Source organism: Vibrio sp. 1F279 (assembly GCF_041439815.1).
GTDB classification, from domain to species: Bacteria; Pseudomonadota; Gammaproteobacteria; order Enterobacterales; family Vibrionaceae; genus Vibrio; species Vibrio tasmaniensis_A.
The window spans coordinates 57,672-104,430 of the sequence record NZ_JBGOOU010000017.1 but is presented as its reverse complement, the minus strand read 5'-3'; the positions used below and the strand labels follow the sequence as shown (position 1 = coordinate 104,430).

The following is a 46,759-nucleotide window of genomic DNA, read 5'->3' as shown; positions in this document are numbered from 1 at the left end:
CTCAGCGAATGTTTCATTGTGAGTTGGGTTTTTAAAAATAGCATACAAATCATCGTCTTACCAAAATAAATGAATTCCCACATCAGTGCGTATTATGGTTATGAATTATGTTGAGGGTTTGCTCTGCTTAACGGAATAAGAACGTGGGCGAGTAACATGCTCAATGAGGAGGTCAGCTTGTCTGGCCTTTTTGATGCTCGTTAGGAAAATCGTTGTTAGAGGTTAACCCATAACATAATTCGCATAATACGTTTTGATGAGCAAAAAAGTAAAGATTCCTTTACATTGTAATAGAGGCTTGTATTATTAGGGGAACCACCTAACACTGGAATGTTAGGCGGCTAACCTAGTTTTAGGAGATTGAAACTAGAAGTTCGACAACTGCCTGAAGCAGTTCAACGAGCTTGATGGCGATATCTATATATCTCATCTTTATATCCTCTATTGGATGACCAGTTACTAGCTTCGACGGCAATCAATTTTAGTAATTGGAAAGTTTAAAAAAAAGCCACTTAATTGTGGTTTTTGCGTTTCTACTTATAAAGTAGTGTTTGTATCATGGCATGCTTTTAAGTTACAGGCAAACGTGACGCGTTGGTTGATTTTTTGGTCTGAGACCAAGAACTTGAGTAGCTCTCTATTAGGTGGTGGTTATACAAATCAGACACCGACCGCAAGCGACGAGGATTAGCGAAACTAGCCCCGCAGGGATAAGGGCACTCGATACAGTTCTTGGGTATGGCTCCCCCAAATGCCCGAAAAGCAGCGAAGCGTTACTCCCTCCAAAGAAGATCACAAAACCTTCCTTTCATTTTGCCAGAATAGCTTTTTGGTACAGAGCACTCCCAATTTTCGTTTCTATCGATTACTCGACGCTTGACGACGAACAAGGACGGCGAAGACTGAGCAAGGACGGTGAGAAGGAGAAAAGGAGAAGAAAGCCACCGAACACCGAGGCAAGCGTAGCGCGGGGTCGGGGCTTTCCTTTTCAAGAGTCCACTATCTTTAATAGTGGACTCTTGTCCAAATATTGGAATTTCACTCAAAAAAAATGACCTCAAAAGGTCATCTTCAAAATCTCAATCGGTCACCCGAAGGGTTGGGGTTCCTGTAACACCCCAACTAACTCCGGACATCCGGACTATTTCTCTTTATCTAGAACTTTAATGGCATGTTCTTTTGCTTTCTTTATTTCTTCTTCGCTAGCATCAAGTTGGCCATTCTCGATTACTTTTAATACTAACTTTGCATGACAAATTTCGTCTTCTCTTGCTTCGATATCAAAGAGCTCGAAAGGGTACTCTGATACCTGAGAAAGCATACGGATGAATCCTTCCGTATCATTAATATACTTATGCATACCTATTAGCATTTCTGTATGTGGCACATGCTGCATTAATATCCCAACGCGCCTAACAAAATCTAGAGGATCAATCTTCTGACTTTGAATATCACCGCTGCAGATTTCTTTCTCTGAAATTTTGAGAATCTGACTTAGCTTTGAAACTTGGGTTGCTTTGGGTTCGGTAATATCTCTTTCCCATTTACTTACGGTTTGTACCGTCACTTTCATCTGCTCTGCAATATCTTCTTGTTTGATGTTTAATTCAATTCGCTTGTCTTTTAGAACACTACCAACACTCATGTTTACGTAATCCATATCAAAACCCTATTTAAGTTTAAGTTTACACCTACTTTTATATGTCATATTATTCAGCCATACATTTATATCTGTGTACATACATAAAAATGTTTGTATTGATTCTTGACAGGGTTTCCATTTGTTCTTTATTGACCAACTTTTCATGCAACAAGATCACCATGAGGGAAATCTTCCTCTTGTGGGGCGTCATGTTATCGAAAGGGTTGAGTTAGAAACTGGTGAAAACCTTCCACCCACAGTTAACCAAAAAATATTAGAAGGCTCATACAGTACAAAGTTAACTATTCGATGTAATGGAACTCGCGTTCGAGTTGAGGGTAACCCGTCGCGCTGGCAGCGTATGGACAACCTATTTGGATTACAGACGCTTGATGAATGTGTAGCAATTTATAACCATATTTTAGCTTCGTATGACTTACCTCCGTTTACTAAAAATACTCGCTTTGCTCACCGTCAATCGGCTGATGGTAAATCGTCTTCATTGATTGGTAATGGTGCTGAAATTACATCAATAGATTGGACTAGAAATTTAGCTGTAGGGAAGGGTAAGGAACGCTCTTTTATTCGAGGTCTTTCTTCTATGCAAATTGGTCGAGGCCGAAAACCTAAGCTCTATCCTGATGGCAATACATGTAACTGGGGTGAAGGCTCTACGTGGATAATGGACAAGCTATATGCAAAAGCGGTTGATTTACAGAGACATTTATTAAAAGACCAACGCAAAAAAGAAGGAGTATCACAAGAGGCATTAAATTACGTGAACAAGCTTATTGATTATTGCGAATCATTCGGTGTTGTTCGAGAAGAGCACAGTTTGAGGCAGGCATTATTAAAACGACACGACTTACAGTTTTACGGGATCACAACAGAACAAGATTTCTATAATCACTTACAAGACATTGAGAATGCTATGAAAACAACACACATATCACACGACGAGCATCAATCCTTTGCAGACCAACTTTTATCACTAGGCGTAGTTAAGAGCCGACAAGCAGCCAATGCAACGCAGAGTTACGCCATTATGTGGCAACACGGAACAAATTTAAGAAGTGTTTTAAAAGATAGTCAATTTTACGAACACAAAGCGCGCCTAAAAGCGATTGGTATCGATATCGGTCAACAATTCGATGTTAGTCGGATGTGTCCAACGCTTAAACGTTCTGAGGTTATCGAGGTTCAGCCACTTAAAATTCCGCCTTGGTACAAGATGCCAGTTGTAGCCGAAACTAATATTTTACCTTTCAAAGCCTACGCATAGGAAAAGCACCATGTTAAAAATCGAAGTATTCAAAGAAGATGTAAAAGTCACATCTAGAACCATGCCAGGGAAAGACGGAAAGCCACCACGTACTATTTACGAACAAGACGCTTATGCACATCTACAAGGTCGTTTCCCAACGCTTACCAAGGTTCAACTGGAAGAAGGTCAACCACCTTATGAAGCCGGATTTTATACCTTTCATAGCTCTTCTTATATCGTTAATAATTTTGGCACTGTGGAGCTAAAGAAGTACGGAAAAATCATCACACCAATGGAGGTCGATTTATAATGTTCAAATTACCTAAGCGTACCATTCATTATAAGGGTGGATTTACTATGGTGAGCCGTGAGGACGACCCGAAATATCAGTGTACATCTTGTTATAAGCCGTTCTTTGAAGATGAGGTTTTCATTGGTGCATTTCTTTCAAAAATTGAGTGTCCCAATTGCCAATCGGCATTGAGAATTCTTACAGACTCAGAACCACTTATTACAAAATAAAACAAAGCCCGTAACTGGTGACACAGCTACGGGCTTTTACACAACCAACTATATCGGAGTTGATTATGACAGTTAAAGAATACACGCTATCAGACTTAGAATCTAAGCTTAATGAAATCTCTAATATTTCAATCTTCCTTGGTACTGGGAATTGTCCGAAAGAGATAGCCTACAATTTGCATGATCATATGAATGACCAGATTGAAGAGTTACAGGGAATGGTCAGCTTTATGCGAATCTATCCACAGATTAAAGCTCAAGAGCAGCTAGATAGCCCCCAGAAAGAACTTACGCCTTAGTGCGTATTATAACACCCCAACTAACTCCGGACATCCGGACTATTTCTCTTTATCTAGAACTTTAATGGCATGTTCTTTTGCTTTCTTTATTTCTTCTTCGCTAGCATCAAGTTGGCCATTCTCGATTACTTTTAATACTAACTTTGCATGACAAATTTCGTCTTCTCTTGCTTCGATATCAAAGAGCTCGAAAGGGTACTCTGATACCTGAGAAAGCATACGGATGAATCCTTCCGTATCATTAATATACTTATGCATACCTATTAGCATTTCTGTATGTGGCACATGCTGCATTAATATCCCAACGCGCCTAACAAAATCTAGAGGATCAATCTTCTGACTTTGAATATCACCGCTGCAGATTTCTTTCTCTGAAATTTTGAGAATCTGACTTAGCTTTGAAACTTGGGTTGCTTTGGGTTCGGTAATATCTCTTTCCCATTTACTTACGGTTTGTACCGTCACTTTCATCTGCTCTGCAATATCTTCTTGTTTGATGTTTAATTCAATTCGCTTGTCTTTTAGAACACTACCAACACTCATGTTTACGTAATCCATATCAAAACCCTATTTAAGTTTAAGTTTACACCTACTTTTATATGTCATATTATTCAGCCATACATTTATATCTGTGTACATACATAAAAATGTTTGTATTGATTCTTGACAGGGTTTCCATTTGTTCTTTATTGACCAACTTTTCATGCAACAAGATCACCATGAGGGAAATCTTCCTCTTGTGGGGCGTCATGTTATCGAAAGGGTTGAGTTAGAAACTGGTGAAAACCTTCCACCCACAGTTAACCAAAAAATATTAGAAGGCTCATACAGTACAAAGTTAACTATTCGATGTAATGGAACTCGCGTTCGAGTTGAGGGTAACCCGTCGCGCTGGCAGCGTATGGACAACCTATTTGGATTACAGACGCTTGATGAATGTGTAGCAATTTATAACCATATTTTAGCTTCGTATGACTTACCTCCGTTTACTAAAAATACTCGCTTTGCTCACCGTCAATCGGCTGATGGTAAATCGTCTTCATTGATTGGTAATGGTGCTGAAATTACATCAATAGATTGGACTAGAAATTTAGCTGTAGGGAAGGGTAAGGAACGCTCTTTTATTCGAGGTCTTTCTTCTATGCAAATTGGTCGAGGCCGAAAACCTAAGCTCTATCCTGATGGCAATACATGTAACTGGGGTGAAGGCTCTACGTGGATAATGGACAAGCTATATGCAAAAGCGGTTGATTTACAGAGACATTTATTAAAAGACCAACGCAAAAAAGAAGGAGTATCACAAGAGGCATTAAATTACGTGAACAAGCTTATTGATTATTGCGAATCATTCGGTGTTGTTCGAGAAGAGCACAGTTTGAGGCAGGCATTATTAAAACGACACGACTTACAGTTTTACGGGATCACAACAGAACAAGATTTCTATAATCACTTACAAGACATTGAGAATGCTATGAAAACAACACACATATCACACGACGAGCATCAATCCTTTGCAGACCAACTTTTATCACTAGGCGTAGTTAAGAGCCGACAAGCAGCCAATGCAACGCAGAGTTACGCCATTATGTGGCAACACGGAACAAATTTAAGAAGTGTTTTAAAAGATAGTCAATTTTACGAACACAAAGCGCGCCTAAAAGCGATTGGTATCGATATCGGTCAACAATTCGATGTTAGTCGGATGTGTCCAACGCTTAAACGTTCTGAGGTTATCGAGGTTCAGCCACTTAAAATTCCGCCTTGGTACAAGATGCCAGTTGTAGCCGAAACTAATATTTTACCTTTCAAAGCCTACGCATAGGAAAAGCACCATGTTAAAAATCGAAGTATTCAAAGAAGATGTAAAAGTCACATCTAGAACCATGCCAGGGAAAGACGGAAAGCCACCACGTACTATTTACGAACAAGACGCTTATGCACATCTACAAGGTCGTTTCCCAACGCTTACCAAGGTTCAACTGGAAGAAGGTCAACCACCTTATGAAGCCGGATTTTATACCTTTCATAGCTCTTCTTATATCGTTAATAATTTTGGCACTGTGGAGCTAAAGAAGTACGGAAAAATCATCACACCAATGGAGGTCGATTTATAATGTTCAAATTACCTAAGCGTACCATTCATTATAAGGGTGGATTTACTATGGTGAGCCGTGAGGACGACCCGAAATATCAGTGTACATCTTGTTATAAGCCGTTCTTTGAAGATGAGGTTTTCATTGGTGCATTTCTTTCAAAAATTGAGTGTCCCAATTGCCAATCGGCATTGAGAATTCTTACAGACTCAGAACCACTTATTACAAAATAAAACAAAGCCCGTAACTGGTGACACAGCTACGGGCTTTTACACAACCAACTATATCGGAGTTGATTATGACAGTTAAAGAATACACGCTATCAGACTTAGAATCTAAGCTTAATGAAATCTCTAATATTTCAATCTTCCTTGGTACTGGGAATTGTCCGAAAGAGATAGCCTACAATTTGCATGATCATATGAATGACCAGATTGAAGAGTTACAGGGAATGGTCAGCTTTATGCGAATCTATCCACAGATTAAAGCTCAAGAGCAGCTAGATAGCCCCCAGAAAGAACTTACGCCTTAGTGCGTATTATGTATATTATGTTAAATTAGGTTTGGTGTTTATAAGGCAGGTATCTTTGTGTGATGTCCTGCCTCTTGTTTGACTGCCAAACTGACGTTCTATTTAACAGTAAGTCTATTTACCATAAAATACCTAATAAACATATTTCCTAATCTTCGATTAAGAATACGTTTATTAGACTTCAAGCATTAACCTATCAATTGCTTCAATGATCTCTTTGGTTCTTACAGGTTTGGTAATGAAATCATTCATACCGACATCTAAACAAGAAAATTTATCTTCTACTGATGTGTGTGCCGTTAGCGCGACGATTGGTGTTTTGATGTTTGCGTCTCTCATGTATTTGGTTGTGGTTATTCCGTCCATAACTGGCATCGACACATCCATCAAGATAATGTCTATCGGATCATTACCTCTTTCTACAAAGCCAATGGCTTCTTCACCGTTGCTTGCGATGAAAACTTCGTGGCCTTGCCGCGCAAGGATCAATTGAATTACCATCTGATTGGTTGGGTTGTCTTCAACAACCAACACTGAATAACGGGTTCTGGGAACTTGCGAGTATTTATCTTCTGCAGCATGATCTTGATTGTTCGTAACTCTCGTTAGAACTGGTAACCGCACTTCAAATTTCGAGCTTTTCCTGGCTCACTCTCGACCGATATATGCCCGCGCATCAGTTCTACTAGTCGTTTTGTTATTGCTAAACCTAAGCCGGTGCCACCAAACCTACGTGTGATTGTGCTATCGGCTTGCACGAACGGACTGAATAATGACGAAAGTTGCTGTGAGCTGATGCCAATTCCGGTGTCTTCTACGCTAATACGGAATGAACTGTGCTGGTATGTAATAGAAACATGTACATGCCCGTGTTCAGTGAACTTTATTGCGTTACCAATGAGATTAAAAAGGATCTGTGCTAAGCGACTTGGGTCAATGTAATGTAGTTCACCTTCTGGAATGTCGCTAGTTAGGGTTAACGACAACCCTTTATCGTCTGCTATCTTCTTTTGTTCAGATAAAACAAAAGTTACAGTGTCTCTTGCGTTGCTCCATTGAGGAGCCAACGAGAAGCATCCAGATTCAATCTTCGAAAAGTCCAATACATCACTGATGATCGCCAATAGGAGTTCAGATGATGTACTCATATTTAACAATATAGATTGTTGTTCATCATTCAGCGGTGTGGACTTTAGCGTGTCGATTAAGCCTATGGTGGCGTTTAGCGGCGTTCTTAACTCGTGACTCATCATTGCTAAGAATTCAGATTTGGCTTTGTTGGCTCTTTCTGCGTCTTTTCTTGCTGCTACGAGTTCTGCTGTACGTTCTCGGACTGTCGCTTCAAGTTTTTCTTTGTTTTCAATATCGAAAACAGCACGCTCAATCAGCGGTCGAAATCGGTTTAGAGTGGCTTTGGTTTCAATACTAAAGTGTTTGGTATTGGAATGGATAAAGATGATAACGGATTGTGTTAGTCCGCTATCAATACCAGTAATCAGTACAGAGTTAATTTGGTCTAGGATAATGGGATGCAAAGTGCTGAATTCACCCAGAGATTTGGGTTCAAAAAGAATGGCACATTCTCCATTAATGACTCGCGATAGCTTGCCACAATCTATCCAATTCATTTGTTCGAATACTTTGTTATTGGTTAACAGGGTTTTGAAACTACCTTCATTCCCTATTCTTGATACCACAATAAAATCATCAAACTTAATGTATTTTTTGAGTGCGAATTCGAGACTAGAAAATATTTCAGATATGTTACTCGCCTTACTGATCGCAGAGATAGTCGATAGGATCACCCTATTCTCTTCAGCTAATTTACGTTCACGGACCTTTAGTTTTTGGAGTTCAATACGAGCTTCTTGCAGCGCTTCTTGGTCTTCAGTATCCATTACTTTTTCAGCCTATAAAACGTTGCAGAAGATACCATCAAATTTCCGTGCGCATTCTCACCACCAGAGAGTCTACCTTGCTCACCAAACGTAAATGGACATATGTATGGAAGCCCACCAAGTGCGTGATTGATTTGGTCACAAACCTCATCCATATCTTGTTTTAGGTGCAGCATTGGTCCTGCACAGAATATGTTGATCGCCCCTAATTTTTCTTCAAGATCCATATCATTATAGTAAGACGAATGAATGATGTTAGCGGCACGACTTATAAGTTGTTGCTTAGAGCCTTGCATCAAATAGATGGTGTCACCTTCATTTATATCAGTGAACAACTCGATACCGTTACACTCAGTTTCTCTGATCGAATGCGATAACTTGAAATATGGGTAGTCGTAAGAAGAGCCGACCTTTCGGCCTAATGGATAAACTGTCGACTTTTCAAAAATATACCCATCATCACTGCCACCTAAATGAAAATCAGTCCATTCATTATAAACGGTGGTCGCAGGCCTATGGTCGATCTCTAACAATATTCGATTTCTTACTTTGGTGACGGTGCCTGAATACTGGGTGGGTGTATGACCGGCGCTAAAAGATGAATAGATGGATTGTGACGCAAAAAACACCGTTAAAGAGACGCCGTTAATAGCAAGAGCTTCTTCGGTAAAGATACTCCAATTTCCAGACACTTGATTGTCTGCTGCGCTTCCACCAATAATCGGCACCTCTGTGCCAAATTTGTTATCGATGGCCGCCATCACCTTCTCTTCATTTCCTGGGGTGGAATGGAGCAAGATAAGATCGGGTATTTCACCTTCTCGGTTGGCGTTCTTTAATGCTTTATCGATGGCGCTGAATGTACTACGGTCTATGGAATCGCCAAAGTGACTGATGCCGGTACCGTAGGCATTGATCCCGGAATCATAGATGATGAGTATCCCAATCACAGGGCCTGAATGGAACCCTGTTTCGGTCATAATACCGTGACAAGTGGTGCAGCCATGTATTGGTGTATTCGGGAGCGCATCTACCAAATATCTCTGCACAGCAAGTGTGGAGTACTCTTCGGTGCAGTAGCAGATAAGACAGGCAATATCGTCAGGGTTTGCCACCCCACTGAGCAACTCATCTACTGCGATTTTATCGTCTAGGGAATAAGAGACTTTTGATAGAAATTTCATAGATCTCGGAAGATTTTATTAATGCTCTCTTTATAACACTTTTATACAATCTATTTCACTGACTTAGTACATATTTCTATCAAAAGAATTGAGGCGAGACTAACTTGTTACTGTGTTATTCCTTAGAAAGGTTTACAGAAAGTGTGGCTACCTGTTGTGGAAATGTAACCGTCATTGAGGAGTTCTGAGCGTTCGTTCGTAACAGCCAAATTGATACCCCTTTTTCTTCTAGAGTTCCGCTCTCATTATAGTTAATGATAAATTTACCAGTTTTAGATGTTTCGATCGAATACCCTAGGTTATCACCCGAAATTAAAACATTATGTTTATCAATAGTAATTTGGCAAGGTTTAGAAATTATACAGTTTACTGTTTCGTCATTGTCGTATGTCACTGTTCTCCAAGTAAATGCAGCTATTAAAATAACCAACATGACGATAATTTGAACAAGCCTGCCCTTTGTTAGCTTTTGTGCCGCCATTATAATCTTTACTCCTTGTTACAAAGTTCAAAGTTTTTAAATAAAAATCCAATTCCAGACCAAGCGTAAGGTTACTACTCTGTCATTGATTTGTTAATTCAAGTATAGTGTCGCCTTGAAAATGCCACTTTTTTTTAAAATCAGCAAGTGGAAATAAAGCTCTGAATAGGCTGAATTTCCTTTTCTAATTTGGGTGGCATTACGACGTGAGTCGTGTTGGAAGTAAAGTGTAGTAAATAAGAAATTGGAAGCATGCAAATGAGCCAAGAAAAGCAGCTTGAACAAAACTACAACTATACGGTCGTCCGTCAATTTACCCTCGTTACAATTTTGTGGGGTATTGTCGGTATGGGCGTTGGTGTTTTGATTGCCGCTCAATTAGTTTGGCCACAGCTAAACTTTGATACGCCGTGGCTGACGTACAGTCGTTTACGTCCCCTGCATACTAATGCGGTTATTTTTGCGTTCGGTACAAGTGCGCTGTTTGCAACATCATATTATGTTGTGCAACGTACCTGTCAGACGCGTCTCTTTGGTGGCCCTCTCGTAGCCTTTACCTTTTGGGGTTGGCAAGCGATTATCCTGTCCGCTGCAATTACTTTACCGTTAGGTTTAACCTCTGGTAAAGAATACGCAGAACTTGAATGGCCAATCGATATTGCTATTACGCTTGTGTGGGTAGCTTATGCGGTCGTGTTCTTCGGAACCATGATTAAACGTAAGACATCGCACATTTATGTAGCTAACTGGTTCTTCGGAGCCTTCATCATCACGGTTGCCGTGTTGCACATCGTTAACAGCCTGGCTGTTCCTGTATCTGCGTTTAAATCGTACTCGATTTATTCCGGAGCGATCGATGCAATGGTGCAATGGTGGTACGGACACAATGCGGTAGGCTTCCTATTGACAGCTGGTTTCCTAGGTATGATGTATTACTTCGTTCCTAAACAAGCTGGTCGCCCTGTTTACTCTTACCGTTTGTCGATTGTTCACTTCTGGGCTCTTGTGTCTCTGTATATTTGGGCTGGTCCTCACCACCTACACTACACAGCACTTCCAGACTGGACTCAGTCTCTAGGTATGGTTATGTCTTTGGTTCTGTTTGCTCCATCTTGGGGTGGCATGATCAACGGTATTATGACTCTATCTGGCGCGTGGCATAAGCTACGCTACGACCCTATCCTACGTTTCCTAATCGTTTCTCTATCATTCTACGGCATGTCGACTTTCGAAGGCCCAATGATGGCAATCAAAACGGTTAACGCACTATCTCACTACACGGACTGGACTATCGGTCACGTTCACTCTGGTGCGCTAGGTTGGGTAGCGATGGTTTCTATCGGTTCGGTTTACCACTTAGTTCCTAAACTATTTGGTCAAGAGCGTATGTACTCTGTATCTCTAATCAATGTTCACTTCTGGTTAGCAACGATTGGTACGGTTTTCTACATTGTTGCAATGTGGATCTCTGGTGTGATGCAAGGTCTTATGTGGCGTGCAGTTAACTCTGACGGTACATTAACTTACAGCTTCGTTGAATCTGTAGAAGCATCTTACCCGTTCTACTTTGTACGTTTCTTAGGGGGCTTCATCTTCCTATCTGGTATGTTCTTAATGGCATACAACACGTACAAAACTGTTTCAGCACCTAAAGATAGCCTTAAAGCTATCCCTCAACCGGCTTAAGGAGATTTAGAATGAGCTCAAATTCAAATAATCGCCATGAGTTGGTAGAGAAGAACGTTGGCCTACTGGCGATCTTGATCGTTATTGCTATCAGTTTTGGTGCTTTAGTAGAAATTACCCCTCTTATTTTCCAAAAGCAGACGACTGAACCTGTAGAAAATCTACGCGTTTACTCTGCTCTGGAAATGGAAGGTCGTGATATTTATATCCGCGAAGGTTGTAACGTATGTCACAGCCAAATGATTCGCCCTTTCCGCTCTGAAACTGAACGTTACGGTCACTACTCTGTAGCGGGCGAAAGCGTTTGGGAACACCCATTCCTATGGGGTTCTAAGCGTACTGGTCCAGATCTAGCGCGTGTTGGTGATCGTTACTCTGATGAGTGGCACCGTGTTCATCTTATCGACCCTCGTGAACTTGTTCCTGAATCAAACATGCCTGGTTTCCCATGGCTTGCTGAGAATGTACTTGATGGCAAATTGACTCAACAGAAGCTTGAACTCTTCCGTAATCAATTTGGTGTTCCTTACACAGACGAACAAATTGCTAACGCTAAACAAGATGTTGAAGGAAAAACAGAGATGGATGCAATCATCGCTTACCTTCAATCGCTTGGCCACGCAATGAAATAAGGAATAATTATGGACATTATTACATTTCAAAGTGTTTGGACTGTTACTGTTTTTGCTTGCTTCATCGGCATCGTTTGGTGGGCATACGGCAAGAATCGTAAATCACGTTTCGACGAAGATGCGAACCTAGTGTTTGCAGACGACGAGCCGGCAACAAGTTCTAAAAATCAAGGAGTGACAAAGTAATGAGTACATTCTGGAGTATCTGGGTTAGTGCGATTACGATTGGTACCCTAATTGGTTGTGCTGTCTTGCTTCGTTGGTGTTTTAAAGATCGAACTGGCGTAGAAGAAGGTCATGATATGGGCCATGAATACGATGGTATTCGTGAGCTTAATAACCCACTACCAAAATGGTGGACATACCTTTTCATCAGTACGATTGTGTTTGCAGCGGTTTACCTTGCTCTTTACCCTGGCCTTGGCAATTTTAAAGGTCTACTAGGGTGGACAAGTTCAAACCAAGAAGTTCGTAGTATTGAAGAGTCTCGCTCTTCGATTGCTGCGGCTCAAGCGAACAAGCAGTTAGACGAGTACGCGAAAGAGCTTGATGACGCCAACACCTATTTTGGTGAAGCATTCAAAAAGCTAGCTCACGACGAAAATGGTTTACGTTCTGTCCCTGACATTGCATCAGATGCTGACGCAATTAAAGTGGGCCAACGTTTATTCTTGCAAAACTGTTCTCAGTGTCACGGCTCTGATGCTCGTGGTCAAAAAGGTTTTCCTAACCTAACTGATGACGCATGGCTATATGGTGGTGAACCACAAGCTATCGTGACAACAATCATGCATGGTCGTGTTGGCCAAATGCCTGGCTGGAAAGATGCACTTGGTGAGCAAGGCGTTAAAGAAGTGGTTAGCTACACGCTTAGCCTTTCTGGACGTAGTGTGAATGCTCGTGAAGCTGAAGCTGGTAAAGCACGCTTTGTTGTATGTGCTGCATGTCACGGTACAGATGGTAAGGGTAACCCTGCTGTAGGTGCACCTGACCTGACCGACCGCGACTGGTTGTTTGGCGACTCTCGCGCTGCTGTGACGGAAACAGTAATGTACGGACGCTCTGGCGTTATGCCTGCTTGGAAAGACATTCTAGGCGAGGATAAAGTACAACTGATTTCATCATACGTGTGGAGCTTAAGCAACTCGGATAATAAGTAACATTTCAATAACAGCCTCTTTCTAAGAGGCTGTCTTTCCTTTATTTTATAACCCCTTCTTTTTATTCTTTTTTGAGATCTTTTTTATGGTAAAGCCTTGGTATAAACAGTTTTGGCCGTGGTTCTTAATCGCGTTGCCAGCGACAGTAGTTATTTGGACCATCATGACGGTTATTGTGTTCACACAGAACTCTGTAGACCTAGTGACTGAGGATTACTATAAAAAAGGAAAAGGCATTAATGTCGACATTTCAAAAGTAAATATTGCAAAGGAACTCGGCCTTTCAGCTTCAGTTAACGAGAAAGGTAACTCCGTTATCATTACTCTTGAGAAAGGTAAACTCGATCACTTCCCTGCGATTAACGCAATGTTTGTTCACAGAACACTGCCTGACCGCGATTTTACTCAACTACTGACAGCGGATGCGAAAGGCAACTACACCATGACTTTGGATCACGAAATGCAAGGACCATGGTTTATTGAGCTTTCTCCGCATGATTCTGAATGGTTAGTGCAAGGTCGCATGAACTTCCCTATTGATACTCCTACTCAACTAACGAATTAAAGCTTATGTGTGAATCCTGTTATCACTGCGGTGAAGATGTACCAGCGGAAACGGATTTTAAAGTGGAAATTTTAGGATCGGTTCGTCCGATGTGTTGTCCGGGTTGCGAAACCGTAGCCCAGACAATCATAGATAGCGGTTTGGTCTCTTATTACCAATACCGTACTGCTCCGGCTGAAAAAGCCGATCTGGTGCCAGAGCAACTTCTGGCTCTCAGTCACTATGACAATGAAGATGTTCAACTTGAGTTCGTCCGTAACTCCGAAAGCATCTCTGAGGTGACATTGTCACTAGATGGTGTCTCTTGTGCGGCTTGTGCTTGGCTTATTGAGAAGCAAGTTTCTTCAAAGCTTGGCGTTGTGAGTATTCGTGTTAATACCACGACTAACCGTGCCCTGCTTAGCTGGGACAACACTCAGGCCAAACTGAGCGAGTTGCTATCCGCGATTCATAGGTTGGGCTACAAAGCCGCACCATTCGAGGCTGACCAACAAGAAGCTGCTTATCATCGTTCGATGAAAAACTACCTTTATCGTCTTGGTGTCGCGGGTTTAGCGACCATGCAAGTTATGATGCTAGCCGTGGCGCTTTATCTCGAAGTTTTTGGCAGCCTTGAGCCGGAATTCAAAAGCTACTTTCGTTGGGTGAGTTTGATCTTCGCAACGCCTGTACTGCTCTACTCTGCATTACCGTTCTATATTAACGCTTGGCGTAGTATTAAAGGCCGAACCTTGGGCATGGATGTTCCTGTGTCGATCGCTCTATTGTTTGCCTACGTCGCAAGTTTGGTGGCGACGGTAACCGAAAAAGGCGAAGTGTTCTTTGAATCTATCTCGATGTTCACCTTCTTCTTGTTGCTTGGTCGTTTCCTTGAAATGCGCGCTCGTCGTAAAGCAGCCGCCGCGAGTGGTAACCTGCTTAAGCTGGTTCCAGCTATGGCGACAACATTAGACGGTGAACAAGTTCCAGTTAAAACATTGAAAGTCGGCGATCAGATTCGGGTTCTACCCGGTGAACATATCCCTGCGGATGGTAAAGTACTGTCTGGTAGAGTTCATATTGATGAATCGATGCTGACTGGCGAGTCTATCCATGTGGTTAAAAACGAAGGCGATACTGTCTTTGCAGGCACATTGAATGGTGATGAATCGTTTGAATTGGAAGTGATGACGTCTAAAGCGGATTCCGTGATTTCCAATATCGTTCGCCTTCAGGATGAAGCGCAACTGTCTAAGCCTCGCATCGCAGAGATTGCCGATGTGGTTGCTCGATACTTTGTTGCTGTGATTCTGGTTATCTCGTTCGGCACTTGGTTTTACTGGCACCAAACACGTCCAGAAGATGCTTTCTGGATTATGCTCTCGGTACTTGTTGCGACATGTCCTTGTGCTCTATCGCTTGCAACACCGACAGCCATCACCTGCTCAACTTCTCGTATGGGTAATTTCGGTATCTTGCTGCGCAAAGGCCATGTGTTTGAAACCTTGTGCAAAGTGAATCACTTGATCATAGATAAAACAGGCACGTTGACCGAGGGTGATATTCGTATCAGCCAAGTTGAAACCTTCGCAGAACTTGATAAAGACACCTGTTTGAAAGTAGCGGCGAGCCTAGAGCAACATGCTAACCACCCTATTGCGAAAGCGTTCAAGACTCATCTTTCTGATGATATCGAAGTAGAGTCTGTCAATAACGTAATTGGCTCTGGTATCACTGGTGAGTGGAATGGACAAGAAGTCGCTATCGGCAGCAGTGAATTCATTCTTGGTGATGCACAAACATCGGAAAGCAATGGTATTTACTTGTCGATGTCTGGTCGACATATCGCAACATTCACTTATGAAGATCCAATTCGTAAAGAAAGTATCGAGTTTATTAAAAAGTTTAAAGAAGCGGGAATCAAAACGACCCTGCTCACTGGCGATTCTTTGATTAACGCGAAACCTGTTGCGGCAGAGATCGGCATTACTGACATTGTTGCTAACGCGAAGCCAGAAGATAAACTGGCTTATTTAAACTCTAGAGACGCTAGTGACATCACCATGATGGTTGGTGACGGTATTAACGATGCGCCTATTCTTGCAGGTGCACACCTTTCGGTTGCTATGGGCGGCGGTACCGACGTGGCGAAAGCCTCAGCGGATATGGTGTTATTGGGTGACAAACTCGATAGATTACTTAAATCACGAACATTAGCGCTTAAAACGCGTAAGATAATCCGTGAAAACTTAGCGTGGTCGTTGGGGTATAACTTACTTATTCTTCCATTGGCCGTAGCGGGTTTGGTTGCTCCATACATTGCCGTTGTTGGCATGTCTGCTAGCTCTATTATTGTTGTGTCTAACTCGTTAAGGCTTTTAAAAGAGCAAGGTAAATAATGGAAAGTTTATACATACTTATTCCAATTGCAATCGTACTAGTGTGCATCGCTGTCGGTATCTTTCTATGGGCAGTTAAGAGTGAGCAGTTTGAAGACCTTGAGCGTCAAGGCCACAACATTCTGTTTGATGAAGACACTAATGCTCATCATCATTCTGATAGTAAACCGGTTAAGAACGAGAAAGCTAACGTAGAAAGCCAAACTAACTTAGACAAAAAGAACGATGACGCCTGATTGGATCGGAGCCTTTGTTGTTGGGTTGATCGGTGCAGGTCACTGCATGGGAATGTGTGGTGGCATTGCGTCGCTTCTTTCAATTGGAAACAGTAAACCTTCCCCTGTCATTCCCCTGCTTTATAACCTAGGACGCTTGCTAAGCTATGCCGTGATTGGCGGTGTGATTGGCGGTGCAATTTCTTCTATAGGTCAGCTAAGCGATTTTAACGCTCTGCTAGGTTGGCTGCGATTGTTTGCTGCTGGCTTTATGATTATTTTAGGTTTGTATATTGGTAAATGGTGGTTCGGCTTGTTGTTTTTTGAAAAAGTCGGACAAAAACTATGGCGCTATATTTCTCCTGTCGGTAAATCATTTCTACCATTGAAGCATCCTAGTCACGCTCTACCATTTGGTTTCATTTGGGGGTGGTTACCATGTGGCCTTGTTTATTCTATGCTTACATGGGCGGCCGTATCAGGAAGTTGGTATAACGGAGCGGGTATCATGCTTGCTTTCGGTTTGGGAACCCTCCCTGCGATGCTCACGGTTGGAATGGGTGCAAATTTCCTCAAAAAACTGCAACAAGCTGACTTATTTCGTCAGTTTGGTGCAATTTTAATCCTCATTTACGGCTTCTATACCGGTTATATGGCGCTACAGCTTATTATTTATACCGTATAGCGGCGTCTTTAATCCGGTTTTTTTACTACCCTTTAGGATTAAGGAATGCTAAAATATTGACGTATATCAAATAGTGAAAGATTGTTATGATTTCTGAAAAGCCTGTGACGAAACGTGTTCAGTCTGGTGGCTGTGCGATCCATTGCCAGGATTGTAGTATTAGCCAGCTCTGTATTCCGTTTACTTTGAATGAATCTGAACTCGATCAACTTGATCAGATCATTGAGAGAAAAAAGCCTATTCAAAAAGGCCAAGAGTTATTTAAAGCCGGTGACGAGCTTAAATCTCTATACGCTATTCGCTCTGGAACGATCAAGAGCTACACGATTACCGAGCAAGGTGATGAGCAGATTACTGCATTCCACCTAGCGGGCGATCTTGTTGGCTTCGATGCGATTACTGGTGACATGCACCCTAGTTTCGCACAAGCGTTAGAAACTTCTATGGTATGTGAAATTCCATACGAAATTCTAGACGACCTATCAGGCAAAATGCCTAAATTGCGTCAGCAAATTATGCGTCTGATGAGTAATGAGATTAAAGGTGACCAAGAAATGATTCTGCTTCTTTCTAAGAAGAATGCGGAAGAGCGTCTTGCTGCATTCCTTTACAACCTTTCTACTCGTTTCTCTCAACGTGGCTTCAGCCCACGTGAGTTTCGCCTAACGATGACTCGTGGCGATATTGGTAACTACCTTGGTTTGACTGTTGAAACAATTAGCCGTCTTTTAGGTCGCTTCCAAAAAGCAGACATCTTGAGCGTTAAAGGCAAATATATCACTATCGAAGATCACGATGCGTTGATGGAACTTGCTGGCGTTTCAAAAGAATAGTCTAGATATCAATGATGTAGTTCAATAATGAGCTACATCATGTTTCTCTCTTAAAACCTCTTATATTTCTCTTATTCTCTCCATAACTACGCTACATTATTTATATGTTCGGTCTGAAAAGTAGGCTTAGTTATGAGTATCTATAACAAAATTTTAGTTGTCGCAGACATTAATCACGATGAGCAACCTGCTCTAGTTCGTGCTATCCAACTTGCCAAGAAAAGCACATCAACAAGCCACATCACTTTCTTTTTATCGATCTACGATTTCTCGTATGACATGACATCTATGCTCTCTGTCGATGAAAGAGACGCAATGCGTAAAGGTGTAATTCATCAACGTGAAATTTGGATGAATAAAGTGGCGGCTCCTTACCTTGATGATTCCATTGAATTTAACGTGCAAGTGGTTTGGCATAACCGCCCGTATGAAGCGATCATTGCAGAGGTTTACAGTGGCGAGCATGACATCCTAATCAAAGGTACGCGTAAGCACGATACCTTAGAATCGGTCATCTTTACTCCTACCGACTGGCACTTATTGAGAAAATGCCCCAGTCCAGTGCTATTGGTTAAAAATGATTTCTGGCCAGAACACGCGAAGATTTACGCTTCAGTCCATGTTGGCTCTGAAACCGAAGCTCACTTAGAGCTCAATGATACGATGGTCGACAGGTTACTTGAAATCACAGGTCGTTTAGATGCTGAGCCGCTATTGGTAAACGCCTACCCGGTGACACCTGCTAATATCACAATCGAGCTGCCAGAGTTTGACCCAACCTCTTATACTGACGCGGTTCGTGGTCATCACTTAACAGCGATGAAAGCGTTGCGCCAGAAACACGGTATGAGTGAAGAGCAAACTGTTGTTGAGCAAGGCTTGCCAGAAGATGTTATTCCTCGTGTTGCGTCTGAAAACAACGCTGCTATGGTGATTCTTGGTACCACCGGCCGTACTGGATTGTCTGCTGTGTTTATTGGTAATACTGCGGAACATGTAATCGACAAGATTAACTGTGACGTACTTGCACTTAAACCGTCGGGTTATGTAAGTCCACTTGATCCCAATTTGTCTAGCTGATTTAAAATCATAAAAAAACGCCTCAAGCACTGCTTGAGGCGTTTTTATTTATCTAGAGCTTCCGCCATTCCAAATACAGAATCGCGAATATCTCGTTATACGTTAGTCACGTCGATGAACATTGACTCATCAATATTTGAAGAGGAAATTTCAGCTTCTTCGAATTCGTAGGCCTTGCGATCTTCACTACGGTCTAGTGGAAGGTTTACGAAATCAAACAGTTCTCGGTCAGCCAGTTGGCTTGGACTTACGTTCTGAATTGACTTGAAGATCTTCTCAACACGACCTGGCGTTTTCTTATCCCAATCAATCAACATTGCTTTAATGTTCTGGCGCTGTAGGTTCTCTTGAGAGCCACAAAGGTTACAAGGAATGATTGGGAAATCTAGGTGCTCTGCGTATTGGATTAAGTCCGTTTCACGACAATAAGTCAGTGGACGAATAACAACGTTACGGCCATCATCAGAACGCAATTTTGGCGGCATTGCTTTCAAGCGTGCACCGTGGAACATGTTCAGGAACATCGTCTCAACAATATCGTCTAGGTGGTGGCCAAGAGCAATCTTAGTCGCCCCTATTTTCTCTGCAAACGAGTACAAAGTACCACGACGAAGACGAGAACATAGACCACAAGTTGTTTTACCCTCTGGCACTTTCTCTTTAACTACGGAGTACGTATCTTTATCTACGATGTAGTAAGGAATGTTCAGAGTTTCGAAGTACTCAGGAAGAATGTGCTCAGGAAAGCCAGGTTGTTTTTGGTCTAGGTTTACGGCCACAACATCGAATTTGATAGGTGCTGCTTCCCGTAAACGTAGCAAAATATCTAGCATCGCAAATGAATCTTTACCGCCACTAATGCACGCCATTACTACGTCATTCTCTTCGATCATGTTGTAGTCAACGATGGCATTTCCAACATTTCGTCTCAGACGTTTCTGAAGCTTGTTGAATTCAAGTGTTTCTTTTTTATTTTCGTTTTGGTTCATTGCGACTCTCACACCGTCGTATTACCGACTGTAGATTGCTAGTGGGACTGTTTTAGGGCGTGGATTATACGGATTTTTATTTGATGTTGAAATAGTAACGGCAGGATTAACAAGCTGAGTATTGGAAAGATTCCGCTTCTTTTGAGCTTTAAGCTCTCTAAACGGTTAGATAAACGCTCGAGGTTTGGATAGTAGACAAAGAAAAGCAGCCTTCTCTAAAAGATCAGGCTGCTTAAGAACTACTTCCTCAAAGCGTAGGGAGTGCTTCTAGCTAGACTTATTGCGCGGGAATGTACGGTAATACGCGAACCGTTGGCTCTGGTAAAGTGATGCTGTCACTTCCATTCAGCTCTTCTAAGGTGAATTTAGCACGGCCTTCTTTAATTGGGATCTGTTTACCGTTAGATAGAGCAATGTTGCCTTCAAGCTTGTCATTGAACTCCAACGTTAACCCTTGGATATCAGGTGTGAACCAGCTAGAGAACATGCCGCTGACGTCTTCTAGCATTGCCTGCATCTGTGGTAACAGGCTTTCTAGCTGTGCAACTTCAACATCGCCAGCTAAAGGCTCTTGAGTCATTACAACGAGCGAATATGCACACTCTTGCTCTTGGGTTTGTACAAAGATAAGAGGATTTGCTGAGCGCAGGTTTTGATCTACAGGTAGAAGCAGCTCATTCGCAGGAGACACTTTTAGCTCTTCGTAGTGCTCTTCTTTCTCCATCCAAGCTTTGCTGATGTGACAGGTTTTCTGTGCTTGTTGGTCAACAAAGAACACCGCAACTTTGACATCATCGTGCCCTTCTTTGGTGTTGTTTTTCAGCTGAGTATAGAGTTTAGAATACGTGAACATGTATTCTTGCGCCGAAGCTGGAAGAGAAACCCCAAAACTTAAAGTGGCTAATAAAGCGATTGCTGTCTTTTTCATTATTATAATCTTGTTGAAGTTGAGCGTTTATAAATAGAAAGAGCAGCCAATGAGCTGCTCTTTTGTGATATTGCTTGGTGTCAAACTGACTAAAGAAGTCAATCAAACGGATATCCAAATGAGTTACTTTTCCCAGTATACCTTGTTGTGACGGATCATAGCTTGTAAATCAGTCACATAGTCTGAACCTCGCTCAGAATATTTTAACAAGCCATTGGTCAATTCGGTCGCCGTTTCTTTGGTTAACAGATCATTACCATTTGCTGCCAGTTGCGCACGAATGGCTCTTAAATCTGCATAGGCACGGTTACGATTAAGGTTCATGAAGTAACGGTGTACGGATTCTTGGCTTGAAGAAAATGTTGCTACTTCATGCGAGCTGCCTTCGTTACGTTGTAGCGGCACAAGGCCACAACCTTTGCTGTAACACCAATGTCCGAAATAGTTGTTTGCTTTGGTGGCGAAACGTGATGTCCCCCAAGCCGATTCATTGGCAGCCTGTGTTAATACAAGCGCCTCTGGCAGTACGTTTACGCGACTAAGCATTTCCGTAAGCCAAGCTTGATCTAATCCTGAAGATGGCACTGGCAAGCTGTATAACTTCCCTAACCTTTTCGCATAAGAAATGTCTTCAGAATCAATACTACTTAAACCTGATTCAGAGAGCTTAGTTAAAAACGCACGTTCTTTGGTGATACGTTTGTTTTCAATCTTGATGCTTGGGCGTAGGAACGAGAAAAACGCGTCTTTTTTCTCGTTTACATCCTTAATAGCCGCAAAGTTTGGTGCGCTTGAAGCAACAGTCAAGTCATCAAATTGGTCTGCTGAAGTAGAGCTCTGTTCTGTCGTACGTCGGCGTTCTTCTTCTTGGTAAAGGTATGGGCCAATCAGTGAGATAGAACCCACGATTGCTAGTGTTGTTACCTTGAGCGCAAGAGATTTACTCGCGCTGCCTTTGTCGTTATTACGCATCGAAGACCTGCGGGTTTTTGTTCTTGTTACCATGGCTACTGTTGTTGCCGTTATTGTTGTTGCCGTCGTTATTACTGTCGCCGTTGCTGTTGTCGTCATCACTATTAGGTCGATCTGACGCAATAACCTTCAGTTTGATACCAAACATTTCACGGTAGATGATGCCTTTCACGTGAAAGAAGAACGGAAGAACGAATATCAAGCCAATGCCGTACATCATCGCAGCAACGATGAACATCAGCATAACCATTAGGTATATAGACGCGACTACGAAGATCTTCTTATTTACTGCTCTTAGAGAAAGTAACAGCGATTGCATCGGTGGAACTTTTTTATCACAAATCAGCAGAATTGAGTTGCTGAACGCAAGTGAGAAGTAGATAGACAGAAATGGCAGAATCATACCAGCGATGCCTTGAAGCATTAGGCTGAACAAAGTCACTAGAATAACGGGGATCGTAAACTGCAAACCTTTGCCTATGTGGCGCACTTTAGTTTGAAGACCTGCAGCATGGCTCATTGCCATTAAACAGATGCCGGCATAGATAGGTGCACTGACAACTTCATAGCTAAAATTCGCAATGAAAATCGATTCAACGATCTGGGGTGTAAAGGCCTCAGGGTCGATTACCGCATCTAAGATAACTGCAGGGTCACCAAGTTGCAGTTTTAGTGCGATATAAAAGATAGCCAATTGCACGAACATCAGCGCAACAATCGCAGGGGAAAACGAAAGAAAGTGACTTATCGTATGTTTCCAAGCTTCTTGGAATACAGCCGTTGCTTTGAGCTCATAATCGCCGGAAAGTGCACGGTCGATACTACCGCCCAAATTAAAATCTTTTTCGATGTCGTTGTTCATATTGATACCTAGGTGCGCCAACTAAACGAAGGCACCTAACTTATTGATAAAAAATTACCTTCATTATACCCATATGTCGGATGCAAACTAAAATATGAATCTGTAACAAGGCTTGCTTTTACGTCTTAATGGTTAATAATTAGACACTTGTTAGGGTGTAAACCCAACAAATAACAGTATGGTAAAGGATGTTTACTTTTACCTGCGAATTTTTTTGTCTTCGAAAGATAAAAAATGCTTTGAATTCACGTTTTTGGTGATTATGATGCGCGCCTTAGAGGTGTATAGCAACAGGTCTCAAATAGAACCAAGGTGGAGAAAAACAGACGTTGAACGCTAAAAAATCAGTAGGGAAGCCAGTAGTACAGCTAACTGGCATCAGTAAAAGTTTCGATGGTAAGGAAGTCATCGGCAATCTGGATTTAAACGTAAATCATGGTGAGTTTCTCACGATTTTAGGCCCATCAGGTTGTGGTAAAACAACCGTGCTAAGAATGATTGCGGGTTTTGAAACGGCGGATAGTGGTGAAATACTATTGGCTGGACAGAACGTAACCCAAGTTCCTGCTGAACAAAGGCATGTAAACACTGTTTTCCAAAGCTATGCCCTATTCCCGCACATGACCGTTTTCGATAATGTGGCATTTGGCTTACGCATGCAGAAAGTTCCAAGCAGCGAGATTGAACCTCGTGTAAGGGATGCTTTGAAGATGGTGCGCTTAGAGCAAATGGCACAACGAAAGCCACACCAGCTATCTGGCGGCCAACAGCAACGTATCGCAATCGCTCGTGCTGTCGTTAATAAGCCTAAAGTTCTCTTGTTGGATGAATCTCTATCTGCTCTGGATTACAAACTACGTAAACAGATGCAAATTGAGCTGAAACAACTGCAACGCCAACTTGGTATCACGTTCATTTTTGTAACGCATGACCAAGAAGAAGCACTCTCTATGTCCGACCGCATTATTGTTATGCGTGATGGCGTGATTGAACAAGACGGAACACCAAGAGAGATCTACGAAGAGCCTAAGAACCTATTCGTAGCGCGTTTCATTGGTGAAATTAACGTATTCGAGGCGACAGCTAAATCTCGTCAAGATGAAAAGCGCATTGTTGCGACAATCGAAGGTGAAGAGTCCATTATCTATCACGATAAAGACGTAACACCGGGTCAAAAACTGCAAGTATTGCTTCGCCCTGAAGATCTTCGTATCGAAGAAATCAAAGAATCTGAGCAACGCGGTATTGTTGGCCACATTGTCGAGCGAACCTATAAAGGCATGACATTAGATTCAGTCGTGGAACTTGAGTCGGGTATGCGTGTCATGGTTAGCGAATTCTTCAACGAAGATGACCCTGATGTTGATCACTCACTGGGCCAAAAAGTTGCAGTAACTTGGGTTGAGAGCTGGGAAGTGGTATTAGAAGATGAGCAAGAAGTTTAATTTACAAAACGCAATTGTTGCTTTAATCACAGGTTGGTTAGTGCTGTTCGTGATGATTCCAAACATCATGATCATCGGTACTAGCTTCTTAACTCGCGATGAAGCTAACTTGATTGAGATGACCTTTACTCTCGATAACTATGTGCGTTTGGCTGATCCGCTGTATTTTAAAGTGCTGATGCACTCTTTCTATATGGCAATCGTTGCTACCCTGCTTTGTTTAATCATTGGTTACCCGTTCGCCTATATCGTGGCAAAGATGCCTGCGAAGTGGCGTCCAATCATGTTGTTCCTCGTGATTGTACCATTTTGGACTAACTCACTGATTCGTACTTACGGATTGAAAGTGGTTTTGGGTACTCAAGGGGTTCTGAACAAAGGTTTGTTAGCGTTAGATATTATTGATAAGCCGCTACGCATCATGTACTCAGAAACCGCAGTAATGATTGGTTTGGTGTATATCCTACTTCCATTCATGATTCTGCCGCTGTATTCAGCGATTGAAAAACTGGACGATACGTACCTAGAAGCGGCTAAAGATTTAGGTGCGAACAAACTGCAAACGCTATTGAAAGTCGTGTTACCACTGACTATGCCAGGTATTGTCGGCGGTTGTTTATTAGTGTTATTGCCCGCGTTAGGTATGTTCTATATCTCTGACCTATTAGGCGGAGCAAAGAACCTGCTGATTGGTAACGTGATTAAGAGCCAAGTACTCAATGCTCGGGACTGGCCGTTTGGCGCTGCGACGAGTATTGCACTGACCGTGGCAATGGCTGTGATGCTTTATGCCTACTACCGTGCAGGTAAGTTATTGAATAAGAAAGCGGAGCTAGACTAATGGGTCGCACAGTTAAGTTCAGCTTTATGGCGTTGGTATACGCTTTTCTATACCTACCTATTATCGTATTGATTGCAAACTCATTTAATGCCAATAAATTCGGCATGAAATGGGGTGGCTTTACCACCAAGTGGTATGACGCACTGATTAACAACGACAGCCTAATGCAGGCTGCGTGGCATTCGATCAACGTAGCGGTGTTCTCAGCGACTGCCGCAACGATTGTCGGAAGCCTGACTGCCGTTGCCCTATTCCGTTACCAATTTAAAGGTAAAGGCATCGTCAATGGCATGTTGTTCATCGTGATGATGTCACCAGATATCGTAATGGCGATTTCGCTTCTTGCGCTATTCTTGGTTATGGGTGTGCAACTTGGGTTCTTTACCCTACTTGCAGCGCACATTACTTTCTGTTTACCGTTCGTTGTGGTAACGGTTTACAGTCGCTTGAATAGCTTTGATGTGAAGATGCTAGAAGCAGCAAAAGACTTAGGTGCAAGTGAGTGGACGATTCTAAAACAGATCATTCTACCTCTTGCTAAGCCAGCGGTTGCTGCGGGTTGGTTATTGAGCTTCACTCTGTCTTTGGACGACGTGATCATCAGCTCTTTCGTAACAGGTCCAACTTACGAAATCTTGCCACTGAAGATTTACTCGATGGTTAAAGTCGGTATATCTCCAGAGGTCAACGCCCTAGCAACAGTGATGTTAGTGGTGTCGTTAATACTGGTGATTATTTCTCAGTTGTTAGCGAGAGAGAAAATCAAGTAAGTCTCCTACTCTTTACTGAGACGGACTTGATAAGATTCAAGTTTAACAAAAGTGTTATTCATAAACAGAATGGTAAATTGCCATTCTGTTTTTCTATCTACTGCCTTTAGGCAACGTTTAGTTTGGAGCTAACGTCAATGAAAAAATGGGCTACTCTATTAGCTGGTAGTGCATGTGCGCTTTCAATGTTATCTGCACCATCGTTTGCAAAAGATGACAAAGAATTGGTATTCATGAACTGGGGACCTTACATCAATAGTGAGATTCTAGAACAGTTCACTGATGAAACTGGAATCAAGGTTATCTACTCAACTTACGAGTCGAATGAAACCTTGTACGCAAAGCTAAAAACACACAACAAAGGCTACGACCTAGTTGTGCCGTCGACTTACTTCGTTTCTAAGATGCGTGACGAAGGTATGCTACAAAAAATCGACAAAACTAAGCTGTACAACTTCAAGAACCTAGATACTAACTACTTAGATAAGCCGTACGACCGAAGCAACGACTACTCTATTCCACACGTCGTTGCGATTACAGGTCTTGCTGTTAACACTGAAATATACGATCCGGAAGACTTCCAAAGCTGGGCTGATCTATGGAAGCCAGAGCTTGAAGGCCAACTGATGATGATGGATGACACGCGTGAAGTGTTCCACATCGCACTGCGTAAGTTAGGTTACTCTGGTAACACAACCAACGAGAAAGAGATCGACGAAGCTTACGCTGAACTACAAAAGCTAATGCCGAACGTTCTAGTCTTTAACTCAGATAACCCTGGTGCGCCATACATGTCTGGTGAAGTGGGTCTTGGTATGCTTTGGAATGGTTCTGCTGCTGCTGCGCAAAACGAAGGTCTACCAATCAAACTGGTTTTCCCTAAAGAAGGCGGTATCGGTTGGGTTGATAACTTTGCGATTAGCTCTGGTGCGGTAAACGTAGATGCAGCTCATAAGATGATCGACTTCCTACTTCGCCCAGAAATTGCAGAGCAAATCTCTCGTGACACAGGCTACCTAACGGCAGTTAAAGCGTCTAACGAGAAGTTTAAAGACAGCCCTGCGCTGTTCCCGTCACAAGAAGACCTTGACCGTGTGGAATGGCAAGCTGCGGTTGGCGATAAGACAGTGAAGTACGAAGATTACTTCATGAAGCTTAAAGCCGGTCAGTAAGCGAGTTTGTTATCTAATTACTCCGGTCAACAGAGGCTAATAAGTAACTGGTTTACTTAACAAGCCTAGTTAGGTAATCAACACGTTAAAAATAAGAATATCAATCAATAGGCAGCTTTGGCTGCCTATTTTGTTATATCACTGCTATAATTTAGCGCGATTTTTAGAAATCCATTTACTTTGGGTTCAATACCCAGCTCCAAATCAAACAAATGAACGGAACAGTAATGAAAAAAACACTGTATACCGGCGCATTGTGTGCTGCTACTTTACTTTCTACACCCTCTTTCGCAGCTGACCAAGAACTGTATTTTTACAACTGGTCTGAATATATTCCAAATGAAGTACTAGAAGACTTCACCGAAGAGACTGGCATTAAAGTCTATTACTCAACTTATGAGTCTAACGAAAGCATGTACGCTAAGTTAAAAACTCAAGGTACGGGTTACGACTTGGTCGTTCCTTCTACTTACTTCGTTTCTAAGATGCGTAAAGAAGGCATGCTTCAAGAGCTTGATAAAACTAAGCTAAGCCACTTTGCAGATTTGGATCCAAATTACTTAGATAAGCCATTTGACCCAAACAACAACTACTCGATCCCATACATCTGGGGCGCAACGGGTATTGGTATCAACTCAGATATGCTAGACAAGTCATCAGTTAAAAACTGGGGCGATCTGTGGGATACACAGTGGGAAGGTCAATTGATGATGATGGATGACTCTCGTGAGGTTTTCCATATCGCACTGTCTAAACTGGGTTACTCTCCAAACACGACTAATCCTGAAGAAATCAAAGAAGCGTACGAAGAACTTCGTAAGCTGATGCCAAACGTATTGGTATTTAACTCAGATTTCCCTGCGAACCCTTACCTAGCGGGTGAAGTGTCTCTTGGTATGCTTTGGAATGGCTCTGCTTACATGGCACGTCAAGAAGGCGCAACGATTGACATTATCTGGCCAGAGAAAGGCGCTATCTTCTGGATGGATAGCCTAGCGATTCCAGCAGGTGCTAAGAACACTGAAGCGGCACATAAGATGATCGACTTCCTACTTCGCCCAGAGAACGCTGCGAAAATTGCTCTAGAGATCGGTTACCCAACACCCGTTAAAACTGCTTACCCTCTTCTTCCGAAAGAATTTTCTGAAGATAAGAACGTTTTCCCGCCACAATCAGTGATGGATAATGGTGTTTGGCAAGACGAAGTTGGCGAAGCGAGCGTTATTTATGACGAGTACTTTCAAAAACTTAAAGTAGACAACTAATTTGTTAGCAAAAATTTAATTGTTGCTAGTAAGTTAAATAAAGCGGCGTAAGCCGCTTTATTTTTATTCAGAATTTATATAGGATTGAGCAAACAATACGAAGTGCGATTACATATGCAAGCAAACCCTATCCTGTTAGTTGTGACTTTTATGCTGTTAGCATCACTGTTGATGCTTGGCTTGAGTTCATTTATTCATATTGATTCAAACTATGATTTGTTTTTCGAAACAAATACCCTCGTGATCACTATGTACATCTATTATGTTGCGCGTCATTCAATTCGTCCCCACAAAGTTCTTCGCTACGGCGCTCTATTACTCATTTTTAACCTATTTTATGACGTATCAACCGAGCTTAAACATCTTGATGAGTGGGCTGACCAAAATGAACTAATAGATACCTTCTTGGAAGACGGGTTGCTACAAATCGCATTTCTATTGATCGCTTACGGCATTACAGAATTAACTGGAAAAATCAAAGACCAAGGTAAACGCGACGAGCTTACTGGTTTGTATAATCGCAAGAAGTTTGACGCGATCAAACTTGCAGAGTTTGAGCTCATTTACTTCGACTTAGATGGACTAAAAGAGGCAAACGACCTTAAAGGCCACAAAGTTGGAGATTTAATGATTGTTCGTTTCTCTCAGGCTCTGAGGCAAACGGCTTTGGAAGATGAAATGGTGTTTAGAGTGGGTGGTGATGAGTTTGTTGCAACGGCTCAACTCGGTCGTGGTGGTGAGTTTGTCAGCCAAGTCAATAACTTACTGCATGGTGAGAACATCAGTTTTTCTTACGGTATCGAAGTGACCAGCCGAGATAATTTTAAACAGGCATTGGTTGAATCCGATAAGGCGATGTACGAAATGAAAAAAGCTCAACGACCTGTTCAAAACTCTTGGTGCACGTCTTGTCCTAATCTAGAAACAAATTACCTGAATATAGAGACAACAAGGCAAACCGATGACTAGAGCCTCATCTGAATAAATGTCAGTTTGCCACTGATAACTGTTGCTGATAACGAGCTCTCAAGTTCCAACCTTAAGCGGGTCAATCAATTTATTGGCACAAGGGTCAGGCCGTTAGAGACCCCTTCTCTGACAGCAATAGCTCACCGACTAGCTTAGGTACCTCGATACTCGCCTTACCGTAACGTTTCTCTTCAAATTCACTCTCTACCGCACTGGGTTCGAGGTTTATCTCGATCGTATGTGCTCCATGCATTTTAGCATCATGTACAAAACCTGCGGCTGGATAAACCACACCTGACGTGCCGATCGAGATGAACAAATCAGCTTCTTCTAACGCTGAATAAATGTCGCCCATCCTCAATGGCATTTCGCCAAACCACACAATATGAGGGCGCATTTGAGCTGGTATCTGGCAACAATGGCACAATTCACCAGTATGAATGTCGTCTTTGTGCTCTAGAACTTGGTTTGACTCGCTACAACGTGCCTTAAGAAGCTCACCGTGCATGTGGATAATGTTGTTGCTACCGCCTCTCTCGTGCAGATTGTCGATGTTCTGAGTGATGATAGTTACTTTGCCATCGAGCTTATCTTCAAGCTCTCCTAGCGCCTTGTGGGCTGAATTTGGAAAGATATTTTCACTCTGTAATCCATGACGACGCTTGTTGTAAAACGCTTGTACAAGGTCAGGATCTTTTGCAAAACCTTCAGGTGTCGCAACATCCTCGATTTTATGGTTTTCCCATAATCCGTCTTGTGCTCGGAATGTTTGTATCCCCGACTCTGCAGAGATACCGGCGCCAGTAAGAATTACGATATTTCGATATGGGAAATGCATATAACGTCCTTTTCAATATGTCACTTGGTAACAGCTTAGCACTGTTCAAATTCCAACAATAGTTTTAGGGATTAGACCATAGTCTTAGCCAACTGAATTCATTGGCTATTTGTGACATAACTCTCTTGATAGTTGTTGCCGTTCTTACTCAAACTCTCTGTTTTGCTTTTCACAGAAATAAAAAAGCGACCGAAGCCGCTTAGATTTGTTTAACTGATGTCTACTAGATGTAGCTTTAACCCATCAAAACGAACGACGTTAGTCTTCGTTGATAGACGAGATCTTATGGATTGAAAGATCCGCGCCGTTAAACTCATCTTCTTCACTTAACCTTAGCCCCGTTACTTTGCTCAACACACCGTAGACAACCAATGCACCGATTAAAGCCACCGTAATGCCCGCTAGTGTACCAACCATCTGAGCAGTAAAGCTTACGCCCCCTAGCCCCCAGAATGCTTGCTGACCGAAGATACCCGCTGCAATGCCACCCCATGCACCACATACACCGTGCAGAGGCCACACACCTAGCACATCATCTATCTGTGTTTTGTTTTGCATGTAAGTAAACAAGTAAACGAACAATGCGCCAGCTACGCCGCCTGTTACCAGTGCGCCGAGTGGGTGCATTAAATCTGAGCCTGCGCAAATAGCGACGAGACCAGCTAAAGGACCATTGTGGATGAAGCCTGGGTCATTTTTACCTGCAATCAGAGCCGCAAGAATACCGCCAACCATTGCCATGATTGAGTTCATTGCCACGAGACCGCTGATACCATTGATAGCTTGAGCTGACATCACGTTGAAGCCAAACCAACCCACACATAAGATCCAAGAACCTAGTGCTAAGAATGGGATGTTTGATGGTGCGAAGTTAGTGTGTTTGCCGGCGCGGACACGGCCTTTGCGCATGCCAAGGAAGTAAACCGCGACCAATGCAATCCAGCCGCCAACACCATGAACGACAACAGAGCCCGCGAAGTCATGGAAGCCATAACCGAATTGCGCCTCAAGCCAATCTTGGAAACCAAAATTACCGTTCCAGATGATGCCTTCAAAGAATGGGTAAACAAAGCCTACTGTGAACAGTGTTGCGATGAGTATTGGATAGAAACGTGCACGTTCTGCAATACCACCGGATACAATCGCAGGGATTGCTGCGGCAAAGGTCATTAGGAAGAAAAACTTAACTAGCTCGTATCCATTCCCTTGCGATAGCGTTTCTGCGTCGGCAAAAAAGTGCGCGCCGTAAGCGACCCAATAACCGATAAAGAAGTAAGCAATGGCGGAGACTCCAAAGTCCGAGAGGATCTTAACCAACGCATTAACTTGGTTCTTCTTTCTAACTGTACCGACTTCCAAAAATGCAAAGCCTGCGTGCATTAAGAAGACCATGATGGCGCCTAATAATAAAAACAGAGTATCCGAACTCTGCGTCAAGCTCTGTACTGCGCTATGAACTTGGTTAACCGTTTGACTCATTAAAGCTCTCTCCCTTAGCTTTGTCTCAATTGCACTAGAACCGTGCGAATTGATGTCGTAATTAATTAAAGACTCAACAGTAAACGCAAGATGCGTTCCAACTTGGTTACGCAAAAAACGTGCAACAGAGTTTGGTTTTAAGTTATTGATTCTTTGTGGTTAATTTCTTAGGTGCACTTTATTGGTTCTCAGAGAGAGAAAACATTCGATAACTGATTGCACCAATTGTGGGAATTGCACCATATTGATGCGGTCAATATAAGGCATTAGATCAGTTACCTAGCGCCCAAACGACAAAAAGCCCAGTGAAATGAATCACAGGGCTTTTAAGGTCTTTCGCTGATTACAGTTAACTCATCGCAAAGGAGCTATTATCGAGTTTGGTAACCCGAACGGCTTACATATAAACGCTTAAAGGTTTGGACCTGTTGTCGGGTTTTGCGGTAGGTTTTGACTTAAACGCTGCATGCCTTGATACATACGAATAAACCACACCACAATCGCCACACCACCAAATAACATGCCCACATATGGAATGTAGTAAGCGATGTCATCGATAATGTGGTTTTGATACCAGTAATCGTTCACACCAATTAACACGCCGTTTGAGGTCGCTACCGTGACGATAAGCACAACAAAAAACGTCAGGTTCAAGAAGAACGAGCGAATCAAGCCGTAGTAATGGGTATCCACTACTTCGCCGTCTTCACCTTTATCTAAACGATAGCCCGCGTAGATGATGGCAATTACACCAGAGAGAAGACAAGTAAATGGTGTAAAGCAGCTTAGGATGTAAGCAACCCAAATACCTTTATGAGGTTTGTTCATTCTTATTCACCCCTTCACTTTTCTCTGTTGCTGCGTTAGCGCTTTGTTCAACGCCGTTTTTCTCTTGTTCCATCACTTCTTTGTACCAAAGGTCATGATGTTCTTTAGCCCAAGTTTCATCGACTTCGCCCGTTACCATACCTTCTAGTGCGCCTTCCATACCGAACAAGCCAATATAGATGTGGAACACAAAACCACAGATAAGGATCAGAGCAGCAAGCATGTGAACTAAGTTCGAAAGCTCCATATCACGTCGTGTTTGGCCAAAGATTGGGAAATCTAACACCAAGCCACTGATCGCTGCGACACTGCCCATAACGATAAGCAGCCAAAATAGCGCTTTTTCACCCGCGTTCGAAAACTCTGCAGATGGATGAGAACCTTTGTGTTTCCCTACCATGCCGCCCAGTTTGATGAACCACTGGATATCGACCATTTTGAAGATAGACTTGCGCCACCACTTGATAAGAACTGCCATCAATAGCACATAGAAAATCGGGCCGATGTAGTTGTGGTATTGCTTCGCCAATAGAACGATAAAGCCCCAAAGGTCAGTTGGAATATACGGCTTCAAAAAGTGCTTGCCGTAAACCAACATCAAACCACTGAACGCGAGCGTTAAGAAAGTAAACGCCATGCTCCAGTGCAACGCACGATCCAGTCGAGACCAACGCTTGATCTTACGGCCAGTTCTTGGCGCACTCAGCATTAGTGGGCCAATCACAACGTACATTAGAGTAACGAAAGCAATACTGCCAAAGATAGCAACTGCGCCGGCTGGCGACATCCACTTCTCTTTCAATATGTACCACGTTTGCCCGGGCGTACTGATTAACACACCGTGCTCAGCAGATTGAGATGTGGTGTAACCTTCCTCACCGTTTCTTACTTGTCGCCAAAAATCAGCGCCAGCAAGTTGTGTGATTTCTCTTTCAGCAGAGCTCGATTGAGTTTGTGATGAGTTCGTCTCAGATGCATGACTCAAAGGAGACAGCATTGTTAGTGCTGCCAACATCGGCAGCACAACAAGGAAGAGACGCTTAAACATTGTAAGCATATGTCTCTCCTAACTAGCTCTTCATCGCATCGTAAGAAAGGTCGTTGCCGTCTGTCCAACCAGCACCTTTCGCACCGCGTTCTACAACACGCTGACGGAAGATATCAGAGACTTGCTCAGCATCACCTGCAAGCAGCGCTTTTGTTGAACAAAGCGAAGCACACATTGGTAGCTTACCTTCAGCAATACGGTTCGCACCGTACTTCTGACGCTCTTCCACAGAACCAGGTTCTGTTTCAGGGCCGCCAGCACAGAAGGTACATTTGTCCATTTTACCGCGCTCACCAAAGGCTTCCTGTTTAGGGAATTGAGGTGCGCCAAACGGACAAGCAAACAAGCAGTAACCACAACCGATACATAGATCTTTATTGTGAAGTACGATGCCGTCTTCTGTATGTTCAAAACAGTCTGCTGGGCAAACTGCCATACAAGGGGCATCAGTACAGTGCATACATGCGACTGAGATAGAGTTTTCACCCGGTTCACCATCGTTCAGTGTCACAACGCGGCGGCGTTGAATACCCCACTCCAGAGCATCATCATTTTCGTTCTTACATGCAGTGACACAACCGTTACATTCGATACAACGTTTGGTGTCACAAAGAAATTTCATTCTAGCCATTTTAAGACTCCTTACGCTTTACGAATATTACAAAGGGTTACTTTCGTTTCCTGCATCAACGTGACAGGGTCGTAACCATATGTGGTTGCTGTATTGGCAGCTTCGCCAATAACGTAAGGATCAGAGCCTTCTGGGTATTTAGAACGTAAGTCTTCACCTTCAAACTTACCACCGAAGTGGAACGGCAAGAACGCTAAACCCGGTTTAACACGACGAGTAACCATCGCTTTCACCTTGATGCGGCCTTTCTCAGCACCTTCAACCCAAACATCATCACCATCTTTAAAGCCAATGTCGTTTGCGTCTTTCGGGTTCACTTCAACAAACATCTCTTGTTGTAGTTCCGCTAGCCAAGGGTTAGAACGGGTTTCTTCACCACCACCTTCGTACTCAACCAGACGACCAGAAGTCAGAATGATTGGGTATTCAGCAGACTTGTCTTGGTCTTGAATTGATTTGTACAACGTAGGAACACGGAAGATTGCTTCCTTGTCATCCCATGTTGGGTAGTCTGCAACAAGATCACGACGTGGCGTGTAAAGTGGTTCACGGTGCAGTGGTACGCGGTCTGGGAATGTCCAAACAATCGCACGCGCTTTCGCATTACCAAACGGGATACAACCATGTTTGATAGCCACACGCTGGATACCACCAGAAACGTCAGTCTTCCAGTTCTTACCTTCCGCTGAAGCTTTCTCTTCTGCGGTTAGATCGTCCCACCAACCCAGTTGTTTCAGCAGTTTGTCACTGAATTCTGGGTAACCATCTTTGATTTCGCTGCCTTTTGAGTAGCTGTCTTCAGCCAATAGACTTTGACCTTCAAATTCGACACCGAAACGAGTACGGAAGTTACCGCCGCCCTCAGCAACAGGTTTAGACGTATCGTAAAGGATATGTGTACCTGGGTGTTTCATCTCTGGGTTGCCCCAGCATGGCCAAGGAAGACCGTAAGTCTCGCCATTCGCTGGACCGCCTTCTGCAGCAAGCGTTGTTTTGTGGAACGTGTGCCAGTTTTGTTGGTGTTCTTTCAAACGTTCTGGGCTTTGACCTGTATAGCCGATCGTCCACATACCTTTGTTGAATTCACGAGTGATGTCTTCAATCAATGGTTGGTTGTTCTCAACACGGATGTTTTTGAACAGTTGATCAGAGAAACCAAGTTTCTTAGAAAGAAGGTACATGATTTCGTGATCAGGCTTAGATTCGAACAGAGGATCAACAACCTTGTCGCGCCACTGTAGAGAACGGTTTGATGCCGTTACGCTGCCGTAGGTTTCAAATTGCGTGGTTGCTGGAAGCAAGTAAACGCCATCTGTGCGATCGTTCATTACTGCTGCAACTGTTGGATATGGGTCAACGATAACCATCATATCCAGCTTCTGCATCGCCTTCTTCATCTCTGGACCACGAGTCTGAGAGTTCACCGCGTGACCCCAGTAGAACATGGCACGGATGTTTTCGCGCTGACGGATCTTGTCTTTGTCTTCAAGTACGCCATCAACCCAACGAGATACAGGAATACCTGCACTGTTCATTGGTTTTTGACCGCCGTATGCGTTGTCGTCGAAACGTCCTTTCACCCAGTCAAAGTCGATGTCCCACACTTTCGACCAGTGGCGCCAAGAACCTTCAGACAAGCCGTAGTAACCCGGTAGCGTGTCTGATAGTACGCCAAGGTCAGTTGCGCCTTGTACGTTATCGTGACCACGGAAAATGTTTGCACCGCCACCTGATTTACCGATGTTACCTAGCGCAAGCTCAAGTACACAGTAAGCACGTGTGTTGTTATTACCTGTAGTATGTTGAGTACCACCCATACACCAAACGATACAACCCGGACGGTTTTCAGAAAGCAGTTTTGCTGTGTGGTAAACGTCTTCTTCGCTTACGCCAGTAACACGCTCAACTTCAGCAGGGCTCCACTTCGCAACTTCTTCACGGATCTCGTCCATGCCGAATACACGTTGGCGGATGAATTCTTGGTCTTCCCATTTGTTAGCAAAGACATGCCATAACACGCCCCAGATAAACGCAACGTCTGAACCTGGGCGAAGAGAAACATAGTGATCAGATTTCGCTGCAGTACGCGTACGACGAGGATCCGCAACAACGATCTTACAGTTGTTCTTCTCTTTCGCGATTAGGATGTGCTGCATCGCAACTGGGTGAGCTTCTGCAGGGTTCGAACCAATGAACAGCATCGACTTACAGTTGTGCATGTCATTGAACGAGTTTGTCATCGCACCGTAACCCCAAGTGTTTGCAACACCGGCAACTGTGGTTGAGTGACAAATACGCGCTTGGTGGTCAACGTTGTTGGTGCCCCAAAGCGACGCCATCTTACGGAATGCGTAAGCTTGTTCGTTACTGTGTTTCGCACTACCTAGGAAGTAAACCGAATCAGGGCCTGACTCTTTACGAAGTTCTAGCGCTTTGTTACCTATCTCTTCAATCGCTTGTTCCCAAGAAAGCTTCTTCCACTTACCGCCTTCTAATTTCATTGGGTACTTAAGACGACGTTCACCGTGGCCGTGTTCACGCAGAGCTGCACCTTTCGCGCAGTGTCCACCAGCATTAAATGGGTGATCGAATGCAGGTTCTTGACCTGTCCATACGCCATTTTGAACTTCAGCGTAGATACCACAACCTACAGAACAGTGAGAACAGATTGTACGTTTCACTTCTGTTTTCGCTTCTGGGTCGACTGATTTAGCCTGTGCTTTCTTCATCATGCCCGGCGCGAATAGACTTGCGCCTACTACTGCGCCACCAGCAGCCAATGAAGTGTTTTTCATGAAGGCACGTCTAGACACGCCTAGCTGATTGGTTTCTTTGCTCACACTATCGGAGCGTTTGACAAGTTTCATCTGTTATCTCCTAAAGTGTGTCGTAGTAATCGCGAATATGTTGCGTTTCACGATAGCCCGTCTTCTTCACGTCTTCTTTCGGCATTTCAACCGTTTCTGAAGCAGTTGCCACTTTCGTTGTACCAGCGACAACGGCACCAGCAACGGCTGCAGTCGTTAAACCTTTGAGTAAGTCTCTACGGCTTGTATCTATTTCTTTGTTATCTTTCATCATTGCTTCCTTACCTTGCGGTAGATCTTTTTGGAGGCTTCATGCCCCTCTATCGATATAATCGCGTACTGCTCGATTACTCGTAATCAGCGACGTTTTTCACATCAATCTTTAATTTGTGTTTACTGCTTTTTGTATTCACGCTGAAACGAACCTGCTCCAACGTTAAGAATGCTTCACATAGCTGTGCTGCTGATTTGTAGAAGTTCGCACTTTCTGCACTTTCAAGCTGACGCGTAAAAGAGTTAAACCAAGGCCCGATATGTTTATTGAAAACGGCTTGTTGAAGCGCGTCTTCTTCATCGGTTAGCATCGCCATTACTTCACAAAGAGCCGCAATATGATCTTCTGGTTCTTTAACCTGCTCATCACGTTCAATGCCAAGCAATTCAAGATCGTGACGGATCTCAGCTAATGGTTTTTCCATCATCGATCCTGTTCTGTGCCAAGATCCAAATGGAACAATCTCCCCACGACCAATGCCAATGAAAAGATTCTGATATTCATCTTCTAGTGCTTCGCGGTTTGATTCAGTTGCTGCTTGTTGAATCGCAATCCAAGCCTTTTGCATCGCACTTTCAGACGCTTCAATGTCTAGTGTCTTTAGAAAGTCGATCACCTCTTCAGAAGGTGCGCTACGAAACAATGCAGAAAGAACCAGATAGATTTCAGTTCTTAGTGTCTGTTCTTGCTTTAATTCTTTTGCGAGCTCAGGCTCTTGTGCCTGATCCAAATTAGTATCCAAGGCCAACTCCTAGTATTTCAATTGTTTCAATGGGTCTTGAGCCATTGAATCGAACATGTCTACCACACGGCAGTCTTCACACATCGCAATACGATTAATTGCTGTCTCATCTGAGAAATGAGAGTGACCGCGTAACTTACTTTGTAACATGTCAATCATAGACTGCGGTGCGAATGGTTTATGACAACGTAAACATTCCGCTGCTTTCTCTTCATGAATCACAACAGCCTTCTGACGTTCTTCTTTCACCCAATTCATACGAGGAGTCAGAGTAAGAACATTCTCAGGACATGCCTTTTCACACAGACCACATTGAATACAGTCTTGCTCTACAAACTTAAGTGATGGAGAGGCACCATCGGTATGCAGCGCACGTGTTGGACACACAGCCACACAGCTCATACACAAAGTACAATCTTTGCTTTCACACGAAACCGTGCCGTATGGCGCATTCGAAGGGAGCTCTACAATGTTTTCAACAGGAATACGAGATGAAGACATCGCGTCAAGTGCTGTGAATAGACGTTGACGTTTATTTCCTTGAAGATCGCCAAGTGCAAGATCGAATGAATCAACACACAGTGTTGGAGGACCTTCACGTAGAGATTCTAAATACAGGATATCGATGGTTTCTTTTGGAACACCGATTTGGTCTAGTAACTCTTGAGCGATCCCTACTTCATTATTCAGGACACGAATGATCGTCTCTGGCATAAAGCGAGAAGCAGCAAACAGAACCTGAGTTGCGCCATTCACTAACGCTGCAAACCAAGTATCAATACCAATAGAAGGCAATTCTTCAACAACGATTGGAATCACGTTATCTGGTAGCGCTTTAAGAGCCATCACGTTGTAAGTTTCATGACGTGAGCTACAGACAAGTACGATTGGGTCCAGACCGCCTGCATGTTCATAGTTAGCTAGCGTACGTTCAATGAACTTTTGCGTATCGTCAGGATTTGGAAGCGCATAGGTAATCGCTTCTGTAGGACAGCTTGTTGCACAAGTCCCAACGCCCTGACATAGGTAAGGGTTAATCTCGATCTTGTGACCTATCTTCTCTGAGCCTTCACTTGATAGCGCGCCAGCAGGACAAGCATCAACACAACGTTCGCACCCTTTTACGCCACGAGAACTGTGCGCACAAAGGTCAGTGTCTAAACGGAAGAACTTAGGCTTATCAAATGTGCCCATTAGCGTTGGAATCTCTTCCAGTGCTTCGGCCAGTTTTGGATAGCCTCGGCCCACTGGGTAATAACCCGGTACAGGCACTTCTTCTGTCATGCAGCTATTCAGACATAGGTCTAGAACAACATCGAAACAATCGTGATTAATCGCGATTTTCGCCAAGTTGCTTGATGTGCCTTTGCTCTCAATCACAACTTCAAACGTGCCAAGGAAACCGGATACTTGAACCGAATTCGCGAAGTACAGTTCTGGGTTTTTGCCCTTTTCGCCGTCTGTCGACAATAAGGTTAAGCTCGTCAATTGAGGTAATTGAGCCGCAGCACTTTCAATGATCGCAGTTGGACCAATAACAAGAGTATTACCGCCGCTTTCGTAGCTAACAGTAGGTGGAATCAGATTTGTTAACTCAACTGTATTTTCAAATGCATACAGTCTTGCTTTAGCGTTATTTGAAGTTGCTTGTTCTAATAATTGTTTAAGCATTGCTCAGTTCCATCTTTGGACATGGATAATCTGTTCAACCTTCATTGTAGTAAGCGATAGAGAACTTGCTGAGTAATCCGTTAACAACTAACTCTTTAGCTAGTGTGCCATTCGTTAGACCCTGAACTCGTCTATCTACAAAAAAGTTGATAATGAACGTTATTTAGCAAATGCCATGCCAATTTAATAAGTGTTATATATCAGTGGTTTAATGGTTTATAGCGTTTATTGTGCGTATAAAAAAACCGCTTGGGACATTTTGTCGCAAGCGGTTCATTGAGTGTTTAGTCAAAATGTACCTATTATTTGTGTGGTATATTTTGTCCCATCTCTGTCAGGTCAGCTTCGTCTGACATTGTAGCGTCATTATCTGACACTGTGTTTTTATACAGTTCCTTTTCTTCCCCCGCAATTTCGTCACTTTCACTGAATTCTGACTCGGTCTCTTCGGCTTCATTAATAGAGTCATCAACCTCATCAATCAAAGTTTCTTCTTCATTATCAGCGGCTTGTTCAGGTTCGTTTACTGTGTCTTCTTCTGTCTTGTCTTTTACCCAATCGCGAAGAGTTTCTGCAACTCCTTCAGACAGAGACTTCAAATTGCTGTAATCGTCGTCGTAATCATCTAAACCATCACGAACGTTGAACTCTTCTGAGAGGAATAGTTTACGCAATGCGGCTTTTTTTACGCTTTCTGAAGCTTCTGATACCAATAATTGAGCAACAGACAAGTCTTCAGTGGCTTCTGGTGCGGGATCTTGAACGTCAGCAACATGAACGTCTTCATTGGTTTCTGAAGCTTCACTTTCTAAAGACTGAGGCGCTGCTGCTTCCATTTCAAACGAAAGATCAGCAGGCGAAATCTCAGAAGTTGAAGAATCAGAGGGAGTGAGTGCTGGTACTTCCAATGTTTGCTCTACTTCCAAAGGTTCGTCAGTGGATTCATCAAGCTTTCGTTGAGACCAACGGCTAAAGAAGTTAGTTGCCATTTGATCTTCCCGCGCCTTTGCGTTTCTTACGTCTTGTTTCTAATAACTCGCCATGACGACCGATGAACGCTTCCATCCAAGCCTGTACGGGCAAAGGAATGTCGTAGGAAAGTACTTGGTTGTCACCGTCCATGTATTGCCCTGCAACGGTTTGTGAGGCAGTAAGTAACTGAATGACGGGCTTAACATCAGAATCGACATTATCCATTACTAAGAAAAGCTTAGGTTGCTGAGAGCTTAGGTTGAATCGATAGTCTGTACGTTCATCTTTATGTAATTGAAGTAAACAAACGTCTGGGGCGTCATCTTCTGGTGACAATTCAAACCCCTTCAATTCCCATTGAGTGGTTACCCAGATACCTGTTTTGATCTCTTTCTCTATTCTTTGGACACCTATTGGCCAAGCTGCTTCTGTTTTTTCGTATTGTTCTTTGAATTCTTTTATCTCAGACATACTTCACCCAATTGATTTTCTTTGGCCTGAATGTGCTTAGGACATTTTGTACTTAGCTCAATCATATAAGCGCTATAAAGCAATAAACACGCCAATACATGTTAACTTTTACCATCTTACATGATGACTTTCGTTATTGAGTCGTATCTATAACCGTAGTCGATACACGTAAATTCAGACAACTCCACTCGGTGAACTCTCATATTTTGCGCTATTTTAATCGAATGCTTCATGTTTTCCTGAATACCCGTTATTTTGGAATAAGATTTGCTTTAAGCATGAGTTAAAGAATCGATGAACAAGATCGGCGTTAGACCCTCTTGTTAACTTCTTATCTCTTAAAATCGCTATCTCATTAAGTAGGACGTGACTGTGGTAAAACCAAACATAATAAAAACTAGTGAAAACCCACTTCAAACAATCGAAGTTGAAGTGTTTGATGAATATGGTGAGAAGCTAACCAAACAGATCGCTTGCGAACGCCCTCTTACCGTCATGTTGAACTGGAAAGAGATCGTAACCCTGATGACGCTCGGCTCACGCCCTGAATCCTTAGTCTTGGGGTATTTGAAGAACCAAAGCTTCCTTTCTGACCCTGAAGCAGTTGAATCTATCATCATCGATTGGGAAACCAGCTCTGCAGCGGTCATTACCAATGAAGATACGAGCCAGCTTGAGCAAGCGCTTAAGAAGAAGACGGTGACCTCTGGCTGTGGTCAGGGCACTATGTTTGGTAACGTGATGAAGCAGTTGGAAGATTACCAAGTGCCTCAGACCAAGATTAAGCAATCTGAAATTTACACGGCTTTAGAAGCACTGACCCATTACAACGACACCTACAAGAAAGCTGGCGCGGTACATGGTTGCGCAGTTTGCAAAGATGACAAGGTTCTATCGTTTGTTGAAGATGTTGGCCGTCACAATGCAGTAGATACGTTGGCTGGTGAGATGTGGCTTAACAAAGAGTCTGGTGAAGATAAGATTTTTTACACTACTGGCCGCCTGACTTCTGAAATGGTCATCAAAGTGGCGCAGATGGGTATTCCTGTTCTGTTATCACGTTCAGGCGTAACGCAAATGGGTTTAGATTTGGCTCAGCAATTTGGTATCACAACCATTGCTCGCGCTAAAGGCCTGCGTTTCCAAGTGTTCACTGGCGCAGAGAAGATTGAATTTGATGTGAAAGGTGAATAATCAGCAGTCGGAAAAAAGCGTAAGTTCGATTGGTGATTCACTAACCGCTTCTAATTGTAAAGTTCTGATGTAAAGAGTTAGTGACCCATCAAGGATAGATACATAGAAACTTAGCTAGACACAAGATACAAAAACGCCGTCATGCTTTTCAGTATGACGGCGTTTTCAATTTTTAATTTTCGGTTTATAGCTGATAGCTTAATTTCCAACGCATTGAGTTGAAAACTAAGGCTAACTTAAAGCTTAGCCGCGTGCTTTCAATAATTCTGCGTAAGTACCGCGGAAATCGTTGATTTTGCCATCTTTGATTTCAAGGATACGAGTTGCAAGCGAGTCTACGAACACACGGTCGTGAGATACGAAGAACAATGTGCCTTTGTAGTTCTCAAGAGCCAAGTTAAGCGCTTCGATAGATTCCATATCCATGTGGTTCGTTGGTTCATCCATAAGCAGGATGTTTGGCTTGTGCATCATGATCTTACCAAGAAGCATACGACCTTGTTCACCACCAGAGATAACCTTTACAGATTTCTTAATGTCGTCTTGACCAAACAACATGCGACCTAGGAAGCCACGAACAACTTGCTCGTCTTCGCCTTCTTGGCGCCATTGGCTCATCCAATCAAACAAGTTCATGTCTGTCTCGAAATCGTGTGCGTGATCTTGAGCGTAGTAACCGATGTTTGAGTTTTCAGACCACTTGTACTCACCAGTACGTGGCTCAAGAGCGCCAGCTAGTGTGTTAAGTAGCGTTGTTTTACCCACACCGTTCTCACCGATGATAGCAACACGCTCACCTACTTCAAAAATACCGTCGAACTTGTTGTATAGGTCTTCTTCAAAACCTTGAGATAGGTTTTCAACCACAAGTGCGTTACGGAATAGCTCTTTAGACTGTTCGAAACGGATGAATGGGTTTTGACGGCTAGATGCTTTAACTTCGTCTAGTTGAATCTTATCGATCTGCTTAGCACGAGACGTTGCTTGCTTCGCTTTAGATGCGTTAGCAGAGAAACGAGATACGAACGTTTGAAGTTCAGCAATTTGTGCTTTCTTCTTAGCGTTGTCAGACAGTAGACGCTCACGAGCTTGAGTCGCAGCTGTCATGTACTCATCGTAGTTACCAGGGAATAGACGAAGTTCGCCGTAATCAAGGTCAGCCATGTGTGTACAAACAGAGTTTAGGAAGTGACGGTCGTGCGAAATGATGATCATTGTGCAGTTACGTTGGTTTAGCGTATCTTCCAACCACTTGATGGTGTCCATGTCCAGGTTGTTCGTTGGTTCGTCAAGAAGCATGATATGCGGGTCTGCAAACAGTACTTGAGACAATAGAACACGAAGTTTCCAACCTGGTGCTACTTCGCTCATTAGACCGAAGTGCATAGATTCTTCAATACCTACCGCAAGAAGAAGCTCACCCGCTTTCGCTTCTGCCATGTAACCGTCCATTTCAGCGAACTGAACTTCAAGATCAGCTACCTTCATGCCGTCTTCTTCGCTCATTTCAGGCAAAGAGTAAATGCGGTCACGCTCTTGCTTAATAGCCCAAAGCTCTTTGTGACCCATGATAACCGTGTCGATTACCGTGAATTCTTCGTAAGCAAATTGGTCTTGGTTTAGTTTAGCTACGCGCTCGTTTGGATCGTAGCTTACGTTACCAGCACTTGGCTCAAGTTCACCAGATAGGATCTTCATGAACGTCGATTTACCACAGCCATTCGCGCCGATTAAACCGTAGCGGTTGCCTTCGCCGAACTTAACTGAAATATTTTCGAAAAGTGGCTTAGCGCCGAATTGTTGGGTGATATTTGCTGTGGAGATCAATGCCGTTACCTTTTTAATGTGAAAAACGCCGCAACGTTACTTGTTCGGGGCTTTAACTGCAAGTCTTGATTGCAATTACCCGCTATTAAGTGAGTGATAACCCAACCAAATCATAGTTTGAGCTGACTCACACTTTTGATTTTCTATTTATCGACGAAAAGCCGCTGATTTTCAGGGAAAACAAAATATCAAACGGCGCCCTAAAATGGGAGAGATATAACGTCCCAAATCATGCCGACCATTGAATATATCGTATGCTGATCAGTTACAGTAAAACCAACCCGATCAAAGCAGGCACAGACATAGCCAAGACTAGCCTAATCCCTGACAATTTCATGACAAAATCGATCGAAACAGGAATAAAGTACTCGCCCCCGATACGGGGTTGGATTTCACAAAGTAAGATTATCTAACTATAGTAATCCTAACCTCATAATTCTAAGAGACTTTTATGCGTTCACTATCGCGCTTCTTACTCCTCACTTTAGCCATTCTCTCATGGCCTAGTCATGCCAACTTGGAATATGACTTACAATCTCAGCCGCAGGTATCCGATTCTGCTGTTGAGCTCGATGCTCGAATTGATTCGTTACCCGATCCCCTCTTTATGGAGCCGTCGGACCGACGCCAAGTCAATATCTTGTTAGCTGAAGTTCTGCGAGTTCAAAAGCAGGAAATCAAAATCTTCGAGCAACAGATAAAAGCTTATAGAGATAACAACGACGTCGATCAATGGTTTGAGGTTCAAACCAGTTACGTCACTTTGAATAGCTTAAACGTCAGTAAACAACATCTTTTAGAACAGACGAACTCTGCGAACAAAGAGCGCTTAACCGGTTTTGGCCCTTATGGTGTTACCCAGTTTAAGCAAGAATGGGAATTAACTAAGCTCAATATTGAGTATCTTGCATACTTCCAAATCCGAAGCTTCAAGGCGTTAGTTAACGATATCTTTATTTCGCCCGTGCCTGTGATTGGTGCGTCGTTAAAAGTGTTGTTCATCTATTTCGGTTTAGTGTGGTGGCTTGCTAACAGCACTCGCTTAATTGAGTTGTTTCGAATTAACTTTCTTGAAGCGAAGACGAATCCTCCTTTCTTGGTTCGTGTCATTTGGTACATCAGCCGCGCTGAAAGTGCGATTGCTTGGCTAATTGCCATCACATTGTCATTGAGAGTGCTTTCTAGTATCCCTAGTCTGCAACATTTGATTTTCCTTGAGATCTTCACGTGGTGGATTCTAGGTGGTTCGATTGCCATCAGTTTTATTTTGGAATTTGCCTACCGTTTGGGTCGTACATCCAATCAAGAAGTGATCGCGCTGCGACTATCGACTATCCGTCGTTACGTGTGGAGCTTCATTGTGGCGGGGGTGATTCTGCAAATATCAAGTATTACGCTAGGCAAAGGCACGATTTATAGTTGGATATATAGCGCCCTGTTTTTCTGGTTTGTATTGGTTACGGTTTCAGTGCTCAGGTTATGGAGAGCGAAGGTCTTCGATACACTTCAACACATCTCTGATCGTCCGGTATGGGTTAATTGGGCGGTAAACCGTAAGGATACGTTGTTACTTAATATATTGGCGACAGCCATTGGTATCGTGTGGCTGAGCGTTTACAACTTCCAACACCGCATAATGGCCTTGCTATCTAATTACACGCTGTTTAGCCAAGCTTTGGCGTATCTGTTTAGAATCGAAGTGGCTAAGCAGTCAGATCTTGATAAGAATCAGCAAAACTTGGTTCGAATCAAAGGCGATCAAACGTATGAATACATTCTGCCGGGTAATATAGACAGCACGTTAATTGACTATGCCGGTGACGAGGTTAAGCAACTGTCTCGCTACTTGATGTCAGACAGCCCGGCTATCTGTATTGTTTCAGGCGAGCGTGGTGTGGGCGCGACAACGCTGCTTTATACTTTGCTGCACAAAGTATCTAACGCTGAGCCCGTATATGTAAGCTGCCCTTACGCGGGTTACCAAGAGCTCTTAGCGCACTTAGCCGTGAGCATTGGCTTGGAAGAAGAAGCAACTGAAATTCAAATATTAGCGCACCTTCGTAAGAGCAATACCACTTACCTTATCGCGATTGATAACGCTCAACGACTGGTGAAACCAATGGTTGGCGGTCTGTCTGATTTGATTCGTTTGACCAACCTTCTGCGTCGTTCTAAAAAGAACCACCGTGTCGTGATATCGATCGCCAAATCAAGTTGGCGATTTGTGGATAGAGCGCGTGGTGAGCGTCTGTTGTTTGATTTGGTGTGCTTCCTTCCGCGTTGGACAGAGAAACAAGTGGGTGAACTTCTAAATAGCCGTATCAATACGGAGCTTGAGAAGCCGTTGTCTTTTGATGGCTTAGTGGTCCCTAAGCAATGGGACCAAGATGATATGAGTGAAGAAGAACGTGCACGCCAAGGTTTCTATCGAATTTTGTGGCACTACTCTGATGGCAACCCTACCGTTGCGCTGCGTTTCTTCCGACTCTCTTTGAACCGAAATAAAGAGACAGATCAAGCGGTAGTACGTTTATTCCATGTCCCTGAAGCGCAGGAACTAGAGAATATGCCGAAACCTATGTTGGCTGTACTTCGTTCTATTGTACAACTGGAAA

At 43.1% G+C, this 46,759-nt stretch carries 44 protein-coding genes and 1 pseudogene (1 of these 45 running past the window's edge); 24 read left to right on the top strand and 21 right to left on the bottom strand.

Translation table 11 applies throughout. The features are described from left to right. Positions 1-1,141: 1,141 nt before the first annotated feature. Positions 1,142-1,660 (bottom strand): helix-turn-helix domain-containing protein, encoded by a 519-nt coding sequence (locus ACED60_RS14040; RefSeq protein ID WP_076647607.1) that lies wholly within the window; start codon positions 1,658-1,660, stop codon positions 1,142-1,144. 121 nt (positions 1,661-1,781) lie between these two features. Between ACED60_RS14040 and ACED60_RS14035 the strand changes: the two genes are divergently transcribed. The 3 genes from ACED60_RS14035 (at position 1,782) to ACED60_RS14025 (ending at position 3,727) form a co-directional block, all read left to right on the top strand. Then, positions 1,782-2,924, top strand: coding sequence for a phage/plasmid replication protein, II/X family (locus tag ACED60_RS14035; RefSeq protein WP_371727799.1), 1,143 nt, complete (start codon positions 1,782-1,784; stop codon positions 2,922-2,924). A gap of 10 nt (positions 2,925-2,934) precedes the next feature. Continuing rightward, on the top strand, positions 2,935-3,216 hold the full coding sequence (locus ACED60_RS14030; protein ID WP_371693278.1) for a single-stranded DNA-binding protein: 282 nt from the start codon (positions 2,935-2,937) through the stop codon (positions 3,214-3,216). Between the two features lie 277 nt (positions 3,217-3,493). Further along, positions 3,494-3,727, top strand: coding sequence for an RstC protein (locus ACED60_RS14025; protein ID WP_371693277.1), 234 nt, complete (start codon positions 3,494-3,496; stop codon positions 3,725-3,727). 39 nt (positions 3,728-3,766) lie between these two features. Here ACED60_RS14025 and ACED60_RS14020 read toward each other — a convergent pair whose 3' ends face one another. Next, positions 3,767-4,285, bottom strand: a complete 519-nt coding sequence (locus tag ACED60_RS14020) for a helix-turn-helix domain-containing protein (RefSeq protein ID WP_076647607.1) — start codon at positions 4,283-4,285, stop codon at positions 3,767-3,769. Positions 4,286-4,406: 121 nt separating this feature from the next. Here ACED60_RS14020 and ACED60_RS14015 point away from each other — a divergent pair, with 121 nt between their 5' ends. The 3 genes from ACED60_RS14015 (at position 4,407) to ACED60_RS14005 (ending at position 6,352) form a co-directional block, all read left to right on the top strand. Continuing rightward, positions 4,407-5,549, top strand: coding sequence for a phage/plasmid replication protein, II/X family (locus ACED60_RS14015; protein ID WP_371727799.1), 1,143 nt, complete (start codon positions 4,407-4,409; stop codon positions 5,547-5,549). A gap of 10 nt (positions 5,550-5,559) precedes the next feature. Then, positions 5,560-5,841, top strand: coding sequence for a single-stranded DNA-binding protein (locus tag ACED60_RS14010; RefSeq protein ID WP_371693278.1), 282 nt, complete (start codon positions 5,560-5,562; stop codon positions 5,839-5,841). Positions 5,842-6,118: 277 nt separating this feature from the next. Next, positions 6,119-6,352, top strand: coding sequence for an RstC protein (locus ACED60_RS14005; protein WP_371693277.1), 234 nt, complete (start codon positions 6,119-6,121; stop codon positions 6,350-6,352). Between the two features lie 174 nt (positions 6,353-6,526). Here the strand turns inward: ACED60_RS14005 and ACED60_RS14000 are convergent. The 3 genes and pseudogenes from ACED60_RS14000 to ACED60_RS13990 all read right to left on the bottom strand — a co-directional run bounded on the left by ACED60_RS14000 (position 6,527) and on the right by ACED60_RS13990 (position 9,915). Continuing rightward, positions 6,527-8,250: pseudogene (locus ACED60_RS14000) on the bottom strand (ATP-binding protein). Next, positions 8,250-9,434 carry an FIST signal transduction protein gene (locus ACED60_RS13995; protein ID WP_122047303.1) on the bottom strand — a complete coding sequence of 395 codons (1,185 nt, stop codon included), beginning with the start codon at positions 9,432-9,434 and terminating at the stop codon, positions 8,250-8,252. Before ACED60_RS13995 ends, ACED60_RS14000 begins: the two are co-directional and overlap by 1 nt. Before the next feature lie 115 nt (positions 9,435-9,549). Further along, positions 9,550-9,915, bottom strand: coding sequence for a hypothetical protein (locus ACED60_RS13990; protein WP_371727798.1), 366 nt, complete (start codon positions 9,913-9,915; stop codon positions 9,550-9,552). A gap of 252 nt (positions 9,916-10,167) precedes the next feature. Between ACED60_RS13990 and ccoN the strand changes: the two genes are divergently transcribed. The 10 genes from ccoN to uspE all read left to right on the top strand — a co-directional run bounded on the left by ccoN (position 10,168) and on the right by uspE (position 19,149). Continuing rightward, positions 10,168-11,601: a cytochrome-c oxidase, cbb3-type subunit I gene (ccoN, locus tag ACED60_RS13985; RefSeq protein ID WP_009846707.1), complete on the top strand. Its 1,434-nt coding sequence runs from the start codon at positions 10,168-10,170 to the stop codon at positions 11,599-11,601. An 11-nt stretch (positions 11,602-11,612) separates the two neighbouring features. Further along, on the top strand, positions 11,613-12,233 hold the full coding sequence (gene ccoO / locus ACED60_RS13980) for a cytochrome-c oxidase, cbb3-type subunit II (RefSeq protein ID WP_004742292.1): 621 nt from the start codon (positions 11,613-11,615) through the stop codon (positions 12,231-12,233). Positions 12,234-12,242: 9 nt separating this feature from the next. Continuing rightward, complete coding sequence (locus ACED60_RS13975) at positions 12,243-12,419, top strand: CcoQ/FixQ family Cbb3-type cytochrome c oxidase assembly chaperone (RefSeq protein ID WP_009846708.1); 177 nt, start codon at positions 12,243-12,245, stop codon at positions 12,417-12,419. After that, on the top strand, positions 12,419-13,393 hold the full coding sequence (gene ccoP / locus ACED60_RS13970) for a cytochrome-c oxidase, cbb3-type subunit III (RefSeq protein WP_009846709.1): 975 nt from the start codon (positions 12,419-12,421) through the stop codon (positions 13,391-13,393). The genes ACED60_RS13975 and ccoP overlap by 1 nt, the downstream gene beginning before the upstream one ends. Positions 13,394-13,478: 85 nt before the next feature. Then, positions 13,479-13,958 (top strand): FixH family protein, encoded by a 480-nt coding sequence (locus ACED60_RS13965; protein ID WP_009846710.1) that lies wholly within the window; start codon positions 13,479-13,481, stop codon positions 13,956-13,958. 5 nt (positions 13,959-13,963) lie between these two features. Next, on the top strand, positions 13,964-16,336 hold the full coding sequence (locus ACED60_RS13960; RefSeq protein WP_371727797.1) for a heavy metal translocating P-type ATPase: 2,373 nt from the start codon (positions 13,964-13,966) through the stop codon (positions 16,334-16,336). Next, on the top strand, positions 16,336-16,572 hold the full coding sequence (gene ccoS / locus ACED60_RS13955) for a cbb3-type cytochrome oxidase assembly protein CcoS (protein WP_139683896.1): 237 nt from the start codon (positions 16,336-16,338) through the stop codon (positions 16,570-16,572). The genes ACED60_RS13960 and ccoS overlap by 1 nt, the downstream gene beginning before the upstream one ends. Next, positions 16,562-17,236, top strand: coding sequence for a sulfite exporter TauE/SafE family protein (locus ACED60_RS13950; protein ID WP_371727795.1), 675 nt, complete (start codon positions 16,562-16,564; stop codon positions 17,234-17,236). Before ccoS ends, ACED60_RS13950 begins: the two co-directional genes overlap by 11 nt. 86 nt (positions 17,237-17,322) lie before the next feature. Continuing rightward, a complete protein-coding gene (locus tag ACED60_RS13945) occupies positions 17,323-18,069 on the top strand; it encodes an FNR family transcription factor (protein WP_009846714.1) in 747 nt (248 codons plus the stop codon). A 132-nt stretch (positions 18,070-18,201) separates the two neighbouring features. Then, the gene (gene uspE, locus ACED60_RS13940; RefSeq protein ID WP_371727794.1) at positions 18,202-19,149 is read left to right on the top strand and encodes a universal stress protein UspE; all 948 of its coding nucleotides are present in this window, start codon (positions 18,202-18,204) and stop codon (positions 19,147-19,149) included. Between the two features lie 95 nt (positions 19,150-19,244). On the opposite strand, the gene ttcA is transcribed toward uspE, so the two are convergent. The 4 genes from ttcA to ACED60_RS13920 form a co-directional block, all read right to left on the bottom strand. Beyond that, positions 19,245-20,138: a tRNA 2-thiocytidine(32) synthetase TtcA gene (gene ttcA, locus ACED60_RS13935; RefSeq protein WP_009846716.1), complete on the bottom strand. Its 894-nt coding sequence runs from the start codon at positions 20,136-20,138 to the stop codon at positions 19,245-19,247. 277 nt (positions 20,139-20,415) lie between these two features. Continuing rightward, positions 20,416-21,066 (bottom strand): DUF2987 domain-containing protein, encoded by a 651-nt coding sequence (locus ACED60_RS13930; protein WP_139683897.1) that lies wholly within the window; start codon positions 21,064-21,066, stop codon positions 20,416-20,418. Positions 21,067-21,189: 123 nt separating this feature from the next. Next, positions 21,190-22,038 carry a glucosaminidase domain-containing protein gene (locus ACED60_RS13925; RefSeq protein WP_371727793.1) on the bottom strand — a complete coding sequence of 283 codons (849 nt, stop codon included), beginning with the start codon at positions 22,036-22,038 and terminating at the stop codon, positions 21,190-21,192. Next, positions 22,031-22,900: a hypothetical protein gene (locus ACED60_RS13920; protein WP_371727792.1), complete on the bottom strand. Its 870-nt coding sequence runs from the start codon at positions 22,898-22,900 to the stop codon at positions 22,031-22,033. The genes ACED60_RS13925 and ACED60_RS13920 overlap by 8 nt, the downstream gene beginning before the upstream one ends. A gap of 329 nt (positions 22,901-23,229) precedes the next feature. Between ACED60_RS13920 and potA the strand changes: the two genes are divergently transcribed. The 6 genes from potA to ACED60_RS13890 all read left to right on the top strand — a co-directional run bounded on the left by potA (position 23,230) and on the right by ACED60_RS13890 (position 29,362). Beyond that, positions 23,230-24,345: a spermidine/putrescine ABC transporter ATP-binding protein PotA gene (potA, locus tag ACED60_RS13915; RefSeq protein WP_371727791.1), complete on the top strand. Its 1,116-nt coding sequence runs from the start codon at positions 23,230-23,232 to the stop codon at positions 24,343-24,345. Continuing rightward, a complete protein-coding gene (gene potB / locus ACED60_RS13910) occupies positions 24,329-25,186 on the top strand; it encodes a spermidine/putrescine ABC transporter permease PotB (RefSeq protein ID WP_371727790.1) in 858 nt (285 codons plus the stop codon). The genes potA and potB overlap by 17 nt, the downstream gene beginning before the upstream one ends. Then, a complete protein-coding gene (gene potC, locus ACED60_RS13905) occupies positions 25,186-25,956 on the top strand; it encodes a spermidine/putrescine ABC transporter permease PotC (protein WP_371727789.1) in 771 nt (256 codons plus the stop codon). The genes potB and potC overlap by 1 nt, the downstream gene beginning before the upstream one ends. A gap of 137 nt (positions 25,957-26,093) precedes the next feature. Then, complete coding sequence (locus ACED60_RS13900; RefSeq protein ID WP_371727788.1) at positions 26,094-27,128, top strand: extracellular solute-binding protein; 1,035 nt, start codon at positions 26,094-26,096, stop codon at positions 27,126-27,128. Positions 27,129-27,355: 227 nt separating this feature from the next. Continuing rightward, complete coding sequence (locus ACED60_RS13895) at positions 27,356-28,393, top strand: extracellular solute-binding protein (RefSeq protein ID WP_029222954.1); 1,038 nt, start codon at positions 27,356-27,358, stop codon at positions 28,391-28,393. Positions 28,394-28,495: 102 nt separating this feature from the next. Beyond that, complete coding sequence (locus ACED60_RS13890; protein WP_017103165.1) at positions 28,496-29,362, top strand: GGDEF domain-containing protein; 867 nt, start codon at positions 28,496-28,498, stop codon at positions 29,360-29,362. Between the two features lie 103 nt (positions 29,363-29,465). Here ACED60_RS13890 and cobB read toward each other — a convergent pair whose 3' ends face one another. The 11 genes from cobB to ACED60_RS13835 all read right to left on the bottom strand — a co-directional run bounded on the left by cobB (position 29,466) and on the right by ACED60_RS13835 (position 41,123). Next, positions 29,466-30,200 carry a Sir2 family NAD+-dependent deacetylase gene (cobB, locus tag ACED60_RS13885; protein WP_017100630.1) on the bottom strand — a complete coding sequence of 245 codons (735 nt, stop codon included), beginning with the start codon at positions 30,198-30,200 and terminating at the stop codon, positions 29,466-29,468. A gap of 258 nt (positions 30,201-30,458) precedes the next feature. Then, a complete protein-coding gene (locus ACED60_RS13880; RefSeq protein WP_371727787.1) occupies positions 30,459-31,679 on the bottom strand; it encodes an ammonium transporter in 1,221 nt (406 codons plus the stop codon). A gap of 411 nt (positions 31,680-32,090) precedes the next feature. After that, positions 32,091-32,507, bottom strand: a complete 417-nt coding sequence (locus tag ACED60_RS13875) for a hypothetical protein (protein ID WP_010440849.1) — start codon at positions 32,505-32,507, stop codon at positions 32,091-32,093. Next, complete coding sequence (locus ACED60_RS13870) at positions 32,491-33,564, bottom strand: formate dehydrogenase subunit gamma (RefSeq protein ID WP_122047291.1); 1,074 nt, start codon at positions 33,562-33,564, stop codon at positions 32,491-32,493. Before ACED60_RS13870 ends, ACED60_RS13875 begins: the two co-directional genes overlap by 17 nt. Positions 33,565-33,577: 13 nt before the next feature. Next, entirely contained in the window at positions 33,578-34,186 is a 609-nt protein-coding gene (gene fdh3B / locus ACED60_RS13865; RefSeq protein ID WP_010440854.1) for a formate dehydrogenase FDH3 subunit beta, read from the bottom strand. An 11-nt stretch (positions 34,187-34,197) separates the two neighbouring features. Next, positions 34,198-37,053 carry a formate dehydrogenase subunit alpha gene (locus ACED60_RS13860; protein ID WP_012603933.1) on the bottom strand — a complete coding sequence of 952 codons (2,856 nt, stop codon included), beginning with the start codon at positions 37,051-37,053 and terminating at the stop codon, positions 34,198-34,200. Positions 37,054-37,063: 10 nt separating this feature from the next. Continuing rightward, positions 37,064-37,264, bottom strand: coding sequence for a twin-arginine translocation signal domain-containing protein (locus tag ACED60_RS13855; protein WP_029222953.1), 201 nt, complete (start codon positions 37,262-37,264; stop codon positions 37,064-37,066). A gap of 76 nt (positions 37,265-37,340) precedes the next feature. Then, positions 37,341-38,009 carry a molecular chaperone TorD family protein gene (locus ACED60_RS13850; RefSeq protein WP_041472803.1) on the bottom strand — a complete coding sequence of 223 codons (669 nt, stop codon included), beginning with the start codon at positions 38,007-38,009 and terminating at the stop codon, positions 37,341-37,343. Between the two features lie 9 nt (positions 38,010-38,018). Continuing rightward, complete coding sequence (locus tag ACED60_RS13845; protein ID WP_371727786.1) at positions 38,019-39,680, bottom strand: 4Fe-4S dicluster domain-containing protein; 1,662 nt, start codon at positions 39,678-39,680, stop codon at positions 38,019-38,021. Positions 39,681-39,982: 302 nt separating this feature from the next. Then, the gene (locus ACED60_RS13840) at positions 39,983-40,669 is read right to left on the bottom strand and encodes a DUF3306 domain-containing protein (protein ID WP_371727785.1); all 687 of its coding nucleotides are present in this window, start codon (positions 40,667-40,669) and stop codon (positions 39,983-39,985) included. After that, a complete protein-coding gene (locus ACED60_RS13835; RefSeq protein ID WP_009846734.1) occupies positions 40,659-41,123 on the bottom strand; it encodes a DUF3305 domain-containing protein in 465 nt (154 codons plus the stop codon). Before ACED60_RS13835 ends, ACED60_RS13840 begins: the two co-directional genes overlap by 11 nt. 372 nt (positions 41,124-41,495) lie before the next feature. Between ACED60_RS13835 and fdhD the strand changes: the two genes are divergently transcribed. Continuing rightward, positions 41,496-42,317, top strand: coding sequence for a formate dehydrogenase accessory sulfurtransferase FdhD (gene fdhD / locus ACED60_RS13830; protein ID WP_009846735.1), 822 nt, complete (start codon positions 41,496-41,498; stop codon positions 42,315-42,317). Positions 42,318-42,560: 243 nt separating this feature from the next. Here fdhD and ACED60_RS13825 read toward each other — a convergent pair whose 3' ends face one another. Then, entirely contained in the window at positions 42,561-44,144 is a 1,584-nt protein-coding gene (locus ACED60_RS13825; protein WP_017103159.1) for an ABC-F family ATPase, read from the bottom strand. Between the two features lie 451 nt (positions 44,145-44,595). Between ACED60_RS13825 and ACED60_RS13820 the strand changes: the two genes are divergently transcribed. Beyond that, positions 44,596-46,759, top strand: the 5' portion of a protein-coding gene (locus ACED60_RS13820; RefSeq protein WP_371727784.1) for an ATP-binding protein. It continues 182 nt past the right edge of the window; 2,164 of the gene's 2,346 nt are visible here — the first part of the coding sequence; it begins with the start codon at positions 44,596-44,598; the stop codon falls past the right edge of the window.

Bases quoted from the DNA above. Each gene is read 5' to 3' on its own strand.
- ACED60_RS14040 (WP_076647607.1), bottom strand. From the start codon at position 1,660: ATGGATTACGTAAACATGAGTGTTGGTAGTGTTCTAAAAGACAAGCGA.
- ACED60_RS14030 (WP_371693278.1), top strand. From the start codon at position 2,935: ATGTTAAAAATCGAAGTATTCAAAGAAGATGTAAAAGTCACATCTAGA.
- ACED60_RS14025 (WP_371693277.1), top strand. From the start codon at position 3,494: ATGACAGTTAAAGAATACACGCTATCAGACTTAGAATCTAAGCTTAAT.
- ACED60_RS14020 (WP_076647607.1), bottom strand. From the start codon at position 4,285: ATGGATTACGTAAACATGAGTGTTGGTAGTGTTCTAAAAGACAAGCGA.
- ACED60_RS14010 (WP_371693278.1), top strand. From the start codon at position 5,560: ATGTTAAAAATCGAAGTATTCAAAGAAGATGTAAAAGTCACATCTAGA.
- ACED60_RS14005 (WP_371693277.1), top strand. From the start codon at position 6,119: ATGACAGTTAAAGAATACACGCTATCAGACTTAGAATCTAAGCTTAAT.
- ACED60_RS13995 (WP_122047303.1), bottom strand. From the start codon at position 9,434: ATGAAATTTCTATCAAAAGTCTCTTATTCCCTAGACGATAAAATCGCA.
- ACED60_RS13990 (WP_371727798.1), bottom strand. From the start codon at position 9,915: ATGGCGGCACAAAAGCTAACAAAGGGCAGGCTTGTTCAAATTATCGTC.
- ccoN (WP_009846707.1), top strand. From the start codon at position 10,168: ATGCAAATGAGCCAAGAAAAGCAGCTTGAACAAAACTACAACTATACG.
- ccoO (WP_004742292.1), top strand. From the start codon at position 11,613: ATGAGCTCAAATTCAAATAATCGCCATGAGTTGGTAGAGAAGAACGTT.
- ACED60_RS13975 (WP_009846708.1), top strand. From the start codon at position 12,243: ATGGACATTATTACATTTCAAAGTGTTTGGACTGTTACTGTTTTTGCT.
- ccoP (WP_009846709.1), top strand. From the start codon at position 12,419: ATGAGTACATTCTGGAGTATCTGGGTTAGTGCGATTACGATTGGTACC.
- ACED60_RS13965 (WP_009846710.1), top strand. From the start codon at position 13,479: ATGGTAAAGCCTTGGTATAAACAGTTTTGGCCGTGGTTCTTAATCGCG.
- ACED60_RS13960 (WP_371727797.1), top strand. From the start codon at position 13,964: ATGTGTGAATCCTGTTATCACTGCGGTGAAGATGTACCAGCGGAAACG.
- ccoS (WP_139683896.1), top strand. From the start codon at position 16,336: ATGGAAAGTTTATACATACTTATTCCAATTGCAATCGTACTAGTGTGC.
- ACED60_RS13950 (WP_371727795.1), top strand. From the start codon at position 16,562: ATGACGCCTGATTGGATCGGAGCCTTTGTTGTTGGGTTGATCGGTGCA.
- ACED60_RS13945 (WP_009846714.1), top strand. From the start codon at position 17,323: ATGATTTCTGAAAAGCCTGTGACGAAACGTGTTCAGTCTGGTGGCTGT.
- uspE (WP_371727794.1), top strand. From the start codon at position 18,202: ATGAGTATCTATAACAAAATTTTAGTTGTCGCAGACATTAATCACGAT.
- ttcA (WP_009846716.1), bottom strand. From the start codon at position 20,138: ATGAACCAAAACGAAAATAAAAAAGAAACACTTGAATTCAACAAGCTT.
- ACED60_RS13930 (WP_139683897.1), bottom strand. From the start codon at position 21,066: ATGAAAAAGACAGCAATCGCTTTATTAGCCACTTTAAGTTTTGGGGTT.
- ACED60_RS13925 (WP_371727793.1), bottom strand. From the start codon at position 22,038: ATGCGTAATAACGACAAAGGCAGCGCGAGTAAATCTCTTGCGCTCAAG.
- ACED60_RS13920 (WP_371727792.1), bottom strand. From the start codon at position 22,900: ATGAACAACGACATCGAAAAAGATTTTAATTTGGGCGGTAGTATCGAC.
- potB (WP_371727790.1), top strand. From the start codon at position 24,329: ATGAGCAAGAAGTTTAATTTACAAAACGCAATTGTTGCTTTAATCACA.
- potC (WP_371727789.1), top strand. From the start codon at position 25,186: ATGGGTCGCACAGTTAAGTTCAGCTTTATGGCGTTGGTATACGCTTTT.
- ACED60_RS13900 (WP_371727788.1), top strand. From the start codon at position 26,094: ATGAAAAAATGGGCTACTCTATTAGCTGGTAGTGCATGTGCGCTTTCA.
- ACED60_RS13895 (WP_029222954.1), top strand. From the start codon at position 27,356: ATGAAAAAAACACTGTATACCGGCGCATTGTGTGCTGCTACTTTACTT.
- cobB (WP_017100630.1), bottom strand. From the start codon at position 30,200: ATGCATTTCCCATATCGAAATATCGTAATTCTTACTGGCGCCGGTATC.
- ACED60_RS13880 (WP_371727787.1), bottom strand. From the start codon at position 31,679: ATGAGTCAAACGGTTAACCAAGTTCATAGCGCAGTACAGAGCTTGACG.
- ACED60_RS13875 (WP_010440849.1), bottom strand. From the start codon at position 32,507: ATGAACAAACCTCATAAAGGTATTTGGGTTGCTTACATCCTAAGCTGC.
- ACED60_RS13870 (WP_122047291.1), bottom strand. From the start codon at position 33,564: ATGCTTACAATGTTTAAGCGTCTCTTCCTTGTTGTGCTGCCGATGTTG.
- fdh3B (WP_010440854.1), bottom strand. From the start codon at position 34,186: ATGGCTAGAATGAAATTTCTTTGTGACACCAAACGTTGTATCGAATGT.
- ACED60_RS13860 (WP_012603933.1), bottom strand. From the start codon at position 37,053: ATGAAACTTGTCAAACGCTCCGATAGTGTGAGCAAAGAAACCAATCAG.
- ACED60_RS13855 (WP_029222953.1), bottom strand. From the start codon at position 37,264: ATGAAAGATAACAAAGAAATAGATACAAGCCGTAGAGACTTACTCAAA.
- ACED60_RS13845 (WP_371727786.1), bottom strand. From the start codon at position 39,680: ATGCTTAAACAATTATTAGAACAAGCAACTTCAAATAACGCTAAAGCA.
- ACED60_RS13840 (WP_371727785.1), bottom strand. From the start codon at position 40,669: ATGGCAACTAACTTCTTTAGCCGTTGGTCTCAACGAAAGCTTGATGAA.
- ACED60_RS13835 (WP_009846734.1), bottom strand. From the start codon at position 41,123: ATGTCTGAGATAAAAGAATTCAAAGAACAATACGAAAAAACAGAAGCA.